48 protein-coding genes and 1 pseudogene (1 of these 49 cut by a window edge) are annotated in these 57,671 nt (G+C 63.1%); 42 read left to right on the top strand and 7 right to left on the bottom strand.

The features are described 5' to 3' along the window. Positions 1 to 368: 368 nt before the first annotated feature. The 7 genes from mnmC to J3489_RS17060 all read left to right on the top strand — a co-directional run bounded on the left by mnmC (position 369) and on the right by J3489_RS17060 (position 9,394). Positions 369 to 2,336, top strand: coding sequence for a bifunctional tRNA (5-methylaminomethyl-2-thiouridine)(34)-methyltransferase MnmC2/FAD-dependent 5-carboxymethylaminomethyl-2-thiouridine(34) oxidoreductase MnmC1 (gene mnmC / locus J3489_RS17030; RefSeq protein WP_206999906.1), 1,968 nt, complete (start codon positions 369 to 371; stop codon positions 2,334 to 2,336). Positions 2,337 to 3,097: 761 nt separating this feature from the next. After that, entirely contained in the window at positions 3,098 to 4,303 is a 1,206-nt protein-coding gene (locus tag J3489_RS17035) for a cation:proton antiporter (RefSeq protein WP_206999908.1), read from the top strand. A 20-nt stretch (positions 4,304 to 4,323) separates the two neighbouring features. Then, the gene (locus J3489_RS17040) at positions 4,324 to 5,439 is read left to right on the top strand and encodes a YbdK family carboxylate-amine ligase (RefSeq protein WP_206999910.1); all 1,116 of its coding nucleotides are present in this window, start codon (positions 4,324 to 4,326) and stop codon (positions 5,437 to 5,439) included. 573 nt (positions 5,440 to 6,012) lie between these two features. Further along, positions 6,013 to 6,657 (top strand): MarR family winged helix-turn-helix transcriptional regulator, encoded by a 645-nt coding sequence (locus J3489_RS17045; RefSeq protein ID WP_206999912.1) that lies wholly within the window; start codon positions 6,013 to 6,015, stop codon positions 6,655 to 6,657. A gap of 101 nt (positions 6,658 to 6,758) precedes the next feature. Next, a complete protein-coding gene (locus J3489_RS17050) occupies positions 6,759 to 7,481 on the top strand; it encodes a glutamine amidotransferase (protein WP_206999914.1) in 723 nt (240 codons plus the stop codon). A 90-nt stretch (positions 7,482 to 7,571) separates the two neighbouring features. Then, on the top strand, positions 7,572 to 8,684 hold the full coding sequence (locus J3489_RS17055; protein ID WP_206999915.1) for an NADH:flavin oxidoreductase/NADH oxidase: 1,113 nt from the start codon (positions 7,572 to 7,574) through the stop codon (positions 8,682 to 8,684). 224 nt (positions 8,685 to 8,908) lie between these two features. Further along, positions 8,909 to 9,394 carry an SET domain-containing protein gene (locus tag J3489_RS17060; protein WP_206999916.1) on the top strand — a complete coding sequence of 162 codons (486 nt, stop codon included), beginning with the start codon at positions 8,909 to 8,911 and terminating at the stop codon, positions 9,392 to 9,394. A gap of 125 nt (positions 9,395 to 9,519) precedes the next feature. Here J3489_RS17060 and J3489_RS17065 read toward each other — a convergent pair whose 3' ends face one another. Together J3489_RS17065 and J3489_RS17070 are read right to left on the bottom strand one after the other, a co-directional pair. Then, entirely contained in the window at positions 9,520 to 11,016 is a 1,497-nt protein-coding gene (locus J3489_RS17065) for a sensor histidine kinase (RefSeq protein WP_206999917.1), read from the bottom strand. A 205-nt stretch (positions 11,017 to 11,221) separates the two neighbouring features. Continuing rightward, on the bottom strand, positions 11,222 to 11,908 hold the full coding sequence (locus J3489_RS17070; protein ID WP_206999918.1) for a response regulator transcription factor: 687 nt from the start codon (positions 11,906 to 11,908) through the stop codon (positions 11,222 to 11,224). 126 nt (positions 11,909 to 12,034) lie between these two features. Between J3489_RS17070 and J3489_RS17075 the strand changes: the two genes are divergently transcribed. Then, entirely contained in the window at positions 12,035 to 12,259 is a 225-nt protein-coding gene (locus tag J3489_RS17075; protein WP_206999919.1) for a DUF3717 domain-containing protein, read from the top strand. Positions 12,260 to 12,315: 56 nt separating this feature from the next. Here the strand turns inward: J3489_RS17075 and J3489_RS17080 are convergent, their stop codons facing one another. After that, the gene (locus tag J3489_RS17080) at positions 12,316 to 12,621 is read right to left on the bottom strand and encodes a 4a-hydroxytetrahydrobiopterin dehydratase (RefSeq protein ID WP_207000182.1); all 306 of its coding nucleotides are present in this window, start codon (positions 12,619 to 12,621) and stop codon (positions 12,316 to 12,318) included. A gap of 470 nt (positions 12,622 to 13,091) precedes the next feature. Here J3489_RS17080 and J3489_RS17085 point away from each other — a divergent pair, with 470 nt between their 5' ends. After that, complete coding sequence (locus tag J3489_RS17085; protein WP_206999920.1) at positions 13,092 to 13,583, top strand: Lrp/AsnC family transcriptional regulator; 492 nt, start codon at positions 13,092 to 13,094, stop codon at positions 13,581 to 13,583. An 84-nt stretch (positions 13,584 to 13,667) separates the two neighbouring features. On the opposite strand, the gene J3489_RS17090 is transcribed toward J3489_RS17085, so the two are convergent. Both J3489_RS17090 and J3489_RS17095 read right to left on the bottom strand, forming a co-directional pair. Next, complete coding sequence (locus tag J3489_RS17090) at positions 13,668 to 14,201, bottom strand: class IV adenylate cyclase (RefSeq protein ID WP_206999921.1); 534 nt, start codon at positions 14,199 to 14,201, stop codon at positions 13,668 to 13,670. Positions 14,202 to 14,405: 204 nt separating this feature from the next. Then, positions 14,406 to 15,305, bottom strand: a complete 900-nt coding sequence (locus J3489_RS17095) for a LysR family transcriptional regulator (RefSeq protein ID WP_206999923.1) — start codon at positions 15,303 to 15,305, stop codon at positions 14,406 to 14,408. Between the two features lie 132 nt (positions 15,306 to 15,437). Here J3489_RS17095 and J3489_RS17100 point away from each other — a divergent pair, with 132 nt between their 5' ends. From J3489_RS17100 to J3489_RS17235, 28 genes and pseudogenes are all read left to right on the top strand, one after another. Further along, entirely contained in the window at positions 15,438 to 16,958 is a 1,521-nt protein-coding gene (locus tag J3489_RS17100; protein ID WP_206999925.1) for a CoA-acylating methylmalonate-semialdehyde dehydrogenase, read from the top strand. 50 nt (positions 16,959 to 17,008) lie between these two features. Next, the gene (locus J3489_RS17105) at positions 17,009 to 18,715 is read left to right on the top strand and encodes a GMC family oxidoreductase (protein WP_206999928.1); all 1,707 of its coding nucleotides are present in this window, start codon (positions 17,009 to 17,011) and stop codon (positions 18,713 to 18,715) included. A gap of 243 nt (positions 18,716 to 18,958) precedes the next feature. After that, on the top strand, positions 18,959 to 19,738 hold the full coding sequence (locus tag J3489_RS17110) for an ABC transporter ATP-binding protein (RefSeq protein ID WP_206999930.1): 780 nt from the start codon (positions 18,959 to 18,961) through the stop codon (positions 19,736 to 19,738). Then, complete coding sequence (locus J3489_RS17115) at positions 19,735 to 20,490, top strand: ABC transporter ATP-binding protein (protein WP_206999932.1); 756 nt, start codon at positions 19,735 to 19,737, stop codon at positions 20,488 to 20,490. The genes J3489_RS17110 and J3489_RS17115 overlap by 4 nt, the downstream gene beginning before the upstream one ends. Positions 20,491 to 20,631: 141 nt before the next feature. Continuing rightward, on the top strand, positions 20,632 to 21,777 hold the full coding sequence (locus J3489_RS17120) for an ABC transporter substrate-binding protein (RefSeq protein ID WP_445267840.1): 1,146 nt from the start codon (positions 20,632 to 20,634) through the stop codon (positions 21,775 to 21,777). 131 nt (positions 21,778 to 21,908) lie between these two features. Next, positions 21,909 to 22,793 carry a branched-chain amino acid ABC transporter permease gene (locus J3489_RS17125; protein WP_206999936.1) on the top strand — a complete coding sequence of 295 codons (885 nt, stop codon included), beginning with the start codon at positions 21,909 to 21,911 and terminating at the stop codon, positions 22,791 to 22,793. Next, a complete protein-coding gene (locus tag J3489_RS17130) occupies positions 22,793 to 23,764 on the top strand; it encodes a branched-chain amino acid ABC transporter permease (RefSeq protein WP_207000183.1) in 972 nt (323 codons plus the stop codon). The genes J3489_RS17125 and J3489_RS17130 overlap by 1 nt, the downstream gene beginning before the upstream one ends. Positions 23,765 to 24,275: 511 nt before the next feature. Continuing rightward, positions 24,276 to 24,506 (top strand): annotated as a pseudogene (locus J3489_RS17135) (hypothetical protein); the annotation flags it as partial. Positions 24,507 to 24,783: 277 nt separating this feature from the next. Beyond that, positions 24,784 to 25,944, top strand: coding sequence for an ABC transporter substrate-binding protein (locus J3489_RS17140; RefSeq protein ID WP_206999938.1), 1,161 nt, complete (start codon positions 24,784 to 24,786; stop codon positions 25,942 to 25,944). A gap of 168 nt (positions 25,945 to 26,112) precedes the next feature. Then, positions 26,113 to 27,168, top strand: a complete 1,056-nt coding sequence (locus J3489_RS17145; RefSeq protein WP_206999940.1) for a branched-chain amino acid ABC transporter permease — start codon at positions 26,113 to 26,115, stop codon at positions 27,166 to 27,168. 4 nt (positions 27,169 to 27,172) lie between these two features. Next, a complete protein-coding gene (locus tag J3489_RS17150) occupies positions 27,173 to 28,957 on the top strand; it encodes a branched-chain amino acid ABC transporter ATP-binding protein/permease (RefSeq protein WP_206999942.1) in 1,785 nt (594 codons plus the stop codon). Between the two features lies 1 nt (position 28,958). Further along, on the top strand, positions 28,959 to 29,717 hold the full coding sequence (locus J3489_RS17155; protein WP_206999943.1) for an ABC transporter ATP-binding protein: 759 nt from the start codon (positions 28,959 to 28,961) through the stop codon (positions 29,715 to 29,717). Between the two features lie 197 nt (positions 29,718 to 29,914). Beyond that, positions 29,915 to 31,882, top strand: coding sequence for a tRNA uridine-5-carboxymethylaminomethyl(34) synthesis enzyme MnmG (gene mnmG, locus J3489_RS17160; protein ID WP_206999944.1), 1,968 nt, complete (start codon positions 29,915 to 29,917; stop codon positions 31,880 to 31,882). Next, positions 31,879 to 32,601, top strand: coding sequence for a 16S rRNA (guanine(527)-N(7))-methyltransferase RsmG (rsmG, locus tag J3489_RS17165; RefSeq protein WP_206999945.1), 723 nt, complete (start codon positions 31,879 to 31,881; stop codon positions 32,599 to 32,601). Before mnmG ends, rsmG begins: the two co-directional genes overlap by 4 nt. Positions 32,602 to 32,626: 25 nt before the next feature. After that, a complete protein-coding gene (locus J3489_RS17170) occupies positions 32,627 to 33,397 on the top strand; it encodes a ParA family protein (RefSeq protein ID WP_206999946.1) in 771 nt (256 codons plus the stop codon). Positions 33,398 to 33,419: 22 nt separating this feature from the next. Next, positions 33,420 to 34,307, top strand: coding sequence for a ParB/RepB/Spo0J family partition protein (locus J3489_RS17175; RefSeq protein WP_206999947.1), 888 nt, complete (start codon positions 33,420 to 33,422; stop codon positions 34,305 to 34,307). A 55-nt stretch (positions 34,308 to 34,362) separates the two neighbouring features. Further along, complete coding sequence (locus J3489_RS17180; RefSeq protein ID WP_309491382.1) at positions 34,363 to 35,484, top strand: SLC13 family permease; 1,122 nt, start codon at positions 34,363 to 34,365, stop codon at positions 35,482 to 35,484. A 282-nt stretch (positions 35,485 to 35,766) separates the two neighbouring features. Further along, positions 35,767 to 36,297, top strand: a complete 531-nt coding sequence (locus J3489_RS17185) for an ATP synthase subunit I (RefSeq protein WP_206999949.1) — start codon at positions 35,767 to 35,769, stop codon at positions 36,295 to 36,297. A gap of 123 nt (positions 36,298 to 36,420) precedes the next feature. Further along, positions 36,421 to 37,272, top strand: coding sequence for a F0F1 ATP synthase subunit A (atpB, locus tag J3489_RS17190; protein WP_206999951.1), 852 nt, complete (start codon positions 36,421 to 36,423; stop codon positions 37,270 to 37,272). Between the two features lie 76 nt (positions 37,273 to 37,348). Next, positions 37,349 to 37,618, top strand: coding sequence for a F0F1 ATP synthase subunit C (atpE, locus tag J3489_RS17195; protein WP_007180033.1), 270 nt, complete (start codon positions 37,349 to 37,351; stop codon positions 37,616 to 37,618). 135 nt (positions 37,619 to 37,753) lie between these two features. Beyond that, positions 37,754 to 38,224: a F0F1 ATP synthase subunit B gene (locus tag J3489_RS17200; protein WP_206999953.1), complete on the top strand. Its 471-nt coding sequence runs from the start codon at positions 37,754 to 37,756 to the stop codon at positions 38,222 to 38,224. 2 nt (positions 38,225 to 38,226) lie between these two features. Continuing rightward, positions 38,227 to 38,766, top strand: a complete 540-nt coding sequence (locus J3489_RS17205; protein WP_206999954.1) for a F0F1 ATP synthase subunit delta — start codon at positions 38,227 to 38,229, stop codon at positions 38,764 to 38,766. A 49-nt stretch (positions 38,767 to 38,815) separates the two neighbouring features. Then, positions 38,816 to 40,357, top strand: coding sequence for a F0F1 ATP synthase subunit alpha (gene atpA, locus J3489_RS17210; protein ID WP_206999955.1), 1,542 nt, complete (start codon positions 38,816 to 38,818; stop codon positions 40,355 to 40,357). Positions 40,358 to 40,453: 96 nt separating this feature from the next. Next, entirely contained in the window at positions 40,454 to 41,332 is an 879-nt protein-coding gene (atpG, locus tag J3489_RS17215; protein WP_206999956.1) for a F0F1 ATP synthase subunit gamma, read from the top strand. A gap of 85 nt (positions 41,333 to 41,417) precedes the next feature. Next, positions 41,418 to 42,812: a F0F1 ATP synthase subunit beta gene (atpD, locus tag J3489_RS17220; protein WP_206999957.1), complete on the top strand. Its 1,395-nt coding sequence runs from the start codon at positions 41,418 to 41,420 to the stop codon at positions 42,810 to 42,812. 154 nt (positions 42,813 to 42,966) lie between these two features. Beyond that, positions 42,967 to 43,392, top strand: coding sequence for a F0F1 ATP synthase subunit epsilon (locus J3489_RS17225; protein ID WP_206999958.1), 426 nt, complete (start codon positions 42,967 to 42,969; stop codon positions 43,390 to 43,392). A 285-nt stretch (positions 43,393 to 43,677) separates the two neighbouring features. Further along, positions 43,678 to 45,408: an AMP-binding protein gene (locus J3489_RS17230; RefSeq protein WP_206999959.1), complete on the top strand. Its 1,731-nt coding sequence runs from the start codon at positions 43,678 to 43,680 to the stop codon at positions 45,406 to 45,408. A 557-nt stretch (positions 45,409 to 45,965) separates the two neighbouring features. After that, positions 45,966 to 46,544 (top strand): CoA-binding protein, encoded by a 579-nt coding sequence (locus tag J3489_RS17235; protein ID WP_242540080.1) that lies wholly within the window; start codon positions 45,966 to 45,968, stop codon positions 46,542 to 46,544. Between the two features lie 47 nt (positions 46,545 to 46,591). Here J3489_RS17235 and J3489_RS17240 read toward each other — a convergent pair whose 3' ends face one another. Then, complete coding sequence (locus J3489_RS17240) at positions 46,592 to 47,383, bottom strand: transporter substrate-binding domain-containing protein (RefSeq protein WP_206999961.1); 792 nt, start codon at positions 47,381 to 47,383, stop codon at positions 46,592 to 46,594. A gap of 176 nt (positions 47,384 to 47,559) precedes the next feature. Here J3489_RS17240 and J3489_RS17245 point away from each other — a divergent pair, with 176 nt between their 5' ends. The 3 genes from J3489_RS17245 (at position 47,560) to J3489_RS17255 (ending at position 52,052) form a co-directional block, all read left to right on the top strand. After that, positions 47,560 to 48,012 carry an Hsp20/alpha crystallin family protein gene (locus J3489_RS17245; RefSeq protein ID WP_206999962.1) on the top strand — a complete coding sequence of 151 codons (453 nt, stop codon included), beginning with the start codon at positions 47,560 to 47,562 and terminating at the stop codon, positions 48,010 to 48,012. Positions 48,013 to 48,250: 238 nt separating this feature from the next. Beyond that, positions 48,251 to 49,339 carry a uroporphyrinogen decarboxylase gene (gene hemE, locus J3489_RS17250; RefSeq protein WP_206999964.1) on the top strand — a complete coding sequence of 363 codons (1,089 nt, stop codon included), beginning with the start codon at positions 48,251 to 48,253 and terminating at the stop codon, positions 49,337 to 49,339. A gap of 451 nt (positions 49,340 to 49,790) precedes the next feature. Next, positions 49,791 to 52,052, top strand: a complete 2,262-nt coding sequence (locus J3489_RS17255) for a primosomal protein N' (protein ID WP_206999966.1) — start codon at positions 49,791 to 49,793, stop codon at positions 52,050 to 52,052. A 389-nt stretch (positions 52,053 to 52,441) separates the two neighbouring features. Here the strand turns inward: J3489_RS17255 and J3489_RS17260 are convergent, their stop codons facing one another. Further along, complete coding sequence (locus J3489_RS17260) at positions 52,442 to 52,627, bottom strand: hypothetical protein (RefSeq protein WP_206999968.1); 186 nt, start codon at positions 52,625 to 52,627, stop codon at positions 52,442 to 52,444. A 288-nt stretch (positions 52,628 to 52,915) separates the two neighbouring features. Here J3489_RS17260 and putA point away from each other — a divergent pair, with 288 nt between their 5' ends. Continuing rightward, positions 52,916 to 56,869, top strand: a complete 3,954-nt coding sequence (putA, locus tag J3489_RS17265) for a trifunctional transcriptional regulator/proline dehydrogenase/L-glutamate gamma-semialdehyde dehydrogenase (protein ID WP_206999970.1) — start codon at positions 52,916 to 52,918, stop codon at positions 56,867 to 56,869. An 86-nt stretch (positions 56,870 to 56,955) separates the two neighbouring features. Further along, a protein-coding gene (locus tag J3489_RS17270; protein ID WP_206999972.1) for a branched-chain amino acid ABC transporter substrate-binding protein crosses the window boundary here: on the top strand, positions 56,956 to 57,671 show its 5' portion. 433 nt of this gene lie beyond the right edge of the window; the window shows 716 of its 1,149 coding nt (coding positions 1-716); the start codon lies at positions 56,956 to 56,958; the stop codon falls past the right edge of the window.

The following is a 57,671-nucleotide window of genomic DNA, read 5'->3' on the forward strand; positions in this document are numbered from 1 at the left end:
ATGACGGCCAAGCTTTCCGCTTTGCCCTGCGGCGCTTGCTATGATAGCGCAGCGCAAACCCAATAACGGCAAGGCTTTCAAAGAATTTAGCCTCTCAATGCCTTGTCGCTGCTGGGTTTCGCACGATTGAGTCCGCGCGAATCGAACATGCTAAGCGAGTTGACGGGTCGCCGCATAGGGGCGTTGGTTTTTGCCAACGCTCCGCAAACGCCCGCCAGACGGGGCTGTCCGCCATTTGCACCGGGCGCGTGACGCCGTCTTTCGACGACTTGGCCGGTCCTTCGCAAATGCAATTGCGCCGCAACGAGGCGGTATGTTTCGAGCGCCCGGCGTTTTCCTCAGACCCGCAGCCGTCTGCCCTCTTCCGCATGACCGACCCGCTCATCCCCGCCACGCTTGCGTTTCGCGACGACGGCACGCCGTTTTCCCCAGCCTACGACGACGTCTATCACAGCGCTGCCGGCGCATTCGCTCAAGCCCATCACGTGTTCATCGCGGGCAACGGTCTGCCGCAACGCTGGCGTGAGAAGCGCGTGTTCACGATCTTGGAGACGGGCTTTGGAATCGGCGGCAACTTTCTCGCGACGTGGGCGGCGTGGCGTGCCGACCCGGCGCGCTGCGAGCGGCTTCACTTCGTATCGATCGAAAAACATCCGTTTTCGCAGCAGGATTTAAGCGAAGTTCACAGCCGAATCGTTGCAGATGCAACCATAACGCCGCTTGCGCAGCAGCTTGGCGATGCGTGGCCGACGCTCGTGCCCGGCATCCACCGGATCGAATTCGAGGACGGACGCGTCACGCTGACGCTCGCCTTCGGCGACGCGCTCGACATCCTGCCGAAGCTGTGGCTGCGCGCCGACGCTTTCTATCTCGACGGGTTCTCGCCGGCCAAGAATCCGGATCTGTGGTCTCTGCCGGTCTTCAAGTCGCTTGCCCGTCTGGCCGCAGACGGCGCGACGTTCGCCACTTATACGAGCGCCGGTCACGTCAAGCGCTCGCTCGAACAAGCCGGTTTCAGCGCCGAGAAAGTGGAAGGCTTCGGCTGGAAACGGGCGATGCTTGTCGGCGAATTTGCGCCTCGCTGGCGCGTGCGCCGTCATGAGCCGCCGTTGCCGCTGCCCGTCGGCGAGCGGCACGCGATCGTGATCGGCGCGGGACTCGCCGGCTGCGCGCTGACCGAAAGGCTCACTGCGCGCGGCTGGCGCGTCAGTTTGATCGACCAGCACGCGGCCGCGGCGCGCGAAGCGTCGGGCAATCCGGCTGGCGTCTTCCATCCGCTGATTTCGCGCGACGACAGCGTCGCCTCGCGCATCACGCGTGCGGGTTTTCTCTATGCGCTAAGACGCTGGCGCGCGCTCGAACAAAGCGGCTATTCATTCCAGCGCAGCGCGCACGGCCTTTTGCATCTAGCTGTCGATGACGAAGAGACGCGCGCGATGGCCGACGCCATCGCATCGCTCGGCTACCCGCCGGACTTCGTGACGCCGGCCTCGCAAGCCGACGCTCAAGCACTCGCACATGTGGCGCTTCCACGCGGCGGCTGGCTCTATCCGCGCGGCGGTTCGCTCGATCCTGCTGCACTGTGCCGAGCGCAATGCGACGCCGCCGGCGACTTGCTCGCGCGGCACTTCGGCGTAGAGGCGCTGCGCGTTGAACGTTTCGACGATCAATGGCGCGTCATCGATGCTGCAGGCCAGCCGATTGCGTCCGCGCCGATCGTGGTCGTCGCGAACGCATGCGACGCGGCGCGCGCCGCGGACCTTCGCCACGCGCCGACGCGGATCGTGCGCGGGCAACTGACGCTGTTGCCTGCGCGCGTCGCGTCTGGCCTGCGCGTGCCGTTGATCGGCGAAGGCTATGCGGTGCCGCTCGCCGACGGCTTCACGCTGACCGGCGCAACGTACGAAGTCGACGATGCCGACCGCGCGATGCGCGTCTCCGGCCACGCTGAAAATCTCGAACGGCTCGCGCTGATGATGCCGGGCGTTGCAAACGAGCTCGCAACCTCTGACCCGGGCACGCTCGAAGGACGTGTCGCATTTCGCTGCGTCACGAGCGATCGCTTGCCGATGGCCGGCGCGCTGGCCGACGAAGCCGCCGCATCGCGCAATGCCGCAGCGCTGCGCGGTGCGTGGCCGCTCGACCTGCCGCGCGCCGCCGGTCTCTATGGCGCCTTCGCTTACGGCTCGCGCGGTCTCGTCTGGGCAACGCTCGCCGCGGAGCTGATCGCGTCGCAGATCGAAGGCGAGCCCTGGCCGATCGAACGGGATCTTGCCGAAAGCATCGACCCTGCGCGCTATCTGTTGCGCGCGCTGCGTCACGGCACGCTCGATTGAGCGGAGAAGTTATCCACCCGAGGCTGTGGACAACCTAGCGAAAGTCGCACGAAATTCGTGTGGACGCGATGTGCACGTATACGGGGTAAGTCGACGGCTCGGCGAAACGGACCAAAAGTTACTCAACAAAGTCCGTTGCCGGCGCACATGCTCCGCATCCGGTTATGCGTTCGGTAAACGTTTGTTTTGGATTGGGAAAGGGGAGTTATCCACAGAAATGCGGCGCCTTTGTTAACTGCTACTACGTATACATACGGTAAACCAGTAAACCAAGAAGCTTGGACCACCCCGGTTGCGTATCCCCCAAGACATAGAAACAAAGCAAAAATCCTTCTCGCCCCATTCGAGTCAGTCGATTCTTCCGTCTTGTCTGAAGTTATGCCTCGTTTTTACCGAAATAAAAGCGAGTTAGCGCAGATTCGTGCAGAATGAGCGTCGGCTGTGGCACAATCCGGCTTCTTCCCGTATCGGTGGCAGACAGCGCACCGATGCATCGACGGAACGGTGCGCCCGCTTCGGAATCTGATCCATCATCAAGACGACAGCCGTTCGACGCGTCTTGCCGAACGCAACACATTGCACGCTGGCCGCGTGCCGGGGTCCTTCAAACGCACCCGCGCGTGCCGGCGCATCCGTTTCAGCTTTCATTCGATCATCGACCACTCGCGTTGCGAGTCAGAACACAGCGGCCCCCCAAGGCTGGCTGGTCGTGACGTGGCCATGTGCCGCTTGCGCTTGTTTGCAAAGGAGAAGCCATAACGATGAAATCGGCGTTTTCATTCCTCCCCGGTTGGCCGCTTGCGCCGGATGCGATTTTTTGGGCGGGCCTCGCGATGATCGCCGCCGGTTTGCTGGGCGAACTCTGCTATCGAGCCTGGCATTTGCCGCGCATCTCGGGCTATGGAGTGATCGGACTCATCGCCGGCGCCGCAGGCCTGGGCGCGATCGATGCGAGCACCGGGGGCACATCGCGTCTGTTGCTCGACGTCGCGCTCGGGTTGCTGCTGTTCGAGCTCGGCGGTCGGCTCGACTTGCGGTGGATCCGGCGCAATCCGTGGCTCATCGCATCGAGCCTGGCAGAAGCGACGCTGACCTTCGTCCTCGTGTTCGCCGCACTCGTGTTCCTGCACGTGCCCGTGATCGTCGCGACCGTGCTCGCGTCGATCGCCATGGCGACGTCGCCCGCGATGGTGATCCAGTTGAAGACCGAGCTGCGCGCCGAAGGGCAGGTGACCCAGCGCCTGCTGACGCTGACTGCGCTCAACAGCATGTACGCCGTCGTCATCGAAAAGCTCGCGTCGGGCTGGGTTCACCAGGAGACGTACGGCAACGTCTTCGCCACGATCGTTCAGCCGCTCTATCTGCTCGCCGGCTCGCTGATTCTCGCGTTTGCGCTCGCGCGCGCCTGTACTTTCCTGTATCGGTACTTCAATTTGCAGGACGAGCATTCGTTCGTCGCGCTGTTCGGGCTCGTTTTGCTCGCGATCGCGATTGCGCATCTGTTCAGGCTCTCGACGATCCTGAGCCTCCTGGCCGCCGGCATCATCGTGAAGAATCTCGAAGCCAAGCCGCAGCTGTGGCCGCAGCATTTCGGCACGGCCGGGTGGCTGCTCACCGTGATCCTGTTCGTGCTGACGCTGACGTCTTTCGAATGGACGGACATCGTGCTCGGCGGCGTCGCGGCGCTGGGGCTGATCGTCGCGCGATTCGTCGCGAAGCTCATCGGCGTGCTCGCGTTCGCGAAGCCGAGCGGGCTCAACTGGAAGCAAGGTGTCGCGCTCGGTTTGTCGCTCTCGCCAATGTCGGCGCTTGCCTACTTGCTCGTCCAAGATACCTACGACCTGTACCCGAAGTTCGATCCGATGCTGAGCGCGGTCATCATGTGCTCGATCGTCGTTTTGCAGATCGTGGGCCCCTGGATCGTTTATCGCAGCCTGACGCTCGTCGGCGAACGCCGCGACGTTTGACTTGAATGACAGAGGACGCCATGTCGCTCGAAGCCTTCATCAACTCCAAGCCTTTCACGTTCGGCGTGGAGCTCGAGATCCAGGTCGTCAACACGCACGACTATGATCTGACCAAAGCCGCGTCCGATCTGATGCGGCTCGTCAAGGACGAAAAGATCCCGGGCAACATCACGCCCGAGATCACCGAAAGCATGATCGAGCTGTCGACGGGCATCTGCACGTCGCACGAACAGGTCGTGGCCGATCTGCGCAAGATCCGCGACACGCTCGTCGCGGCGGCGGATCACCTGAATGTCGGCCTGTGCGGCGGCGGCACGCACGCGTTCCAGCAATGGAGCGAGCGGCAGATTTTCGATACGCCGCGCTTTCAGTACATTTCCGAGCTTTACGGATATCTGGCAAAACAATTCACGGTGTTCGGCCAGCACGTGCACATCGGCTGCCCGGACCCGGACAGCGCGCTCTTCATGCTGCACTCGATGTCGCGCTTCATTCCGCATTTCATCGCGCTCTCGGCTTCATCGCCGTACGTCCAGGGCGTCGACACCGGCTTTCATTCGGCACGCCTGAATTCCGTGTTCGCGTTTCCGCTCTCGGGCCGCGCGCCGTTTGTGCTGACCTGGGACAGCTTCGAGGAATATTTCTCGAAGATGGTCAATACGGGCGTCGTCAACAGCATGAAGGATTTCTACTGGGACATCCGGCCGAAGCCGGGCTTCGGGACGATCGAAGTGCGCGTGATGGATACGCCGCTGTCTGTCGATCGCGCGGCGGCGATCGCTTGCTACATCCAGACGCTTGCGCGCCATCTGCTGCTCGACAAGCCGGTGACGCCGAAGGAGGACGACTACCTCGTCTATACGTTCAACCGGTTCGAGGCGTGCCGCTTCGGTCTGGCCGGCATCTGCATCAATCCGCAGACAGGCGAGCGGCGCTCGATTTCCGAGGACATCCTCGAAACGCTGGATGCGATCGCTCCGCATGCCGAAGTGCTCGGCTCGAAGGCGGCGCTGACCGAGGTCGCCGCGATCGCGCGCGGACAGGTCAACGACGCCACCTGGCTGCGCGGCGTATTCGGCAAGGAAAAGTCGCTGCACGAAGCGGTCCGGCAGCAGTGCTTGCAGTGGCGGGGGTGAAAGGGGGATATCGATAGCGCTCCTTTAGGTTTTCTTAAGGTTTACGTATACATACGTAGTAATAGTTAACAAAGGCCGTGCCCGCTTGTGGATAACCGAGGAATTCGGCGTAAACTCAACGGGCTGCGTAAGCGATAACCTTGTGGGCGAAGTGCATGATCGTGGCCTGGCGACGGGATAACTTTGATAACGTTTACGTCGCACTATGACGTTATCAAGAAATCACGCACAATCGGTCCCAGCACTTGTCCCAAGGTTATCCACAACATTCACTGAATAACTTAGCTGTACGATTCTCCGCTCTCGAATAGAATGACGGTTTTGTTGCGGCGTGAAGTCATGCGGGCGACTCGGCGATCGGGTATAACGCAAGGCGCATCGCCGCCGAGAACGGCGCGCGGCGATGGCTTCGACGAGCGGGATTGGAAGCTCAAGCAGCGCGAAATTTTTGAGATAGTAAAATCGGCCCGGACGCGAATATACTGCGGCGAGCCTCCCCACGGCAGGCCGTAGGCGCGAGGTGCCGCACGGCCGACTAAACAGCAGCATGCTGTCAATAGCGAACGAAAGACTATGAGCGAAGGTGTATACGGAGAGCAAGCAACCGGGCGCGTGACGCACAGCCTGTTACGGTTGAGCACGGCCATGCGCAGCCAGGCATGGGAGTGGGCGGAAGGCGCCGGCCTGACGCCGACCCAGGGCGAGATCCTCGTGTTGCTGATGCAACGCAAGGGGCCAATGCGCTTGGGCGAGATCGCGCGCGAAACGGCGCTGACTGCGGCGACGACGAGCGACGCCGTCAGCACGCTCGAAACCAAGGGCCTCGTCGAAAAGCGCCGTGCGCTCGACGACGGCCGCGCATTGGCGGTGCGGCTGACAGCTCGCGGCCGTACGGCGGCCAAGCGTGCGCTGCAGTGGCCGGACTTCCTGTCCGAGGCGATCGGCACGCTGCGCGACGAAGAACAGGCGGTGTTTTATCGCACGCTGCTGAAAATGATTCGCCAGCTGCAAGTGCAGGGCGACATTCCGCAGCACCGGATGTGCGTGACTTGCACCCACTTCGAGCCGAGCAAGAATCCGAAAAAGACGCCGCATCGCTGCAAGCTGCTCGAGTTGTCGTTTGCGGACACGGACTTGCGTCTCGATTGTTCGGTCCACGAAGAAGCCGATGTCGCCACGCAGAAGAAGACCTGGAAGATTTTCGCGCAGCAAGGCTGATGCCGCTTTCGCACAGGCAGGCCGGTCGCGCACCGGCTGCCTGGCTTTCGGCGTCGTCTCTCGAATTCTCGTTCGGTCTCGTCGCGGGGAGCTGAGCCCTGATGAATCGCGAAGTGTTGGCTATTCGCCATGTGTACTTCGAGGATTTAGGTAGTCTCGAACGCGTGCTGGGTGAGCGCGGCGTGGCGGTGCGCTATCTCGACGTCGGCTTGGCGCGTCTTACTGCGCCGGATCCGGTCGCGGCTTCGCTGACAGTGGTCCTCGGCGGGCCGATCGGCGCGTTTGACGACGCTGCCTACCCGACGCTCAAGCCGATTCTTTCCCTGCTTGAAAAACGCATCGCCGCCGGGTTGCCGACGCTCGGCATCTGCCTCGGTGCGCAACTGATCGCGCGCGTGCTCGGTGCACGCGTCTATCCGGCGGCAACCCAGGAAGTCGGCTGGGCCCCGCTCAGGCTGACCGCTGCCGGACAAGCCTCGCCGCTGCGCCATCTCGACGGCGCGCACACCTCGATGTTCCACTGGCACGGCGACACATTCGACCTTCCGGACGGCGCAACGCATCTCGCTTCGACGCCGGTTTGCGAGAACCAAGCGTTTTCGTGGGGCAGTCATGTGCTCGGATTTCAATGCCATCCGGAGATTCGTGCCGAGCGGTTCGAGCCTTGGCTTATCGGCAACGCCGGCGAAATCGCGGCGACGCCGGGCGTCGACGCTCTGCAGTTGCGTGCCGACACGGCCTGTCTCGGCCCTGCGCTCGAGGTGGCCGCGCGCAAGACTTTCGAGGAATGGCTCGACGCCGCAGGCGCCGCGAAGCGCAAATAAGCGCCGGCGCCGCCGCCAGCAAGCAAAAAACTCGCGTGCTATGCTCGGGCGCTTCTCTGTCGCATCGGGCGAATCCCGTCGGAGATTTTCATGGCCGAGTTGTTTTCACCGCTCACGCTGCGCAGCGTGACGCTTCCGAACCGCATCGTCGTCTCCCCGATGTGCCAGTATTCCGCCGAACGCGGCGAGGCGACCGGATGGCACATGATCCATCTCGGTCATCTCGCGCTGTCGGGCGCGGGCATGCTGTGCATCGAAGCGACGGCGGTCGTGCCCGACGGACGCATTACGCCAGGCTGTCTCGGCTTGTGGGACGACGTGACCGAACGGGCGCTCGTGCCGGTGCTCGCGGCGATTCGGAAGCATTCGAAGATTCACGTCGCGATGCAGCTCTCGCACGCCGGGCGCAAGGCGTCGAGTCACGTTCCGTGGGATGGCGGCCAGCTGATCCCGGTGGCCGAGGGCGGCTGGATGACGCACGCACCCTCGGCGATTCCGCACAAGCCCGACGAAGTGCCGCCGCTTGCACTCGATACAGCCGGATTGAATCGCATCCGCGAAGCGTTCGCCGCAACCGCCCGGCGCGCGGCGCGCCTCGGCATCGACGCGCTCGAAGTCCACGGCGCGCACGGCTATTTGCTGCACCAATTTCTATCGCCACTCGCGAACCAGCGCACCGACGAATACGGCGGCTCGCGCGAGAACCGCATGCGCTTTCCGCTCGAAATCTTCGAGATCGTGCGCGCGGCGTTTCCGGCCGATAAGCCGGTCGGCGTGCGCGTATCTGCGACCGATTGGGTCGACGGTGGCTGGAATCTCGACGATACGATCGCCTTCGCGCGCGAGTTGAAAAAGCGCGGCTGCGATTGGATCGATACGTCGTCGGGCGGGGTATCGCCGCTGCAGAAGATCCCGCTGAGTCCGGGCTACCAGGTGCCGTTCGCCGAAGCCGTCAAAAAGGAAACCGGCATCACGACGATCGCCGTCGGCCTCATTACCGATCCGGCTCACGCGAACGAGCTGATCGAAGCGGGCAAGGCCGATTGCGTCGCGATGGCGCGCGCGATGCTGTACGACCCGCGCTGGCCGTGGCATGCAGCTGCGCAGCTCGGCGCCGCGGTCGAGGCGCCGCCGCAATATTGGCGCTCGCAACCGCGCGATCAGAAGGCGTTGTTCGGCGATATTTCGTTCGGGCAACGATGACGTGAAATAGAGTTGGGCCGCGTGCGCACGAAGCGGCGCGCGAGGTTGAATTAGGCTGTCTCGACCGTGTACGATGCCGGTTGTGACGCGCTCGCGTCGCACGTTCACGCGGCGCCCGCTGGGCGCCGCGTTTTCTATCCAAGATTGAAAATGCCCCACGCGCGTTTGAGCGCGGCACATGCCGGCCAGCGGTGGCCGGTTGCAGTTTTAGAAAGGATTCGTCGATGAGTTCACGCAGGACGGTCGTGCGCCAATCGGGTGTGCACGGCAAGGGCGTGTTCGCCGTGGAGCCGATCAAGGCCGGCGAACGTTTGCTGGAATACAAGGGTGAACGGATCTCGTGGAAAGAGGCGCTGCGACGGCATCCGCATAACCCCGATGAGCCGAATCACACGTTTTACTTCGCGCTCGAAGACGGCCGCGTGATCGACGGCAAAGTGAACGGCAACAGCGCGCGCTGGATCAATCATTCGTGCGCGCCGAACTGCGAAGCGGAAGAGGTGGACGGACGCGTGTTCATCCACGCGTTGCGCGCCATCGACGCCGACGAAGAGTTGTTCTACGACTACGGCCTCGTGATCGATGCGCGTCAGACGAAAAAGCTCAAGCGCGAGTACGAGTGCCGCTGCGGCGCGCGCAAGTGCCGCGGCACGATGCTCGCTTCGACGAAAGACAAGGAAAAAGAGAAGAAGCGTAAGAAGAAAGACTAGCCGTAAGCCAAGGCTGCTCGCGACGCCGGGCAGCCTTTTCGCGCTTCTTTTTGCTTCTTTAGGCAGTATGACTTTCCGTGAGCCAGCCCGCTGCCTGACTCAGGCGACCGTGATGAGCGGCGACTTCACAGATCGATCGGCGCATGTTGCGCCGATTTTCTTTTGGCGAGCGCCGCATCGCCCGCCCGCGCGGCCGCGACTAGCGGCAGCCGCAGGATGAAGCGGGCGCCGCCTTCGGGCGCATCGGCATACTGCACGCTGCCGCCGTGCAAGACCATGATGTCGTGGACGATCGCGAGCCCGAGGCCCGCACCGCCATCGACGCCGGTCCCGACCACGTTTTGCCCATCTCCGCGGAAAAAGCGCTTGAAGAGATCGACTTGCTGATTGACGGGCACGCCCGAGCCGTTGTCCTCGACGATGATTTCGGCGTACGCCGCGGCATCGATTGTCGCCTGCGCGACGCTGACCGTGATCCTGCCGCCGTCCAGCCGCGCCGGCGGGACATACTTCAACGCGTTATCGAGCAGATTCGCGATCACCTCGCGCAGCAAGACGGGGTTGCCGCGCACGACGAGCGGACTGTCGTTCGCCGGATCGTCGAGGCGCTGGAAGCCGAGGTCGACGTGCGCGGCGAGCGCGCGAGGCACCCATTCCGCGCCGGTTTCGAACGCGAGCACGGCCAAGTCGACGTCGACGAAGCGCGCGGCCTGCGCACCCGGCTCCGCGCGAGCGAGCGAGAGCAGCTGATTCGACAGGCGCACCGCGCGATCGGCGGCGGCGCGCAGCTCGCAAACGGCGGCGATCGTCTGCGCGGGGTCGCGTGCATTGGCCGCCTGCTCGGCGTGCAGCTTCACGGCGGTGAGCGGCGTGCGCAGTTGATGCGCGGCGTCGGCGATGAATTTGCGCTGCCCGTCGAGCGCGGTTTTCAGGCGTTCGAGCAGCGCGTTCAGCGCGCTCGTCAGCGGCCGGATCTCGACCGGCACGTAAGTTTCGTCGACAGGTTCGAGCGACGTGTGCGTCTGCCGATTGAGCGAATCGGCGAGATCGGTCAGCGGATTGAGCTGCTGGTTGACCACGCGCCAGACGATGCCCCAGCCCGCGAGCAGCAACAGCAGCAGCGGCATCATGATCGCGACGAGAAACTCGGCGGCGATCCGGAAACGATGCCGCACCGGCTGCGCAACCTCGACGATCATCGGATTGCCGCCCGCCTGATTCACGCGAACCTGCGCGACGCGAACGCTCACGCCCTGATGCTGCGCCTCGAACGCGTACGCGTAGTGCATGCGCCGCACGTTCGAGCCGAACAGCGGCAGCTTCGGGTCGCCGGCGATCTCGTTCTCGCCGTCGCTGATCCGGTAGATAAGCTGCTCGGTCGGGTCGGAGAACATCGCTTGCGCGAGCGGCGGGACGGTGATCGACGCGTCGGGACCGGCGATTTGAATCTGCTTCGAGATCGCGGTGGCGAGGTCCGCGAGCGAGCGGTCGATGACGTGCTGCGTGTACTGCCACGCGAGCCAATACGCGATCAGGCCGCTCATCAGCGCGAGCAGCGACAGCGGGGCGGCTAGGCGCCGCAGCAGCGAGCGGCGCAGGCTATTCGCAGCGGCGTGGGGCATGTCAGTAAGCGCCGGGCCGCCCCAAGCTTACTGACACCCCCTTGGGGGGCAGCGAACCCAGTGAGCGCGGCGGCTGTTTCATCTCAGGACGTGCGATGGAGAAAACCCCGGAGGGCCCTGTGTTTCGCCGCCGCGCCGCGCGTAAACAACGCGGCGCAGGTGCGGACCAAGGCTCAACCCGGGGTTATTGCCGTTTGCCGCCGGCTCAGGAAGCCTGGCGGATTTCCTGCAGCAGATAGCCGAAGCCGCGCACCGTGACGATTTCGACGCGGCAGTTTTCGAGTTTCTTGCGCACGCGGTGCACGTAGACTTCAATCGCGGTGTCGCCGAGATCGCCGCCGAAGTGCGTCAGATGGTCCTGCAGTTGGGCCTTGCTCACGACGCGGCCGTGGCGCAGCAGCAGCATTTCGAGCACCGCGAATTCGCGCGGCGACAGTTCGAGCGGCTTGTCGTCGTTGAAGATGCGGCGATCGACGCCCGACAGGCGCACGCCGCCCAGCGACACTTCCGGACGCGGCATATCGCTGTGCGGGCCGCTGCGGCGCATCACCGCGCGGATGCGCGCTTCGAGTTCGGCCGGCTCGAACGGCTTGAGCATGTAGTCGTCGGCGCCCGAATTGAGGCCTTGGACGCGGTCGCTCAGTTCGTCGCGCGCGGTCAGCACGATCACGGGCGTATGGCGATTGCTCTGGCGGAAGCGCGACAGGAGCGTCATGCCGTCGATGCCGGGCAGACCGAGATCGAGAATCACGAGCTCGTGGCGGTTTTGCGTGAGGGCTTGTTCAGCAAAGATGCCGTCGTGGACCATGTCGACGGTGAAGCCGGCTTGTTCAAGACTGCTTTGAATACCGCGCGCGATGGGGCGGTCATCTTCGATCAGAAGGAGTCGCATGGGTTTCGCTCAAGTACAATGGGTTAGGCCTTTGAAGCACGCGGTTCGCCGGTGCGCCGTCTCTGCTGGGGAGCACGCCGCCGCGCGTCGGTTTCGAGCAGGCGGCCAAGGAACGATCACGAGAACATGTCCGATATTACGATCAACGAACTAGAAGCTGCGATCAATTTTTGGCGCGCCCGTTCGCCATCGAGCGGCGAAGAACTCAGCTTATGCAAAGAGGCAAGCGCGCTCTCCAAGCCGTATGCGCTGCTGATTGTACAGCGTCAGACCACTCTGTCGGAGGAAGGTTTGGAACCCATTGCGCGCGAGGCCTGGGAGTCTTACGTGCGCCTTAAGAACGGCCTGTAGAAAGCGGCGATACGACCCCGAATTACCTGCAATTCGCTTTCACGCTGCGGTGCATCTTATGCTCGCTGCGTCGATTTCGCGACTTCGTCGATAAAGCGCGCGAGCGCCACGTCCCGTTCGGTTAGACCGTTCGCCTCGTGCGTCGACAGCGTAATTTCCACCTTGTGATAGACGTTGAACCATTCCGGGTGGTGATTCATCTCCTGCGCCTTGATCGCCACGCGCGTCATGAAGCCGAACGCTTCGTTGAAATCCGCGAACTTGAATTCACGCTGAATCGCGTCGCGGCCCGGGACAGCCGCCCAGCCTGACAGTTGCGCGAGCTGAGTGGAACGTTCTTCGGAAGTCAGCTTGTGGATCATCATGTCACCTCTAAGGGCTTTGATTCTGCGCGGACGCTCTCAGACGTCCGCTCGGTGTGCCTCGGCTGCGGCCGCCGGCGCGTGATGCCGCCCGGCGGCGGTCGAGCGGCAACGGGCGCGGTGGCCGCAACCGTCCGAACATTTTTTCACAGAAGACAAGCGCCTGCAGGGGCGTGAAGCGTTCGCACCTCCTCAGATGTTGCTTTCGTCTTTCCAGCCTTCCCGCGTGCCGCGGGTGATCAATTCCACCGTTTACCAGTAAAGCCGCGCCAGCAGCGGAAGGGCGCCGGCTTCGAATTGTTTTTTGAGTTTGGCGGTGACGGCGGCGGGCATGGTCTTGCTGCATGGGTGAAATCGGGGTGCGTGCAAGTGTAGTGCGGGGTGTCCGCGGAATGGGTGTAATCGGAGCGTGCTATTGCGCCGATATGCAATAATCGCGCGTTATTTTCGAATTCATGCGGGAAATGCTCATGGTGGAACTCGATCACTTCGATTTGGCGCTGCTGGACGTGCTGCAGCGCTTCGGACGCGCAACCCATCAGCAGCTCGGCGAGCAGGTGCCGCTGTCGCCGTCGCAGATCGGGCGCCGGCTGCAGCGGCTCGAAGCGGCAGGGGTAATCGACGGCTATCGGGTCGTGCTGCAGCCCGAAAGGCTCGGGCTCGGCGTCACCGCGTTCACGAGCCTGAAGCTCAAGCATCACGGCGACTCGATCATCGAGCAGTTTCAGCAGCAGATCGACATGCTGCCTGAGGTGCTCGAATGCCATGCCGTGGTTGGCGATGCCGACTATCTGCTGCGCATCGTCGCGCCGGATTTGAACGCGCTGTCGTCGTTCGTGATGAAGAAGCTGATGCGGGTGCCGGGCGTCGACAGCGTGCGCTCGAACATCGTGCTCACCACGTTCAAGCGTAATGGGCCGTTGCCGCTCGGCCATCTGTCGCCTGGGGCCGGAGCGGCTTAGTTTGCTGCGGGGATTGCGTTCTACCAGAAGGGATGCGCTGACGGCGCGTCGCTGCGTGCGCCGTCAGCGCATTGATATGAACACTCAAGCGGCTTCGCCTGCCTTCGCCGGACTGAGCAAATCGACGTAAGCCACCGCGACGAGATCCGAAGCCGGCACGCCGAGCTTCGAAAACACCTCGTGCGCTTCGGCCTCACCGCTTTCCTCGTCGTCTTCGGGCGCGAGCACGACTTCGAGTTCGACGAAATCGCCCAGCCCATCGACGCGGTCCAGATGGATGCGGGTGCGCCCAGCCAGATAGACGTGGCGTTCTTTCGTGACGATTCCGCGTGTCGTGAGCGCGGTGGCGAGCAGCGCGTGCATCGCCTCGGGGTTGGTGACCGGGCTCCTTGTGTAGTACGACGCCTTCGGGCCGTCGCGATCGTCGCGCTGATAGAAGATCAGCTCGGCGGGCGTGCCGTCGTCGAATTGGCGCAGCTTGAGACGCCCGCGCGGCACGTCGTAGAAGAAGTCCTGCTGGCGGAAGATCAGGGGAGTCTCGGACGAAAGTTCGGCGGCGCGTTCGCGCAGTTGTTCGAACTGCTGGGCGCGGGCTTTGATTTCGATGTTGCGTGCCATCTGAGGCTCCTGTCGGGAAGAGGTGGGGGGGAGAGAACAACGTATGAGGGGACGCGCGAAGCGCGAACCACGAATCTAGCAAATATTGCCGATCCCTGTTGTGTCGGCTGCCTTGTTCACGATGCCGCCCGTCCCAAGGAAGGCATCCGCCCCCTTGGGGCGCAGCGAACGATAGTGCGCGCGGGGGGTGTTCATCAGCGCCGCTCATATCGCCCATTGCTGCTCGATCAGCTTGAATGCCGCGGCGATCGCCGGCTCGTCCTGGCGCTCGGCGAGCGTGACGAAGGTGAGCTGCGTCGGCACCGTGACCCCTTCGACGATCGTCAGCGCGTGCGCGTGCGCCTCCGCGATTGCGATCGAATCGCGCGCGAGCGTGAGCCCGACGCCGGACTTCACGAGATCGAGCATCGACGGTTCCTGGTCGACTTCCGCGACCTTCACCGGCGTCACGCCCGCCTCGGCAAAGCGCCGCGAAAGCAGCCGGTGATGTGCGGACGCGGGCGGCGTCCAGATCCACGGCAGCGCGGCGAGCGCGCGCCAGTCGCGGGCGCGGCTCACGCGGTCCTTCCAGCCGGCCGGCGCGAGCACGCGATATTGGAAACGGATGAGCGTGGCGGCGCGAAAGAGGTCGTGCTCGCGCGGGTCGTCTTCGGCGGGGTCGCCGATGTAGTAGCCGACGTCGAGCTCGCGCGAACGGATCTGGTCGAGCACCCAGCCCGACATGCCGTGCCTCAGCGCGGTTTCGATCTGCGGATAGGTTTCGACGAGTTGTCTGAGGAAACCGCCGAGCCGCAGAAATGCGGGGTCGAGGATCGTGCCGATGCGCAGACGCCCGCGCACTTCCTGGCGCAGCGTCGCCGCGGCCCGCTCGACGTCGCCGGCCGCGGCGAGTGCGCGCTCGGCGTGCGGCAGGAGCGCCTGGCCGTCGCGCGTGAGCGAGAGCCCGTGCGACGTGCGCGAAAACAGCGCCACGCCCAGCGCTTCCTGCAGATTCTTGATCTGCAGGCTGACGGCAGGCTGAGTCAGATGCAACTGCGCGGCGGCGCGCGTCAGGTTGCCGGTGCGCGCGACCGTCACGAAGGCGCGGAGCAGTATCAGGTCCATGCGCTGATATTAGCGCGCCTTATATCGCAGTTGAGCATTACTCATTGGATTTCGCGGCGCGATGCCGCGTACGCTTCGATCCAGACGCGTCCGGCCGGCGGCCTTTGATGACGCGGCCCAACGGGAGACATCATGAGCGAGGCAGATCAAAGCGCACGCGTGCGCGAATTGGCCCATTTCATCGGCGGCAGCGCGGTGGCCGGCAAGAGCGGCCGTTTCGGCGACGTGTTCAATCCCGCGCTCGGTTCCGTTGCCGCGCGCGTGCCGCTGGCGGGCGTCGACGAGGTGGATGCTGCGGTTGCCGCTGCGAAGGGGGCCTTTCCGAAATGGAGCGAGACCGCGCCGATCAAGCGTGCGCGGGTGATGTTCAAGTTCAAGCAGCTGCTCGACGAGCACCATGAGGAACTTGCTGAACGGGTCACGAAGGAACACGGCAAGGTGTTCTCCGACGCGATGGGCGAAGTGATGCGCGGCATCGAGATCGTCGAGTTCGCGTGTGGGATTCCGAATCTCCTGAAGACCGATTTCACCGATCAGATCGGCGGCGGCATCGATAACTGGAATCTGCGGCAGCCGCTCGGCGTCGTGGCCGGCATCACGCCGTTCAACTTCCCGATGATGGTGCCCTGCTGGATGTTTCCGATCGCGATCGCGTGCGGCAACACGTTTGTGTTGAAGCCGTCGGAGCGCGATCCGTCGGCATCGATTCGCTTGGCCGAGCTGCTGAAGGAAGCGGGCTTGCCCGACGGCGTGTTCAACGTCGTGCACGGCGACAAGGTGGCGGTCGATGCGCTGCTCCAGCATTCCGATGTCGAAGCGCTGTCGTTCGTCGGCTCGACGCCGATCGCGCAATACATCCACAACGAAGGCACGAAGCACGGCAAGCGGGTGCAGGCGCTCGGCGGCGCAAAGAACCACCTCGTCGTGATGCCCGATGCGGATCTCGACCAGGCCGTCGACGCGCTGATCGGCGCGGCCTACGGCTCGGCGGGCGAGCGGTGCATGGCGATTTCGGTGGCAGTGGCGGTCGGCCATATCGCCGACGACCTGATCGAGAAACTCACGCCGCGCGTGAAGGCGCTCAAGATCAAGAACGGCATGGAAGCCGATGCCGAAATGGGGCCGCTCGTGACAGGCGCGCATCGCGCGAAGGTGTCCGGCTATATCGACGCGGGCGTGGCGGCGGGCGCAAAGCTCGTGGTCGACGGCCGCGGCCACAAGGTGCCGGGTCACGAAGAAGGCTTCTTCCTCGGCGGCACGCTCTTCGACGACGTGAAGACCGACATGACGATCTACCGCGAGGAGATCTTCGGGCCCGTGCTGTGCGTCGTGCGCGTGCCGGATTTCGCATCGGCGGTCGAACTGATCAACGCGAACGAGTTCGCGAACGGCGTCTCGTGCTTCACGTCCGACGGCGGCATCGCACGCGCATTCTCGCGGCAGATCCAGATCGGCATGGTCGGCATCAACGTGCCGATTCCGGTGCCGATGGCATGGCATTCGTTCGGCGGCTGGAAGAAGTCGCTCTTCGGCGACCATCACGCGTACGGCGAAGAAGGCGTGCGGTTCTACACGCGCTACAAGAGCATCATGCAACGCTGGCCCGACAGCATCGCGAAGGGCGCGGAGTTCACGATGCCGGTGGCGAAATAAGGCGCTCAATTGAACTACCCCCACGCTCACTATCGTTCGCGAGAGGCATCATGAGCCAGGCGCCTACGCTCGAAGGCGAGTTCGACTACATCGTGGTCGGCGCGGGCACGGCAGGATGCGTGCTCGCGAATCGCCTCACCGAAGACCCGGATGTCAGCGTGCTGCTGCTCGAAGCGGGCGGCAAGGACGACTATCACTGGATTCATATTCCCGTCGGCTATTTGTATTGCATCGGGAATCCGCGCACGGACTGGCTCTACAAGACACAAGCGGAAGCGGGGCTGAACGGGCGCGCGCTGGCGTATCCGCGCGGCCGCGTGCTCGGCGGCTCGTCGTCGATCAACGGCATGATCTACATGCGCGGCCAGCGCGAGGACTACGACGAGTGGGCGCGCATCACAGGCGATTCGTCGTGGAGCTGGGACGCCGTGCTGCCGGTTTTCAAGCGCAGCGAGGACCATCACGGCGGGGCGAATCAGTGGCATGGCGCGGGCGGTCCGTGGCGCGTCGAGAAGCAGCGTCTGAGGTGGCAGATCCTCGAATCGTTTGCGGAGGCTGCGCAGCAAACGGGCATTCCCGTCACCGACGATTTCAATCGCGGCGACAACGCCGGCGTCGGCTACTTCGACGTCAATCAGAGACGCGGCATACGCTGGAACGCGTCGAAGGCGTTCCTGCGTCCGGCTCTGCAACGCGGCAATCTCACGATCATCACGGGCGCGACGACGCAGCGCCTGGTTTTCGAAGGCAAGCGCTGTGTCGGCGTCGAGTATCGCGGCGGCGTTGCAGGCGATATCGACTTCGTTGCAAAAGCGCGTTGTGAGGTGCTTTTGAGCGCGGGCGCGGTGAATTCGCCGCAGTTGCTCGAACTCTCCGGCGTCGGCAACGGTGAGCGTCTGCAGAAGCTCGGCGTCGGCGTCGTGCAGGATCTGCGCGGCGTCGGCGAAAACCTGCAGGATCACTTGCAGTTGCGCGCGGCGTTTCAAGTGAACGGCGTGCGCACGCTCAATACCATGGCCGCGCATTGGTGGGGCAAGCTGATGATCGGCGTGCAATACGCGCTAACGCAAAGCGGCCCGATGTCGATGTCGCCGTCGCAACTCGGCGCATTTGCGAAGTCCGATCCCGATGATCCGTCAATCACGCGCGCCGATATCGAGTACCACGTGCAGCCGCTTTCGCTCGATCGATTCGGCGAGCCGCTGCATCGCTTCAACGCGTTCACCGCGTCCGCTTGCAATTTGCGACCCACGTCGCGCGGCACGATACACATCGATTCGCCCGATCCGCGCAAGCCGCCTTTGATCGCGCCGAATTATCTGTCGACCGATCGCGATCGTCATGTCGCCGCCAATGCGTTGCGTCTTACGCGGCGCATCGTCGGCTCGCCTGCGCTGGCACGTTACGCGCCGAAAGAAATCCTGCCCGGATTGCAGTTTCAAACGGAAGAAGAACTCGTCAAGGCCGCGGGCGAGGTCGGCACGACGATCTTCCATCCGGTCGGCACATGTCGCATGGGCGCGGTCGACGATCCGGCGGCGGTGGTCGATTCGCGCTTGCGTGTCATCGGATTGGAAGGATTGCGCGTCGTCGATGCGTCGGTGATGCCGGTCATTACATCGGGCAATACGAATTCGCCGACGCTGATGATCGCCGAGCGAGCCAGCGCCATGATTCGCGAGGATCGCAATGCGCGCGTGTCAGGCACGCAAGTTCAGACGCCTTCGACGCGGGGCACGAGCGTGTCCGTCGCATGACAGCGACGGCGCGTTTGCCTCGTCGTTCATAGATAAACCGACCCTAGTGCAAATCCCAATGAATGCGCTGCATCATTGGCGAGACAATGGCGCGGTACCGCGGGGTGCGGTAGGGGCGACCGTCCGTATTGGTGCACCACGTCATAAAAAGCGGGGGCCCGACCGGCACCTGTCGTAACGCGGGTGCGGCGCGATCGGCGCGCAACCAAGCAGTGCATCGCCTGACTTCGCACGGAAGGGGACATGATTCTCGGCGACACGATTCTCGAAACGCGCGGGCTGACCAAAGAATTCAAAGGATTCACCGCTGTCAACGGCGTCAACCTGCGCGTGCGCCGCGGCTCGATTCATGCTTTGATCGGACCGAACGGCGCGGGCAAGACCACCTGTTTCAATCTGCTCACGAAGTTTTTGAAACCCACGGCGGGCCAGATTGTGTTCAACGGCGTGGATATCACGGGGGAGCGTCCGGCGCAGATCGCGCGGCGCGGCATCATCCGTTCGTTCCAGATTTCCGCAGTCTTTCCGCATATGACGGTATTGCAGAACGTGCGCGTCGCGTTGCAGCGCTCGCTCGGCACCGCCTTTCATTTCTGGAAGAGCGAGCGCTCGCTCCAGGAGCTCGATGAAGAAGCGCTCGATTTGCTCACGCAAGTCGGCCTGACCGACTTCGCCGATACGCTCACCGTCGAACTGTCATATGGCCGCAAGCGCGCGCTCGAGATCGCGACGACGCTCGCGATGGAGCCCGAGCTGATGCTGCTCGACGAGCCCACGCAAGGGATGGGCCACGAAGACGTCGACCGTGTGACGGCCCTCATCAAGAAGGTGTCGAGCGGCCGCACGATCCTGATGGTCGAGCACAACATGAACGTGATTGCGGGTATCTCCGACACGATCACCGTCCTGCAGCGCGGCGAGGTGCTCGCTGAAGGCACCTACGCCGAAGTATCGAAGAACGCGCTCGTGATGCAGGCCTACATGGGCAGCGTCGATGCCGCACTGACGGGAACGCACGCATGAGCCAGGCCGAGAGCGAACACATCGAAGTGATCGACGCGACGACTGGCACGCCCGCGCTGACCATCGCCGGCCTGCAGGCCTGGTACGGCGAATCGCACATCCTGCATGGCGTCGATTTGACGGTGAACCGCGGCGAAGTCGTCACGCTGCTAGGCCGCAACGGTGCGGGACGTACCACGACATTGCGCGCGATCATGGGGCTCACGGGACGGCGCACGGGCTCCATCAAGATCGGCGAGCGCGAAACCATCGATCTGCCGACGCACAAGATCGCCCACTGCGGGATCGGCTACTGCCCGGAAGAGCGGGGGATCTTTTCGAGCTTGTCGTGCGAGGAAAACCTGATCCTGCCGCCGATGGTCGGAGCGAGCAAGGACGCGATGTCGCTCGACGAAATCTACGAGATGTTCCCGAACCTGAAGGAACGCCGGATGAGCCAGGGCACGCGCCTGTCGGGCGGTGAGCAGCAGATGCTCGCGGTCGCGCGCATTCTGCGCACGGGCGCGAACCTGCTCTTTCTGGACGAAATCTCTGAAGGTCTTGCGCCTGTCATCGTGCAGGCGCTGGCACGCATGATCATGATGCTCAAGCAGCGCGGCTATACGGTCGTGATGGTCGAGCAGAATTTCCGTTTTGCCGCGCCGCTCGCGGACCGCTTCTACGTGATGGAGCACGGCCGCATCGTCGAGCATTTCGGTGCGAGCGAACTCGAATGCAAGATGCCCGTGCTGCACGATCTGCTCGGCGTCTGATTGCCCGCATCGCTTCTTAAGCATGACCTCTGGACCACAACGCGAAGAACGAAGGAGAAAAGAATGAGGAAGAACTTGCTCGCGCGCATTTCCGCGTGCTGTTTTGCGGCTGCCGCAGGCGTGGCATTGACGATCGCGCCGATGCAGCGCGCGGTTGCCGCCGACGATGCCGTGAAGATCGGCTTCATCACCGATTTGTCGGGGCTGTACGCGGACATCGACGGCCCGGGGGGGCTCGAAGCGATCAAGATGGCGATTGCCGATTTCGGCGGCAAGGTGAACGGCAAGCCGATCGAGCTCGTCTATGCAGACCATCAAAACAAGGCCGATATTGCCGCCTCGCGCGCGCGTGAATGGTTCGACCGCGACGGTGTCGACCTGCTGATCGGCGGCACGAACTCGGCGACAGGCCTGTCGATGAACCAGGTCGCGGCCGAGAAGCACAAGGTCTACATCAGCATCGGCGCCGGCACGGATGCGCTGACCAACGAGCAGTGCACGCCGTACACGATTCACTACGCCTATGACACGACGGCGCTGGCGAAGGGCACCGGTTCCGCGGTGGTGAAGCAAGGCGGCAAGACGTGGTACTTCCTGACGGCGGACTACGCGTTCGGCAAGTCGCTTGAAAAGGCCACGGCGGACGTCGTGAAGGCGGACGGCGGCCAGGTGCTCGGCGAAGTGCGGCATCCGCTGTCGGCATCGGATTTCTCGTCGTTCCTGCTGCAAGCGCAAGCGTCGAAGGCGCAAATCCTGGGCCTCGCGAACGCGGGCGGCGATACGATCAACTCGATCAAGGCTGCGAAGGAATTCGGCATCACGAAGACGATGAAGCTCGCGGCGCTCCTGATGTTCATCGACGATATCCACAGCGTCGGCCTCGAAACGGCGCAGGGCCTCGTACTGACGGACAGCTGGTACTGGAACAAGGACGACGCGGCGCGCAAGTGGTCGCAGCGCTACTTCGACAAGATGAAGAAGATGCCGTCGAGCCTGCAAGCCGGCGACTACTCGGCGACGATGACCTACTTGAAGGCCGTGCAGGCGGTCGGTTCGACCGATGCGGACAAGGTGATGGCGCAATTGAAGAAGACGAAGATCGACGACTTCTACGCGAAAGGCTATGTCCGTGCGGACGGCAGCATGATTCACGATATGTATCTGATGCAAGTGAAGACGCCCGCCGAATCGAAGATGCCGTGGGACTACTACAAGATCACGGCGACGATCCCGGGCGAGGAGGCTTTCACGACGAAGGCGGAATCGCGCTGCGCGCTGTGGAAGTAACGGAAGCACGAAGCGCACGGCAAGGCAGGTTCGGTTCATGAGATGCCGAAGGGAGGAGCTGGCGGAATCCGCATAGCCGTCGGTGGCGCCTCCCCCGTGCGCCCATCGTTTTCATCTTGACGGCAGGTTCAATGGATATCTTTGGCGTTTCGCTGCCGGCGATGCTGAGCCAACTGCTGCTCGGGCTCGTCAACGGCTCGTTTTACGCGATTCTGAGCTTAGGCCTCGCGGTCATCTTCGGCTTGCTCAATGTGATCAACTTCGCCCACGGCGCGCTGTTCATGCTGGGGGCGATGCTCGCGTGGATGGGGCTCGCGTATTTCAATCTGCCGTATTGGGCAATGCTCGTGCTCGCGCCGATCGTGGTCGGCATCTTCGGCATGGTCATCGAGCGCTCGATGCTGCGCTGGCTTTACAAGCTCGATCATGTCTACGGCTTGTTGCTGACGTTCGGGCTCACGCTCGTGATCGAAGGCGTGTTCCGCTCGATCTACGGCTCGTCCGGCCAGCCGTACGACGTGCCCGATGCGCTCGCCGGCGCGACCAATCTCGGCTTCATGTATCTGCCGAACTATCGCGCTTGGGTGGTCGTCGCGTCGCTCGTCGTCTGCTTCATCACGTGGTTCGTGATCGAGAAGACGCGGCTCGGCTCGTATTTGCGTGCGGGCACGGAGAACCCGAAGCTTGTCGAAGCGTTCGGCGTCAACGTGCCGCTGATGGTCACGCTCACCTACGGCTTCGGCGTCGCGCTCGCGGCGTTCGCGGGCGTGCTCGCGGCGCCCGTCATCCAGGTATCGCCGCTGATGGGGCAATCGATGATCATCACCGTGTTCGCGGTGGTCGTGATCGGCGGCATGGGCTCGATCATGGGCTCGATCGTGACGGGGCTCCTGCTTGGGGTCATCGAAGGGTTCACGCGCGTGTTCTATCCGGAGGCGTCGGCCACCGTCGTCTTCGTCATCATGGCGCTCGTGTTGCTGGTGCGTCCCGCGGGTCTCTTCGGCAAGGAAAGATGATGCAGAGAAAAGCGCTCTATGGCCTGTTGCTGATCGGCCTGATTGCCGCGCCTTGGCTCGGCGCGTACCCGGTGTTCGTGATGAAGGTGCTGTGCTTCGCGCTCTTCGCGGCGGCGTTCAACTTGCTGATCGGCTATACGGGGCTGCTGTCGTTCGGCCACGCAATGTTTCTGTCGACGGCGGGCTATGTCGCCGGCTACGCGATTCAATCGATGTCGCTTTCGCCGGAGCTGGGCGTGATCGCCGGCACGGCGGCGGCGACGCTGCTCGGCTTGATCGTCGGCTTGTTTGCGATTCGACGGCAAGGCATCTACTTCGCGATGGTGACGCTCGCGCTCGCGCAGATGGTCTACTTCGTCTATCTGCAGGCGCCGTTCACGCACGGCGAGGATGGCTTGCAAGGCGTGCCTCGCGGCAAGCTCTTCGGCTTCCTGGATTTGTCGTCGGATCTTGCGCTGTACTACGTCCTGCTGGTTTTGATGGTGCTGGCGTTCCTGCTGATCGTGCGCGTCGTGCATTCGCCGTTCGGGCAAGTGCTCACGGCGATCAAGGAGAACGAGCCGCGCGCCACTTCGCTCGGCTACGACACCGATCGCTTCAAGCTGCTCGCGTTCGTGCTGTCGGCGGGGATCGCGGGATTGGCCGGTGCGCTCAAAGTGCTCGTGCTCGGCTTCGAAACGCTCGGCGATGCGTACTGGACGATGTCGGGCCTCGTCATCCTGATGACGCTCGTGGGCGGCATGGGCACGCTGTTCGGCCCGCTGCTGGGAGCCGCGCTGATCGTATCGCTTGAAGACCGCATGGGCGATATCGGCACAGCGCTCGCGTCGTGGACCGGCGCCAACTGGTTCAACTCGCTTGGCGAATCGACGACGATCGTCGTGGGCCTGATCTTTATCGCCTGCGTGCTGGCGTTTCGGCGCGGCATCGTTGGCGAGATCGTCGCGCGCGTCCGGCTTTTGCGTGCGTGACGGCGCTCGCGGAGCCGAGTGCGGATATAGTTTGGAGTCCAATGCAAATCGCTGCGTCGAAAAACGCCTTAACGTGCGGTATTTCGCACCGTATAGCGCCCCAACGGAGTGCAATCTTGCACCACTAGGGTAAATGCTAGGTTGTCTCGCGGGGCAGGGTTGTTTAATCTCCTTCCTAGTTCTGATGCACCCGAATTTGCAGGTGGAGAACGAGGAGACAAGCGAGGCACTCAGTGCCCGGACGAAAGCGCTGTTGGATAGGATCCAACAGCGCTTTTACTTTATGGCTTCCGTTACTGCACTTTCGCTGTTTCTTGTTTTTTGCGTGCCGTTCGTCGCGCGCTTCTTTCCCAGCTTCCGTCTCACTTCACGTCCTTAAGAATCGTCTGATTCTTAGCGCGTTTCCTGGCTGCGCTTCGCTCGCGTCCCTTACACTCGCCGTCTTTCGATGTCGCGCCGCGCTATGCGGTCGCGTTTCAATCGTCAAATTCAAGCGAATAATCGATGTGGCGCCGGGCTGCTTTTGCAACACGCGATTCCTCTCGCACTGAAAGCGGGGCAGCCGGGCGCGAAGGCGATTCGCGACGCGTTGCGTGCCGCGCTCGAAAACGCCAAGGACATGCCCGCTTAACACGGCGTCTTCAACATGAGCGCGACGGATCACGCGGGGCTCGACCAGCGCGCCCGCGTGATGGTGCAGATCACTTACTCGGGTCGACGGCGTTGCATGGGACCAGAGTAAGCGCTAAAGCGCCAACTCTGATCGACAGCGGTGCATGGGACCAGAGTAAGCGCTAAAGCGCCAACTCTGATCGACAGCGGTGCATGGGATCAGAGTAAGCGCTAAAGCGCTAACTCTGATCGACACAAGAAGGCGCGTGCTGTCGGACGTGCCTTTTTTATTCGTGTTGCGCGGGAAAACCATGCTTGGCACGTCGTGGCGCGATAACTAGATTCGAGTGTTCGGCCTTGTTGCCGGCAACGAAAACACGCTTCTTGAATGCGTTTGGAGACGATCGATGAAAAGAACGAAACGGTGGATGCAAGCAGGCGTTGCGGCGGTATTGGTGTGCGGTGCGAGCGCAGCTTTCGCTCAAGTGAAGATCGGGGTCACGCTTTCGACGACGGGGCCGGCCGCATCGCTCGGCATCCCGGAGAAAAACACGATTGCGCTGCTGCCGAAGGAGATTGCCGGCAAGAGCGTGCAATACATCGTGCTCGACGACGGCTCGGACACGAGCCGCGCAGTGCAAAACACGCACAAGTTGATCGATGAGGATCATGTCGACGCGATCATCGGCTCGACGGTGACGCCGAATTCGCTGGCGATGATCGATCCGGTCTCGCAAGGCAAGACGCCGATGATCTCGCTCGCGGCTTCGGCCGAGATCGTCCAGCCGATGGATGCGAAGCGCGCGTGGGTCTTCAAAGTGCCGCAAAACGACAGCCTGATGGCTGAAGCGATTGCTGGCTACATGGAGAAGCACGGTGTGAAAACGGTCGGCTTCATCGGTTTCTCGGATGCCTACGGCGAAAGTTGGTACAACGTGTTCAGCAAGGCCGCCGACGCGCATCATCTGAAGATCGTGAGCAACGAGCGCTACAACCGCACCGACACCTCGGTGACCGGGCAGGTGCTGAAGACGATGAGCGCGAATCCGGACGCGGTGCTGATTGCCGGCTCCGGCACGCCGGCCGCACTGCCGGCGACGGCGCTCAACGACCGCGGCTACAAGGGCAAGGTCTATCAGACGCACGGCGTCGCGAATAACGACTTCCTGCGCGTGTGCGGCAAGGTCTGCGACGGCGAGCTGCTGCCCGCGGGCCCGATTCTCGTTACCGATCAATTGCCGGATTCGAATCCGGTCAAGCAATCGTCGCAGGCGTATAAGACGGCCTACGAGAAGGCGTACGGCGCAGGGTCTGTATCGACGTTCGGCGGTCACGCGTGGGACGCGGGGCAGATGCTGCAACGCGCGATTCCGGAAGCTTTGAAGAAGGGCGAGCCGGGCACGGTGGCTTTCCGCGAAGCGCTGCGTAGCGCGCTCGAAAACGTAAAGGATTTGCCGCTCTCGCACGGCGTGATGAACACGACGCCGGCCAACCATAACGGTCTCGACGAGCGCGCACGCGTGATGGTGCAGGTCGTCGACGGCAAATGGAAGCTTCAGAACGACTGAAGTGTTTCAACGGAAGCGGGGGGTGACGTTGCGGTCGTCGTGACCCGTGCCGCCAAACGGCAAAAATCAAACGCCCGTCGCGCCGCATTGCGGCCCGGCGGGCGTGTTTCGATATCGGCGTGCCGACGCTCTCCCGATTCCCCATTAGAAGCTTAAAAAAGAGGAAGTATGGATCTATCGATTGCGGCGATTCTCGCGCAAGACGGCATCACAACAGGCGCGATCTACGCATTGCTCGCGCTTGCCCTGGTGCTGGTGTTCTCCGTCACAAGGGTGATCTTCATCCCGCAAGGCGAGTTCGTTTCTTATGGCGCGCTGACGCTCGCCGCACTCCAGACACACAAATTTCCCGCGACCTCCTGGCTGCTGATCGCGATGGGTGTGGCGTGTTTCGTCGTCGAGACCGTGGGGCTGGCCCGGCATCCCGAACGGCGGCGCCACGCGGCGCGCACGCTCACGACGCTCGTCGGCAAATACCTGCTGTTTCCGATTGCGATCTATGCGGTGACGCGCGGCGTCTTCATGCAGCCGTTGCCGATGATCGCGCAGATCGCGCTCACGCTCTTGATCGTCGTGCCGATGGGGCCGTTCGTGTACCGCCTTGCATACGAGCCGATCGCCGAGGCGACGACGCTGTTGCTGCTGATCGTCGCGGTGGCCGTGCACTTTGCGATGGTGGGCTTGGGCCTCGTGATGTTCGGCGCGGAAGGCTCGCGCACCACGCCGTTCTCCGACGCCATGTTCAACGTCGGCAGCCTGTCGGTCTCTGGGCAGAGCCTGTGGGTGGTCGGTACGGCGGTCGTGCTGATCGTCGCACTCTATGTGTACTTCGATCGCACGATCTCCGGCAAGGCACTGCGCGCGACGTCGGTCAACCGGCTTGGCGCACGGCTCGTCGGCATCGGCACGACGCAGGCAGGACGGCTCGCGTTCACGCTTGCCGCAGGTCTCGGGGCGCTCTGCGGCATCCTCGTCGCACCGCTCACCACGATCTACTACGACTCGGGCTTCCTGATCGGCTTGAAGGGCTTCGTCGGCGCGATCATCGGCGGTTTGGTCAGCTATCCGCTGGCGGCGGCCGGCTCGGTGCTCGTCGGGTTGCTCGAATCGTATTCGTCTTTTTGGGCGAGCGCCTACAAGGAGGTGATCGTTTTCACGTTGATCATTCCCGTGCTGCTGTGGCGGAGCCTTGCGAGCCCGCACGCCGAAGAGGAACAGGAGTAAGCCGATGAAACGCGTGATTCGAAACAAGTTCTTCTGGCTCTTCCTCGTCGTGATGTTTGCGCTTCCGGTGTTGCCGCGGCCGGTTCATGTGCCCGAGTACTGGGTCACGCTGCTCAATTACATCGGACTCTATTCGATTGTGGCGATCGGGCTCGTGCTGCTGACGGGCGTCGGCGGCATGACGAGCTTTGGGCAGGCAGCGTTCGTTGGCGTCGGGGCGTATGCGACGGCCTATTTGACGACGCAATATGGCGTCTCGCCGTGGCTCGCGTTGATCGTGGGTGTCGTCGTGACGGCGCTGGTGGCGCTGATTCTCGGTGCGGTCACGATGCGGCTGTCCGGTCACTTCCTGCCGCTCGGCACGATTGCGTGGGGACTCTCGCTGTACTACTTGTTCGGCAATATGGAACTGCTCGGGAAGTACGACGGCATCAACGGCATTCCCGTGCTGAACGTGTTCGGCATTCCGTTGGAGTCGGGGCGCCACATCTATTACCTGATATGGATTGTCGTGCTCGGTTCGGTCGTCTCTGTTCAGAATCTGCTTAATAGCCGGCCTGGGCGCGCAATTCGCGCGCTGCGCGGCGCAGGCGTGATGGCCGAGGCAATGGGCGTGAATACGGCGTGGATGCGGGTCGTGATCTTCATCTATGCCGCTGTGCTCGCAGCGATTTCCGGCTTCCTCTACGCGCATTTGCAGCGCGCGGTGAACCCGACGCCGTTCGGCCTGAACCACGGCATCGAGTTCCTGTTCATGGCGGTGGTGGGCGGCGTGTCGCACGTGTGGGGAGCGTTGCTGGGCGCGGCAATCCTCACCATTCTGCAAGACTATCTGCAGACGCTGCTGCCGATGCTGCTCGGCCAAAACGGCAACTTCGAAGTCATCGTGTTCGGCGTGCTGATGGTGCTGCTGCTGCAATACGCGCGACAAGGTGTCTGGCCTTTCGTGGCGCGCCTGTTTCCGCGCGGCCCCAGTGCGCATGTGCCCGAGCATGCGGAGCCGTTGCCCCAGCGGGCGAAGCCTGCAGCCGGAGAGACGCTGTTGGTCGTGGACAACGCGCGCAAGCAATTCGGCGGCCTGGTTGCCGTCAACGATGTGAGCTTTGAAGTCAAAGCGGGGCAGATCGTCGGCCTGATCGGACCAAACGGCGCCGGGAAGTCGACGACCTTCAACCTCGTCACGGGCGTGCTGCAAGCGACGCGCGGCGCGATCAGCTTCCGCGGTGAGCGGATCGACGCGCTCAATTCACGTGAAATCGTCAAGCGCGGAATCGGACGCACGTTTCAGCACGTCAAGCTGCTGCCGGGCATGACGGTGCTGGAGAACGTCGCGTTGGGCGCGCACTTGCGAGGTTCGGCGGGTGTGTGGCGCAGCGTCGTCCGGTTGAACGCGGCCGAGGAAGCTCGTTTGATGGCGGAGGCGGCCAAGCAGATCCGCCGCGTCGGCCTCGAGTCGCATATGTACGAGGAGGCCGGGAGCCTGGCATTGGGCCAGCAGCGGATTCTGGAAATTGCGCGGGCACTTTGCTGCGATCCGACGCTGCTATTGCTGGACGAACCAGCGGCGGGCCTGCGCTATCAGGAGAAGCAGCAGCTCGTGGATTTGCTGCGCAAGCTGAAAGCCGAAGGGATGAGCGTGCTGCTGGTCGAGCACGACATGGATTTCGTGATGAACCTGACGGACCGGCTGGTGGTGATGGAGTTTGGGACGCGAATCGCGGAGGGCTTGCCGCAGGACGTGCAGAAAGACCCGGCAGTGCTGGAAGCGTATCTCGGCGGAGTGGAGTGACATGAATCAGACAAAAACCATGTCGATTCTGGAAGTGACGGGTCTGTCGGTGCGCTACGGCAAAGTCGAGGCGCTGCACGGTGCGGCGCTCAAAGTCGCGCCGGGCCAGATCGTCAGCGTCATCGGACCGAACGGGGCGGGTAAGTCGACCCTGCTGAATGCGGTGATGGGCGCGTTGCCCGTGACGGGACACGCGAAGGGTAGCGTCCGCTATCGGGGAGAGGAAGTTGGCGCGATCCCGGTCGAAAAGCGCGTGGCACGTGGCATGTGTCTGGTGCCGGAAAAGCGCGAGCTGTTTGCGACGATGAGCGTCGAAGACAACCTCGTGCTTGGCGCGTACCGACGCAAGCGCGCTGGAGAGCGTGAATTTTTAGACCAGTTGGAGCCTGTGTTCGATCTTTTTCCGCGCTTGAAGGAGCGCCGCAAGCAGGCGGCCGGGACATTGTCGGGCGGCGAGCGGCAGATGCTTGCGGTAGGTCGGGCGTTGATGGGCAAGCCCGAGCTGTTGATGCTCGATGAGCCCAGCCTGGGTCTGGCGCCGCTAATCGTAAAGGAAATATTTCACATCATCGCCAAGCTCAAAGGAACGGGCGTGGCGACATTGCTGATCGAGCAGAATGCCCGCGCCGCTTTGCAGATTTCGGACTACGGCTACGTTCTGGAAACCGGTGAGCTTGCCTTGGAAGGGCCGGCGGACGATCTCGCGCAGAACCCGCGGGTGATTGAAACGTATCTCGGGCTGGCGAAGAAGACTGCCTAGCGGTAGATGCGCCTTCAGGCTTGCAGGCTACAAGCGGTGTGTTTCACGTGAAACACACCGTTTTTTTGTGTGCTCCATGCAGAGCGGTCGATCAGGGTTAGCCATTCGGACGAAATTCGGGCCAAAAGCGAACCCGCTATAATTCGCGCATACATTTTTCTCGAAAGGCTCGTGCGCGTCCGCGCGCGAGGTCCGCAATGCTTTTTCCCACAGAATTTGACGTCATCGTTGTCGGCGGTGGTCATGCCGGCACGGAAGCCGCTCTGGCGTCCGCGCGCATGGGCGTGAAAACGCTGCTGCTCACGCACAACATCGAAACGCTCGGTCAGATGAGCTGCAATCCGTCTATCGGCGGCATCGGCAAAGGTCACCTGGTCAAGGAAGTCGACGCGCTCGGCGGTGCAATGGCCGCCGCTACCGATGAGGGCGGTATTCAGTTCCGGATCCTCAATTCGTCTAAGGGGCCGGCGGTTCGCGCGACGCGTGCCCAGGCGGATCGTGTCCTGTACAAGCAGGCGATTCGCCGGCGTCTTGAGAATCAGCCGCATCTTTGGCTGTTCCAGCAGGCCGTGGATGACCTGATGGTGGAGGGCGAGCGCGTCGTCGGTGCGGTGACACAAGTCGGGATTCGCTTTCGGGCGCGCGCGGTCGTGCTGACGGCCGGGACGTTCCTCGACGGGAAGATCCACGTCGGGCTGAACAATTACACAGGTGGCCGCGCAGGCGATCCGGCGGCGGTGTCGCTTTCCGCTCGCCTGAAAGAGTTGAAGCTGCCCCAGGGCCGGCTGAAGACCGGCACGCCTCCGCGCATCGACGGCCGCACGATCGATTTCTCCGTCCTCGAAGAGCAGCCGGGCGACCTCGATCCAGTGCCGGTGTTCTCGTTCCTCGGACGCGCCGAACAGCACCCGCGGCAAATGCCGTGCTGGGTGACGCATACGAACGAGCGGACGCATGACATCATCCGTGGCGGTCTTGATCGTTCGCCGATGTACACGGGCGTCATTGAAGGGGTGGGGCCGCGCTACTGCCCGTCGATCGAGGACAAGATCCATCGGTTTGCATCGAAGGAATCGCATCAGATCTTTCTCGAGCCGGAAGGGCTGACCACCAACGAGTTCTATCCGAACGGAATTTCGACCAGCCTGCCGTTCGACGTGCAACTCGAGCTGGTCCATTCGATGCGTGGCCTCGAAAACGCACACATCCTGCGTCCGGGCTACGCGATCGAGTACGACTATTTCGATCCGCGCGGCCTGAAGGCTTCGCTGGAAACGAAGGTGATCCACGGGCTTTTCTTTGCTGGTCAGATCAATGGGACGACTGGCTATGAGGAGGCGGCGGCGCAAGGGTTGCTCGCCGGGATTAACGCGGGCCTGCAAGTGCAAGGCAAGGAAGCGTGGTGTCCGCGCCGAGACCAGGCTTATCTGGGGGTGCTGGTCGACGATCTGGTCACCCGCGGTGTGTCGGAGCCGTATCGGATGTTCACGAGCCGCGCTGAATATCGCTTGAGCCTGCGCGAAGACAACGCCGACATGCGATTGACGGAAATCGGCCGGGAATTGGGCATCGTTGACGACGTCCGCTGGGACGCCTTCAGCCGGAAGCGCGACGCTGTTTCACGTGAAACAGAGCGGCTCCGTACTGCGTGGGTCAACCCGAAGACGCTTTCGTCGGAGGAAGCCATCGCGCTTCTCGGTAAGCCGATCGATCACGAATATAGTTTGGCTGATCTGCTGCGCCGTCCAGGTGTGAGCTACGACGGCGTTTGCGGCTTGCGCGAAGGTACCTCCGGCCCGACGGAGCCGCTTTCCTACGACCCCGTGCTGCTCGCGCAGATCAAGGAGCAGATCGAAATCGGCATCAAATATCAGGGCTACATCGAGCGCCAGGCTGACGAGATCGAGCGGAACGAGGCTCACGAAAACACGCGTTTGCCGGAGGCGCTGGATTACGCGGAAGTGCGCGGCTTGTCGTTTGAAGCTCGTCAAAAGCTCATGCAATTCCGTCCTGAGACAATCGGACAGGCTTCGCGGATTTCCGGCATCACGCCGGCGGCCATTTCGTTGCTGATGGTCCACCTCAAACGCGGACTGGGCCGTCGCGCAGCGACGAACGCAGCCGCTGACGAAACCGGGGCCGATAGCACCCCGACGGCTCAATGACGGCGCCGCATGTGAACGCCGGACAAGCGGGCGACCGTGAATCGCTGGCTACACTCTTGCGCTGCGGTGCGGACGAATTGGGCGTCGACTTGAGCGAAGCGCAGCAGGGCAAGCTGCTCGATTACGTCGCGTTGCTCGCAAAATGGAACGCGGTATACAACCTGACGGCGATTCGCGATCCGCGACAGATGCTGATTCAGCACATCCTCGACTCGCTTTCCATCGTTCCGCATCTCGCCGGGGAACGGGCGTCGTCGGCGCTCGATGTGGGCTCCGGCGGCGGCTTGCCGGGCATCGTCCTGGCGATCGTTCTCCCTGATTGGACGGTGACGCTGAACGACGTCGTCCACAAAAAGACGGCGTTTCAATCCCAGGTAAAGGCGGAATTGAAGCTCGGCAACCTGTCGGTTGTCACCGGGCGAGTCGAAACATTGCGTCCGGGTGCCGAAGTGCCGGGGAAATTCGATGTAATCGTGTCGCGCGCATTCGCAGAACTCGCCGATTTCGTTACACTGGCGCGTCATCTGGTTGCTGAGCGCGGTTCGATTTGGGCGATGAAGGGTGTGCGCCCGGACGGCGAAATCGAGCGCTTGCCGGCCGACTCGAAAGCGGTGCAGGTGATTCGGCTCTCGGTACCGTCGCTGGATGCGGAGCGTCATCTGGTCCAAGTTTCGGTCGACGGCGGCGCGAGTGCGCAGAGTTCGGAACATTCGGTTTGATGCGGTAAAAAAGGATCTACCAAAGATGGCAAAAATTTTCTGCGTTGCGAACCAGAAAGGCGGCGTCGGCAAAACGACGACAGCGGTCAATCTCGCCGAGAGTCTCGCATCGCAGGGGCAGCGCGTCCTCCTGATCGATCTGGACCCGCAAGGCAATGCCACGATGGGCAGCGGTGTCGATAAGGCAGCGTGCGAGAACACTGTTTATGAAGTGCTGGTCGATGGCGTTTCGGTCGCGGACGCGCGCATCAAGCCAGAGTCCGTGTCATACGACGTGGTGCCGGCGAATCGTGAGCTGGCAGGTGCGGAAGTGGAGCTGGTGAGCGTCCAGAATCGCGAGCGCCAATTAAAGGACGCGCTGACGCTTGTCGCGCAAGACTACGACTTCGTGCTAATCGACTGCCCGCCGGCACTCTCGCTGTTGACGCTGAACGGCTTGTGCGCTGCGCACGGCGTCGTGATTCCGATGCAATGCGAGTACTTCGCGCTTGAAGGCCTCTCCGACCTGGTCAACACGATCAAGCAGGTGCATGCCAACCTGAACCGGGATCTCAAGGTTATCGGCCTGTTGCGGGTCATGTTCGATCCGCGCATCACGCTCCAGCAGCAAGTGTCCGACCAACTGAAGGAGCACTTTGGCGACAAGGTCTTCGACGTCGTGATTCCGCGCAACGTGCGGCTCGCAGAGGCGCCGAGCTACGGCTTGCCGGGCGTCGTCTTTGACCGTGCTTCGCGCGGCGCGCAGGCATACGTCCAGTTCGGCGTGGAGATGATTGAACGCGTGCGCGCGTTGTAACGCACAGAATCGAGGAAGCACGATGAACGCAGTAGCCAAGAAGAAGGGATTGGGCCGCGGCCTGGAGGCGTTGCTCGGCGGCAGCCCTGAAATAGTCGCAGCGGCGCGCAGCGATGGCGTGCCGCACGTGTTGCCGCTCGCCAAGCTGCAGGCGGGTAAGTACCAGCCGCGCACGCGGATGGACGAGGGGGCGCTGCAGGAGCTGGCCGCAAGCATTCGTGCACAGGGTTTGATGCAACCGATTCTGGTGCGTCCGGTTTCCGCCGAGAAATACGAAATCATCGCTGGCGAACGGCGCTTCCGCGCCGCGTATCTGGCCGGGCTCGATGAAGTGCCGGTGCTGGTCAAGGACGTGCCGGACCAGGCCGCTGCCGCCATGGCGCTGATCGAAAACATCCAGCGCGAAGATCTGAATCCGCTCGAAGAGGCGCGTGGCATTCAGCGTCTGCTCGACGAATTCAATTTCACGCACGAACAGGCTGCGGAGTCTGTCGGCCGATCGCGCAGCGCCGTGTCGAACTTGCTGCGGCTTTTGAATCTCGCGACGCCGGTCCAGACGATGCTGCTGGCAGGCGACCTCGATATGGGTCACGCGCGCGCGCTGCTCGCAGTCGACGCCGCGACGCAAATCACGCTGGGCAACCAGGTGGTCAACAAGCGGATGTCCGTGCGCGAAACCGAGAAGCTCGTGACGGCGACGACGAAGGCAAGCCCTGCTGTTAAAGCGCGTGCGAACCACGACGGCGGGCGCGACACGCGCCGTCTCGAAGAAGAACTATCCGACCTGCTTGCGGCAAGCGTGAAGATCAAGATGGGCCGCCGCGGGCGAGGGCTGGTGCAGATCGATTTCGGCGATCTCGACGCGCTTGAGGGCATTCTCGCGCGTTTGCGCGGTGGCCCTGCGACCTGATTGACCGTTCGATCACGCTCGCTCGACCGTGCCTGTCGCCAACGAAGCTCGAAGCGTGCGCTTGAGTTGGCCGCGCAGGCTCCTCGCGCTCGTCGCGAAAGAGCCTGTACTGTCGCTGCTGCTGATCGCGCTCGCTTTTCTCCAAGCACTCCATCCGCGTCCCTGGACATCGCTCCCAGGGCTCGTCGACTGGCAGACGGTGCTGACCCTGGCAGGACTCCTGATTTTGACCAAGGCGCTCGAATTATCAGGAACCCTAACTTGGTTCGCGCATCGCGTCGTGCATCACGTTCACTCCGAGCGAGCGCTCGCGTATTGGCTCGTAACGTTGGCGGCCGCGCTCTCGACCGTCATGACCAACGATGTGGCGCTCTTCGTGGTCGTGCCGCTGGTGCTGTCGCTTCACGAACTGACGCCGTTGCCGTTAAAGCGCCTCGTCATCTTCGTCGCGCTGGCCGTCAACGCCGGGTCGGTCCTGACGCCGCTCGGAAATCCGCAGAACCTGTTTCTCTGGCAGATCAGCGGCGTTTCGTTCGGGGGCTTCGTGCGGGCGCTTGCACCGCTATGCGCTCTGCTGATGGCGATGCTGTACGCACTGACGACGGTCTCGTTCAAGGCTCGGCCGCTCGATCTTTCGCTAGATACCGCCGCGCATCCTGTCGATCGGGCGTTCGCCGGCGTTGCGTCCGTTCTGTTTGCTGCGTTCGTCCTGCTTGCGGATTCGCATCACGCCGGCATCGGACTCGTCGGCGTCGCATGCGGCTTTCTGATCTGGCGACGGGATGCCGTCCTGAAAATCGACTGGCTGCTGCTGCTGATTTTCGTTTTCATGTTCGTCGTTTTGCGCAGCGTTGCCGCACTGCCGTGGGTGCGCGAAACGATCGGGCACATCGGCATCGACACGCCGCTGCGCGCGTACGCAGCGGGGACGGTGCTGTCGCAAGGCATCAGCAACGTGCCGGCGGCAATCATGCTTGCCGAATTTACGAAGGACTGGCGCGCGCTCGCGTTTGGCGTCAGTGTCGGCGGTTTCGGAATCGCGATCGGCTCACTGGCGAATCTGATCGCCGTCAGACTCGCCAAGAGGCGCGGCATGTGGTCTCAGTTTCATTGCTTCTCGATTCCGTACTGGATCGTCGGCGGTATAGTCGGCGGGTGGCTCCTGTCTCATTTTTGACACGCTATAAACGAGATTTCGAGAGATCCGGTCACCCCGGCAAATCAACCCGATAAGCGTTCAACCCGCGCACTGCGCGGCCGCCTTACATTCGACGCGCCTGCCCCATAGACAGACTGTTTTCCGACCCCTTTCGGCGCCACCTTTCGCGGCGGGTCGTGACGCGCCTAAAGTCTTGAATCACCTGCAACTATCGCTTACAATCGCCCGGATTTATTAGCTAGGCAACCCCGTAAGCGTCATGAAAGACACGGGCCGAAATGGACTTTGCGGAACACTGCGATGGCGGGTCGAGCGCCGGATGACAGGCACGAAGAACACGCACAACGCGCAGCTTCCAAAGCGGCCGACGGTCAGCAGGAATGGGCTGACGATGCGTGGGATGCCGAGCAGCAAGATAAAAACATCGTTCCGCTCTCGCGGGCTGAAGCAGAGAAGCTGTTTGGTCCGAATGTGAGTCGTCCATCGCGCGTCACGCCTTTCAGGGTTGTGGTTGCGCAAATGGTTTTGTCCCTGGTTGCTACGCTGGTTTGGTGGCTGTTCTATACGCCGCCGGGCGCTGCTGCGCTGTCGGCGTTCCTGGGGGGAGCGATTTGCTGGGTGCCGAGCGCATTGTTCGCGGCACGTCTTAGAAAGCTGGGCGGCGGCGCAACCATCCTGAGCTGGATGATTGGCGAAGCGCTCAAGATGGGAGCGACAGTCGCGATGCTCGTGGCGGTCGCGTACTGGTATCACGACGTGCGCTGGTTGCCGCTGCTCGTGACTTATCTCATCGCGCTGAAGACGTACTGGATTGCGCTTGGCCTGCGCTGAGCTGGTTGAGTCCGATTAAGCGCACGATTATGAGATCGCTTGCGCTGACTCGTTCCCGCGACGCACTGTTGCGGCGGGCGCGAGCACGGGAAGATTTTCGACAATTTGGGTGGCAATAACGATATGGCAGCTAGCGAAGGAACGCGCGGTATGGATCCGTCCGAATACATCGCGCACCACTTGCAGAATTTCTCCACGTCGCACCAGACGTCGGTCGTCGACTTTCACGTGTGGAATCTCGACACGCTGTTCTGGTCAATCGTCTGCGGTCTCGTGACGATCCTCATCTTGCGTCTTGCAGCGCGCAAAGCGACACCCGGCGTACCTGGCCGCTTCCAGTGCGCAATCGAAATGCTCGTCGAGATGGTCGAGGACCAGTCGAAGGCGATCATCCACGGCAACCGTACCTTCATCGCACCGCTGGCGCTGTTTGTGTTCATCTGGGTCGTGCTGATGAACTCTCTCGACTTTCTCCCCGTCGACCTGCCGGGCCGCGTGATCGGCTGGCTGGGTCTGTCGGCGGTCATACCGCACCACCGCATCGTGCCGACGGCCGACCTGAACGGCACCTTCGGCATCGCGCTCGGCGTGTTCGTGCTGATGATCTACTACAACCTCAAGATCAAGGGTCCCAGCGGCTTCGCGCACGAACTGCTGTCGGCTCCGTTCGGCGCGCATCCGCTGCTGTGGATTCCGAACCTTGCATTGAACATCATCGAGTTCGTCGCCAAGACGGTTTCGCTCGCATTGCGGCTGTTCGGCAACATGTACGCGGGCGAACTGCTGTTCCTGCTGATCGCCCTGCTCGGCAGTATCTGGACTTTCGGCGCGGACACCTCGGTGCTCGGTTTCATCGGCCACGTGATCGCAGGCAGCGTCTGGGCAATCTTCCACATCCTGATTGTTCTTCTGCAAGCGTTCATTTTCATGATGCTGACGCTGGTGTACATCGGCCAGGCACATGACACGCACTAAGCGCGGTCCAGCAGTCATAGATTCGTTTTCGTTTCTTAAATCCCAGTTCTAAAAAGTCTTTTATAAAGGAGTGATCATGCAAGCTTTCATCGCCAACATCCAAGGTCTGACCGCCATCGGTATCGGCATCATCATCGGCCTGGGTGCAATCGGCGCCTGTATCGGTATCGGTCTGATGGGCGGCAAGTACATCGAAGCCTGCGCACGTCAGCCGGAACTGATGAACCCGCTGCAAACCAAGATGTTCCTCTTGGCTGGTCTGATCGACGCGGCGTTCCTGATCGGCGTTGGTGTGGCAATGCTGTTTGCGTTTGCGAACCCGCTCCTGTCGAAGCTGGCAGGCTGAGGTTCCTCGGAAGTTTGCGCCGTAACTCTTTTTAGACGGCGCGGGGCGGAACGGGTGCTGGGGCGCTGATCGAATGCATGTCGATGAGCGCCTTACCGTTTCACTTTCCGAAATAGCAACGTTTAAGGAAACACCGTGAATCTCAACGCAACCCTGTTTGCGCAAATGGTCGTGTTCCTGATCCTCGCGTGGTTCACGATGAAGTTCGTGTGGCCGCCGTTGGTCAACGCCCTCGATGAGCGTTCGAAGAAGATCGCCGAAGGCCTCGCCGCCGCCGAGAAGGGCAAATCGGAACTCGAAGCCGCGCATAAGCGTGTCGACCAGGAACTCGCTCAAGCACGCAACGACGGTCAGCAGCGCATCGCTGATGCCGAGAAGCGCGCACTCACCGTCGCCGACGAAATCAAGGCGAACGCTCAAGCCGAAGCCGCACGCATCATCGCGCAGGCGAAGGCCGACGCCGACCAGCAGATCGTCAAGGCACGCGATGCGCTGCGCGGCGAAGTCGCCACGCTGGCCGTGAAGGGCGCCGAGCAGATCCTGAAGCGCGAAGTCGATCAAAAGGCCCACGCCGAACTGCTGAATCAACTGAAAGCCGAGCTCTGATCATGGCCGAACTTGCAACCATTGCCCGTCCGTACGCAGAAGCGCTGTTTCGCGTAGCCGAAGGGGGTGACGCCGGCGCCTGGTCCACTCTCGTGCAGGAGCTGGCACAGGTTGCGCGTCTGCCCGAAGTGCTGTCGATCGCCGCGAGCCCGAAAGTGAGCCGCGCCCAGGTCAGCGATCTGCTGCTGGCCGCGGTCGAATCGCCGGTCAAGGACACCCCGCAGGCGAAGAATTTGGTGCAGATGCTGATCGACAATCATCGGCTTTCGCTGCTGCCCGAAATCGCCACGCAGTTCGAAGAACTGAAGAACGCTCGCGAGGGCGCGGCCGATGCGCTGATCGTCAGCGCATTCCCGCTCGAAGGCGAGCAGTTGAACGACCTCGTCGCAAGCCTCGAACGCAAGTTCAAGCGCAAGCTGAAACCGTCGGTTGAAGTCGACGCGTCGCTGATCGGCGGCGTGCGCGTGACGGTCGGCGACGAAGTGCTCGATACCTCGGTCCGCGCGCGGCTTGCCAGCATGCAGACGGCACTGACCGCCTGAAGCGCATACGCGGCTGGCACGCAACAGAATTGACTATCAGGAGCGAATAATGCAACTCAATCCCTCTGAGATCAGCGAGCTGATCAAGAGCCGGATCCAGGGCCTTGAAGCGAGCGCAGACGTTCGCAATCAAGGCACCGTGATCTCCGTGACCGACGGTATCGTGCGCATCCACGGCCTGTCGGAAGTGATGCAAGGCGAAATGCTCGAATTCCCGGGCAACACGTTCGGTCTCGCACTGAACCTCGAGCGCGACTCGGTCGGCGCCGTGATTCTGGGCGAATACGAGCACATCTCCGAAGGCGACATCGTCAAGACGACGGGCCGCATTCTCGAAGTGCCGGTGGGTCCGGAACTGGTCGGCCGCGTGGTCGACGCGCTCGGCAACCCGATCGACGGCAAGGGTCCGGTCAACGCAAAGCTGACCGACGCAATCGAAAAAATCGCCCCGGGCGTGATTTGGCGTAAGTCGGTGTCGCAGCCGGTGCAAACGGGTCTGAAGTCGATCGACTCGATGGTGCCGATCGGCCGCGGCCAGCGCGAGCTGATCATCGGCGACCGCCAGTGCGGCAAGACCGCAGTCGCTGTCGACACGATCATCAACCAGAAGGGCAAAGACCTCATCTGTATCTACGTCGCGATCGGCCAGAAGGCTTCGTCGATCATGAACGTGGTGCGCAAGCTCGAAGAAACGGGCGCGATGGCGTACACGATCGTCGTCGCTGCTTCGGCTTCCGAATCGGCTGCGATGCAATACCTCGCGCCGTACGCCGGCTGCACGATGGGCGAATACTTCCGCGACCGCGGGCAAGACGCGCTGATCATCTATGACGACTTGACCAAGCAAGCTTGGGCGTATCGTCAGATCTCGCTGCTGCTGCGCCGTCCGCCGGGCCGTGAAGCGTATCCGGGCGACGTGTTCTATCTGCACTCGCGTCTGCTGGAGCGTGCGGCTCGCGTCTCGGAAGAGTACGTCGAGAAGTTCACGAACGGCGAAGTGAAGGGCAAGAGCGGTTCGCTCACCGCACTGCCGGTCATCGAAACGCAAGCCGGCGACGTGACGGCGTTCGTTCCGACGAACGTGATCTCGATTACCGACGGCCAGATCTTCCTGGAAACCGACCTCTTCAACGCAGGCATCCGCCCGGCCATCAACGCCGGCGTGTCGGTGTCGCGTGTGGGCGGTGCGGCGCAGACGAAGGTCGTGAAGAAGCTCTCCGGCGGTATCCGTACCGACTTGGCGCAGTACCGTGAACTGGCAGCGTTCGCGCAGTTCGCATCGGACCTCGACGAAGCTACCCGCAGGCAGCTCGAGCGCGGCCGCCGCGTGACGGAACTGCTCAAGCAGCCGCAATACCAGCCGCTGCAAGTGTGGGAACTGGCTGTGTCGCTGTTCGCGGCCAACAACGGCTATCTCGACGACCTCGAAGTGAAGGACGTCCTGCCGTTCGAAAAGGGCCTGCGCGAATTCCTGAAGACGAGCCATGCCGACCTGGTCAAGCGCATCGAAGATACGAAGGACCTCTCGAAGGACGACGAGGGCGCGCTCCATGCCGCTCTGAAGGACTTCAAGAAGTCGGGCGCCTACTGATCCAGCGTGATCCGCTAGTCAAAAACGGATGTTGAAGCGGCGCGTACGGCGGATGTCGAGCCCGCGCCGCTTCGATCAAGGATCAAGGAGCAAGCAATGGCTGGAATGAAGGAAATTCGCGGCAAGATCAAGAGCGTCCAAAACACGCGCAAGATCACGAAAGCGATGGAGATGGTCGCCGCATCGAAGATGCGCCGCGCCCAGGAGCGCATGCGCTCTGCTCGTCCGTACGCCGAGAAAGTCCGCGATATCGCTGCGCACATGAGCCGCGCGAACCCCGAGTATCGCCACCCGTTCATGGTGGAGAACGAGGGCGCGAAGTCTGCGGGGCTCATCCTCGTCACGACCGACAAGGGCCTGTGCGGCGGCTTGAACACGAACGTGATGCGTGCGTCGCTCCAGAAGTTCAAGGAACTGGAAGGCAAAGGCCAGACGGTCGAAGCGACGGCAATCGGCAACAAGGGTTTCGGCTTCCTGAATCGCCTGCACGCGAAGGTCGTGTCGAACGTCGTGCAACTGGGCGATACGCCGCACCTCGAGAAGCTGATCGGCGCAGTGAAGGTTCAGCTCGACCTGTACTCGGAAGGCAAGATTTCGGCGGTGTACCTCGCGTACACGCGCTTCATCAACACGATGAAGCAGGAGCCGGTGATCGAGCAACTGCTGCCGCTGTCGGCCGAGCACTTCCAGCGGGAAGACAAGACGACGCCGAACTCGGCTTGGGACTACATCTACGAGCCGGATGCGCAGGCTGTCGTGGACGAGCTGCTGGTGCGTTACGTCGAAGCGCTCGTGTATCAGGCGGTGGCCGAGAACATGGCGTCGGAACAGTCGGCGCGGATGGTCGCGATGAAGGCCGCTTCGGATAACGCGAAGACGGTTATCAACGAGTTGCAGCTTTCGTACAACAAGAGCCGCCAGGCCGCGATTACGAAGGAACTGTCGGAAATCGTCGGCGGCGCCGCCGCGGTCTGATCGTCGCGATCGGCCGCAACGTAGCGAATAGCTCGGTAACTGCGCCCTTGCGCGAGTGAAGAATTGAGTATCTAAAGGAAAAGCGATGAGTACAACTGCTTTGGTAGAAGGCAAGATCGTACAGTGCATCGGCGCGGTGATCGACGTGGAATTCCCGCGCGCGAGCATGCCGAAGGTCTACGATGCCCTGATCCTCGAAGGCACGGAACTGACCCTCGAAGTTCAGCAGCAATTGGGCGACGGCGTCGTGCGCACGATTTGTTTGGGCGCGTCGGACGGCCTGCGCCGCGGCACCGTGGTGAAGAACACCGCGAAGCCGATCAGCGTGCCGGTCGGCAAGCCGACGCTCGGCCGCATCATGGACGTGCTCGGTCGTCCGATCGACGAGGCCGGTCCGATCACGAGCGAAACGACGCGCTCGATCCACCAGAAGGCTCCGGCGTTCGACGAGCTGTCGCCGTCGACCGAACTGCTCGAAACCGGCATCAAGGTGATCGACCTGATCTGCCCGTTCGCAAAGGGCGGCAAGGTGGGCCTGTTCGGCGGTGCTGGCGTGGGCAAGACCGTCAACATGATGGAGCTCATCAACAACATCGCTAAGGAACACGGCGGCTATTCCGTGTTTGCGGGCGTGGGCGAGCGGACCCGTGAAGGGAACGACTTCTACCACGAAATGAAGGACTCGAACGTTCTCGACAAAGTGGCGCTCGTGTACGGCCAGATGAACGAGCCGCCGGGCAACCGTCTGCGTGTGGCGCTGACCGGCCTGACGATGGCCGAGCACTTCCGTGACGAAGGCCTCGACGTGCTGTTTTTCGTCGACAACATCTACCGTTTCACGCTGGCCGGTACCGAAGTGTCGGCACTGCTCGGCCGGATGCCGTCGGCGGTGGGCTATCAGCCGACGCTGGCTGAAGAAATGGGCAAGCTGCAAGAGCGCATCACGTCGACCAAGACCGGGTCGATCACCTCGGTGCAGGCCGTGTACGTCCCTGCGGACGACTTGACCGATCCGTCGCCGGCTACGACCTTCGGCCACTTGGACGCAACCGTCGTACTCTCGCGTGACATCGCTTCGCTCGGTATCTACCCTGCGGTGGACCCGCTCGACTCGACGTCGCGCCAGATCGACCCGAACGTGATCGGCGAAGAGCACTACACGATCACGCGCCGCGTGCAGCAAACGCTGCAGCGCTACAAGGAACTGCGCGACATCATCGCGATTCTGGGCATGGACGAACTGTCGCCGGAAGACAAGCTGTCGGTGGCGCGCGCTCGCAAGATCCAGCGTTTCCTCTCGCAGCCGTTCCACGTCGCGGAAGTGTTCACGGGCTCGCCGGGCAAGTACGTGCCGCTGAAGGAAACGATCCGCGGCTTCAAGATGATCGTCGACGGCGAGTGTGACCACCTGCCGGAACAGGCGTTCTACATGGTCGGCACGATCGACGAAGCCTTCGAAAAGGCCAAGAAGATCCAGTAAAGGTCGGGTGTAACGCAGCGGGCGCTGGCCATCGGCGTGTCAATACGTGTGATGTATCGATACGCAGTGGCGACGCCCTCGTAATACGCTCAACCTGCCTTGCGTGGGACGAGAGTAAGCGCTAAAGCGCTAACACTCGTCGACAGGAGTCGATATGGCAACCATCAAAGTAGACGTCGTCAGCGCGGAAGAGCAGATCTTCTCGGGCCCGGCGAAATTCGTCGCGCTGCCGGGCGAGGCGGGCGAGCTCGGCATTCTGCCGGGCCACACGCCGCTCATCACTCGGATTCGTCCGGGTGCGGTGCGCATCGAGGCTGAGAACGGCGAAGAAGAGTTCGTGTTCGTCGCGGGCGGCATTCTCGAAGTGCAGCCCGGCGCGGTGACGGTGCTCGCCGACACGGCGATCCGCGGCGCGGACCTCGACGAGGCGAAGGCCGAGCAGGCTCGCAAACGCGCGGAAGAGGCGCTGCAAAACTCGGGTTCGAACCTCGAATACGCAACCGCGCAAGCGGAGCTCGCGTACGCGACGGCTCAACTCGCAGCGATCGAGCGTTTGCGCAAACTGCGCGGTCGTCGCTGACACGTTTTCTGTCGTAAGAAAAAAGCAGCCTTCGGGCTGCTTTTTTTTGTCGGCTGGAGTGAGTGCTTCAGCACTGACTCCGGCCCCATGCAGAGCACTAACTCGGGTCCCATGCAACGCTGTCTGCGCTTTTGCCGCGAATGCGCCGACTTGCGCAGAGGCAGAGGGCATCGACACGGGCGAGCGTATGCTGCGGGTAAGACTTGATGCCGCGCTGTCCTCCCCGGGTGGCAGAATGACGGCCAATAGCTATTCCAATAAAGCTTACCTCTGGCGGAGACAACCATGGCAACGCAGGCTCCAAGCGACGGCGCGCTGATCGCGCCGGTCGACGGTATTTCCTATGTGTGCGGTTCAACCGATATCCCGCTGTCGGAGGCGACGATCGGGCAGTTTCTGCGCGACACCGCGCAGCGCTTTCCAGATCGGCCGGCCGTTGTGTTTCGCGAGCAGGGCATTCGCTGGACTTGGCAGGAATTCGCCGACGAAATCGACGTCCTCGCGGCCGGCTTCGCGGCGCTTGGCATCGTCAAAGGGGATCGCGTTGGCATCTGGTCGCCGAATCGCGTCGAGTGGCTGCTGACGCAATTCGCGACGGCACGCATCGGCGCCGTGCTCGTCAACGTCAATCCCGCCTACCGGCTCGCCGAGCTCGAGTACGCGCTGAACAAGTCCGGCTGCAAGGCGATGGTTTGCGCGGAGCGCTTCAAGACGTCGATGTACGTCGAGATGCTTCAAGCGCTGGCACCGGAGCTCGCGCAGCAGTCGCCGGGCGGCCTGCATGCCGCGCGCCTGCCGGATCTGCGCGTCGTGATCCGGACTTGCGATACCGACACGGCCGGCATGCTGTGCTTCTCTGAACTGGTCGAAATGGGACGCGTTGCGCGCGAAACCACGCCGTTGGATGCACTCGACGCGACGTTATCGGCGGGTGACCCGATCAACATCCAGTTCACGAGCGGGACCACCGGCAACCCGAAGGGCGCGACACTCACGCATCGCAACGTCATCAACAACGCGCGCCATATCGCGATGGCGATGCGCTTGAGCGAAGCCGACTCGCTGTGCATTCCGGTGCCGCTGTATCACTGCTTCGGCATGGTGCTGGCGGTGCTCGCATGCGTGTCGGTCGGCGCGGCGATGGTGTTTCCCGGCGAAGCGTTCGATCCGGGCGCGACGCTCGCGGCGGTGTCGGAGGAGCGCTGCACCGCATTGCACGGCGTGCCGACGATGTTCATCACCGAGCTCGACCACCCGGCCTTCGAGACGTTCGATCTTACGTCGCTGCGCACCGGCATTATGGCCGGCGCCCCGTGCCCGATCGAAACGATGAAGCGCGTGATGTCGAGGATGCATCTGTCGGATATCACGATCGCCTACGGGATGACCGAGACGAGCCCGGTGTCGTTTCAAACCTCGACGGCCGACCCGGTCGAAAAACGCACGAGTACAGTCGGCCGCATTCAGCCGCATCTCGAGGCGAAGGTGGTCGATCCGTCCGGGCAAATCGTTCCGGTCGGCGAGACCGGCGAGCTGTGCGTGAAAGGCTATTCGGTGATGCTGGGCTATTGGGACGACGACGAGCGCACGCGCGAATCGATCGTCGACGGCTGGATGCGCACGGGCGATCTGGCGACGATCGACGCCGAAGGCTACTGCAACATTGTCGGCCGGCTAAAGGACATGCTGATTCGCGGTGGCGAAAATGTTTATCCACGCGAGATCGAGGAATTTCTATTTCGGCATCCGAAGATTCAGAGCGTCCAGGTGTTCGGCGTTCCCGATCCGAAACTCGGCGAGGAGATCTGCGCGTGGATCGTGCTGCGCCCTGGCGAATCGATGACCGTCGATGAAGTGACGGACTTCTGCCGCGGGCAGATCGCGCATTACAAGGTGCCGCGCTACATTCGTTTCGTCGACGACATGCCGATGACGGTAACAGGCAAAGTGCAAAAATTCGTCATGCGCGAACGAATGATCGACGAGTTGAAACTGTCGACTCCGCCGACCGCGTAAAGCACGCACGCGCCAAGCCCGGCAATTGCTCGACTTCGAAGGAAAGAGAGGGGTTGCCGTGCTGAATGTTCGCGGCACCGCATAAGGACCGAACACCTAAGTGTTCTGCGCAATTTGCAAAGGGAGAGGGCGAAAAAAAAGCGGGCCTAGAGCCCGCTAAAAACCACACGCTACGGGGTTAGCGCGAGGAGACCAATGTAGGAACCGACTGGATTGACGCATTGCGCCGATAACGGCTCCAGCAGGGATGCCCCGGGGAGGGATTCGGCGCGAGGCCGACCGGCTTGAGTGCATCGTATCCGCTCACACTTTGCACTGCCGCCACATCCGTGTTGAAACCGTTGAAGGGCATTGTGGGCGAATTGCTTTCAGGACGCGGTAACAAAGTGTTTCAGGTTGTAACGCCCGCCAGATAAGGCTTTCCGGGATATTTTGCCTTCTGCAAATGCTTAATAAGATATTCTTACCGATTTGAAAATGGGTCGCGACAGACCGGAGCGCATGAGCCGGTCATCATTTCAAGAAACGTCGCCGCGCGGCATGCGAGATCGCCGAACATGCAGCCGAATCCGCTCGATTGCAAGCCGATTGAGTTCGTGTCGCCGCGTGCTGAGACCCCCTATCTTTCCATCGACTTTTATACGATGAACGAGCGTGTAACTTTGCAGCCCATTCTGGAGCGCGATCGCGTGATCGCGGTGGTCGGTTTGTCGAATCGTCCGCATCGGCCGAGCTATTCGGTCGCCGCCTATATGCAGGCGCACGGATATCGGATCGTGCCGGTCAACCCCGCTTATGCAAACGATTCCGCCGGCGTGCTCGGGGAGCGTTGCTACGCGACGCTTGCCGATGCTGCACATGCGCTTGCCGACGAGGAAGTATCGATCGACATGGTCAACGTCTTCCGGCGCGCCGAGGCAGTGCTGCCAGTGGCCGCCGACGCGGTCGGGATCGGGGCGAAGTCGTTGTGGCTGCAATTGGGCGTCGTCAACGACGAGGCGGCGGCGCTCGCTGCGGCTGCGGGGCTCGATGTCGTGATGGATACGTGCGTGAAAGTCGAGCATGAACGTCTGTTCGGCGCGATGCATCGGGCACATGCGCCGGCCCCGCGCGTGCCGGGGCAGATGGTCGAATGAACCGATAGCCGCCACGAGAGGAATTGAATTGAGCGCCTCGCACCCCGTCACTTGAGCCACTTGTCCGAAATCGCCTGAAACTCGCCCGTTGCGCGCGAGAGGTGCAGCCACTGGTCGACGTACTGCTGAAACACGACATCGTCGCTCGGCACCATGTAGGCCTTTTCGCCGTATTGAAACGGCTTGTCCGGATGCACCGAGCAGAGTCCAGGGTTGATCTTTTGCTGGAGCAGCGTCTCCGATGCGTCGGTGACCATCACGTCGGCCTTGCCCGCGAGAATCTGCTTGAAGATCGTGACGTTATCCGGGTAGACGGTCAGCGCTGCGTGCGACAAATACTGCTTCGCGAAGCGCTCGTTGGTGCCGCCGGGATTGACGATCACGCGCGTCGACGGCTGGTCGATCTGTGCGGCCGTCCGATACTTCTCCACGTCGCCGCAACGCGCGATCGGCGTCTTGCCGTCGATCATGTAGGGCTGCGTGAAGAACGCCCGCTTCTGCCGTTCGAGCGACGTCGACACGCCCCCCACTGCGATATCGCACTTCGCGATGAAGTCGTTCATGAGGTTCGACCACGTCGTCTTCACGTATTCCGCTTTTACGCCGAGCGATTTCGCGAGCGACTCGGCCATGTCGATATCGATGCCTTCGAAGCTGCCGTCCGCGCGGTAGAACGAATACGGCTTGTAGTCGCCCGTTGTGCAGACGCGCAACGTGCCGCGGGCGGCGATGTGTTCCAGCCGGGACTGCGTCGACTGACTGGCGGCGCCGTTCGCCTGCGCAAACGCCGAGGCGGCGCAGGCAAAGCTCAACAGCAAGGCGAGTGCGGTTCTTTTCATCGGTCTTCTCGCGTGGGTTGGGTTTTGGGTTGGTCGATCATAGCGGAGCGTGCTGCCCCTTGAACATCGACGAGCACCCCCTATCTTTGTGTCATGGCGGAACGCTTTCCATTGAACGATGCGCGGCATGTCCGCGCGCCGCGTTTCCGCGTGTGTCCAATTCGAAGGAGCTCGAAATGTCGTCGCTGACCAGCCGTTCCATGTTTGAAGAACTATTCCGCGATTTTGCCCCCGGCTTCTATATCCGACCGGTGCACGGCCAGGTGCCGGGCGAAGCATCCCCCGGCATCGACGTGCGCACCGAAGTGCGCGAAGACGCGACCAGCTTCACGCTGCTCGCGGATCTGCCCGGCGTGAAGAAAGAAGACATCCAGGTGTCGATCGACGCGAACGTCGTGACGCTGTGTGCCGAGCTGAAGCGCGAACTTAACGTCGAAAACGGTGGCGGGGACGGTGCGAAGTTCCGTGTGCTGCGCAGCGAGCGGCAGTATGGTGCGATTTCGCGCAGCTACGCGCTGCCCAACGAGGTCGACGAGGCGAATGCCCGCGCCAAGTTCGAAAACGGCGTGCTGACGCTGACCCTGCCGAAGAAGGCCGCCGCCAAGGCACGCCAACTGACGGTCGAATAACGACCGGGCGTTGTCGAGGGCCTGTCGTTAGCGCGAATGGGTCGCAAAAAGCCGGTGTGGCGACGAGCCGCATCGGCTTCTTTATTCGTTTCCACAGTCCTGCAGCGCCGCGCCGGTGACGAAAGCCGCGAACAAAAGCGGCGCTGGCCCAGCCCGTTATTGCGCGTATCGCACACGAGCGCGCGAGCCTCCTCCGGTAGAATCGCTCTTTGCTCTACGCCTTTTCGTCGCCTCCACCGTGGCTCATACCCTTCTGAACGACACTTTCTTGCGCGCGCTTTTGCGCCAGCCGACCGACTACACGCCGATCTGGCTGATGCGTCAGGCGGGCCGCTATCTGCCGGAGTACAACGCCACGCGCAGCCGTGCCGGCAGCTTTCTCGGCCTGGCGAAGAACCCGGACTACGCGACCGAGGTCACGCTTCAACCGCTCGAGCGCTACCCGCTCGACGCCGCGATCCTCTTCTCCGACATCCTGACGATTCCCGACGCGATGGGCCTCGGTCTCGACTTCGCCGCTGGCGAAGGCCCGAAGTTCGCGCGCCCGGTCCGCACCGAGGCGGACATCGCGAAGCTGGCCGTGCCCGATATCGAGGCGACGCTGTCGTACGTGACCGATGCGGTGCGCGAAATCCGCCGCGCGCTGACCGACGCCGAAGGCCGCCAGCGCGTGCCGCTGATCGGCTTCTCGGGCAGCCCGTGGACGCTCGCGTGCTACATGGTCGAAGGCGGCGGCTCGGACGATTTCCGCACGGTCAAGTCGATGCTGTACGCGCGGCCGGAACTGATGCACCGCATTCTCGAGGTGAACGCCGGAGCGGTCGCCGCGTATCTGAACGCGCAGATCGAAGCGGGCGCGCAGGCCGTGATGATCTTCGACACCTGGGGCGGCGCGCTCGCTGACGGCGTCTACCAGCGTTTTTCTCTGCACTACATCGAGAAGGTGGTGGGTTGCTTGAAGCGCGAGCACGACGGCGCTCGCGTTCCGGTGATCACGTTCACGAAGGGCGGCGGCCTGTGGCTCGAGGAGATCGCGGCGACGGGCGTCGATGCCGTGGGCCTCGACTGGACGGTGAATCTCGGCCGCGCCCGTGAGCGCGTCGGCGCGCGTGTGGCGCTGCAAGGCAATATCGATCCGACCGTGCTGTTCGCGCCGCCGGCCACGATACGCGAGGAAGCGCGCAAAGTGCTCGACAGTTTCGGCGACCATCCTGGCCACGTCTTCAATCTCGGCCACGGCATCTCGCAGTTCACGCCGCCCGAGCATGTCGCCGAATTGGTCGACGAAGTACATCGCCATAGCCGCACGATTCGGGCTCGCGCGTAAATGTCGGCTTCATGACAATCCTTGCTGCAACGCATCAAAGTGGGCTCTCATCTTAAGGGGGAACCCGCGCGCAGCGCCGCGCCGTTTGGCTGTCTTGTGATTGTCAAGACTTGACTTATACACATTCCACACGTTGCGGCGCGGTAGAGCGATTTGTCGCTGGCATTGTGGCGAAAACTGTGCTTTAGGCAGTTCTCGGCCTTGACTGGCAAGGGTTTGACGGCATCCGGAATGAGTGTGCGATGGCCCACAGAATGGCGTCGCTGCGCCATTTCTGCGGTTTGCCGGGCGAGTTCTCAACAAAGTTATCCACAGGCTGGGCGGCAACCGGGCAATTCTTAATGAGAATCCAAAACTTAGCGGCGAATGTGATGTTTTACTTTAACTTCGCTTCGCGCGTCGCAGCCCAGCATTCGCGCCGACCGGCCCGCTCGTCGGGGCTCGCGCTAGCGTGAGCGGCGTGTTCGTCCGCGTCGCGCTCGATCATCCGCTGCCGACGCTGTTCGACTATCGCTGCGGGACTTCGGCGCAGCCCGCACCGGGCATGCTGGTGCAGGTGCCGTTTGGGAAGCGGCACGTGGTGGGGCTCGTCTGCGAAGTGACCGCTCACAGTGAGGTGCCTCCCGAGCGGCTGCGCGAAGTGGACGCGCTCTGCACCGCTTGTCCGCCGCTGTCCGCCGAGTGGCTCGCGCTCGCCACGTTCGCGGCGGAGTACTACCAGCGCGGTCTCGGCGAGGTGGCGCTGCCGGCGCTGCCGCAGGCGTTGCGCGATGCTTCGCGCTGGGCGCGGCTCTTCGCGCCGGAGGAGCGCTACCGGCTGACGCCCGCCGGCCGTGCCGCGTTGCCCGACGCGCTGCCCGCGCGTGCGAGCGCGCTGCGGCGGCTGGCCGAAGCGCTTGCGGCTGCGGAATCGATCGATGCCGCCGAGGCTCGCGCGATTCATCCGAAGGCAATCGCGACCCTCGCAGGATGGCAGGCCGACGGCTGGATCGACCATCAGGTAATCGACGCGGCCGTGGCGCGCGACATACCGCGCTCCGCAAACGGCCAATCGCCCGATGCACTTCCTGTCCGCCGCCCGACGCTCACCGACGAGCAAGGCCAGGCGGTCGAGGCAATCGGCGCGGCCGACGGCTTTGCGCCGTTCCTGCTGCACGGCGTGACGGGCAGTGGCAAGACCGAGGTCTATCTGCACGCGCTCGCCGCGCTGCTCGAGGCGCGCCCCGATGCGCAAGCGCTCGTGCTCGTCCCCGAAATCAATCTGACGCCCCAGTTCGAAGCCGCGTTTCGCGCGCGTTTCACGGCATTCCCCGACGATGCGATCGTGACGCTGCATAGCGGCCTCGCCGAGGGCGAGCGCGCGCGCAACTGGTTCGCGGCGCACCTCGGGCACGCGCGCATCGTGCTCGGCACGCGGCTCGCGGTGCTGGCGTCGCTGCCGAAGCTCGCGTTGATCGTCGTCGACGAGGAGCACGATCCGGCCTACAAGCAGCAGGAAGGGTTGCGCTATTCGGCGCGCGATCTCGCCGTCTGGCGGGCGAAGCAGCTTGCGCTACCGGTCGTGCTCGGGTCGGCCACGCCGTCGCTCGAAAGCTGGTGGCAGGCCGATCAGGGCCGCTACAAGCGGCTCACGCTCGCGCGCCGGGCGGTCGCCGATGCGGCGCTGCCGGCCGTCCGGCTGATCGATCTCGAAGAGGAGCGGCGGCGTGGACGGGCGTCGGTCGAAGGTTTGTCGGGGCCGCTGATCGCCGCGCTCAAGAGCCGGCTGGAGCGCGGCGAGCAGAGCCTCGTGTTCCTCAACCGTCGCGGCTACGCGCCGGTGCTGTCGTGCGACGCCTGCGGCTGGGTGGCCGGTTGCCCGCGCTGCAGCGCGTATGTCGTGCTGCACAAGCCCGAGCGCGCACTGCGCTGCCATCATTGCGGCTGGGAAGCGCGCATTCCGCGCTCGTGTCCGGATTGCGGCAACGTCGATATCGCGCCGCTCGGACGCGGCACGCAGCGCGTCGAGGAGACGCTCGCCGCTGCGGTGCCGGGCGCGCGCGTGCTGCGCATCGACGCGGACAGCACGCGCCGCAAGGGCAGCGCGCAGGCGCTGTTTTCGGACGTGCATGCGGGCGAGGTCGATGTCCTCGTCGGCACGCAGATGATCGCAAAAGGACACGATTTCCAGCGCGTGTCGCTCGTCGGGGTGCTGAACGCGGATACCGCGCTGTTCTCACACGATTTCCGCGCGAGCGAGCGGCTTTTCGCGCAGCTGATGCAGGTGAGCGGCCGGGCGGGGCGGGCCGGCCTGCCGGGTGAAGTGCTTGTGCAGACGCGCTATCCGCGTCACGCGCTCTATCACGCGCTCGGGCGCCACGATTACGTCGGCTTCGCCAATTCGACGCTTTCCGAGCGGCGCGACGCGCATTTGCCGCCGTTCGTCTATCAGGCGCTGTTGCGCGCCGAGGGGCGCACGCTCGACGCGGCGCTCGCGTTCCTGCAGCAAGCCGCCGCCGCGCTCGCCGAGATTCCTGCGGCGGAGCGCGTCACCGTCTACGACGCGGTGCCGATGACGATCGTCAAGGTCGCGAACGTCCATCGCGCGCAGCTTCTGCTCGAAAGCGCATCGCGCGCGGCACTGCAGGGCACGCTGCGCGCGTGGCAGCCGGCGTTGCGCTCGCTGAAGGGCGTGCTGCGCTGGAGCGTCGAAGTCGATCCGCTCGATATCTAGGGCGCCCGGTTTCCGCCAAATCCCTTCTTCTTGTTGTATTCAAGCCGTTTTCAGGGCTGCACGGCGGGCGTTGACGGTCAATATCGCAGTCGGCTACGCGCTGTCCGCGCACGTGTTCGCACCCTATTGGCATAGCCCGGGGCAGGTGGCATGAGCGGTCTTGCACGGGCCGGCGTCGGCCTGCGTCCCCGTTGTTGCGGCTGCCGGTACCGCGCGGACAATCGGCAATCTCTCGAGCAAAGCATTTCGGGCCTCGCTGTTTTTGGTTCGGGGTTGGGTGCGAGTGTCGCCGATAGTCGTCTGTGCCGTTTGCACGACCAGCGGGTCTCTCCCGACGATACGTGCGCTCAGTTCTCCCCGCTACTCGCGCACTTCACGCTTTCTTCCGGTCAGGTTCCCTTCGGTTCTGCGGACGATTGGGGCTGCTTCTCGAGCGCCGCCTTGCGGCGCCGTTCTGCGCGCGAGCGCGCCATGGCCAGGGCGCGGCTATGCGCCGGCGATGCGCCGCGCACGAAAAGTACGAGGCACGCGACGGACATCGCCCAGATGCTGCCGATCACAATCCACTTCTCCATTTGCTTCTCCTTTCGTGCTGCGCACAGTGCGCTAACCCCCGTTCCCGGGTTAACGGCACGGTTTTGCCCACGAAGAGGGCGATGATAACGATTTCCGCTCAGGGAAAATACCGAGCGCAACCCTAACAGCCCCAGCCCGGGCCATGTCCCGGGAAACCTTGTCGCCAAAGGCTCTGCGCTGGGTGCAACCGTGTCATATATTTGGTTGCACCTTTTTATTTGAAGGCGTACGATTCCGCCAACTTTTTGGTCATTCGCCGGCATCCCGGGCCGGCAAACGAAGGAAATATGGCTAGCACCACCTTAGGCGTCAAAGTCGACGATATCCTCCGCTCGCGGCTCAAAGATGCTGCGGCGCGTCTGGAACGCACCCCCCACTGGCTCATCAAGCAGGCGATCTTTGCCTACCTCGAGAAGATCGAGCATGGCCAGTTGCCCGCCGAGCTGTCCGGCCACACCGGCACGGCCGATTTCGCCGACGGCGCCTCGGGCGACGCCGACGAAGACGGCGCACCGCACCCGTTCCTCGATTTCGCGCAGAACGTGCAGCCGCAATCGGTGCTGCGCGCGGCGATCACGGCCGCGTACCGCCGGCCGGAGCCCGAGTGCGTGCCGTTCCTGCTCGGCCAGGCGCGCCTGCCCGCGAATCTTGCCGGCGACGTGGAGACCATGGCGACCAAACTCGTCGAAAACTTGCGCGCGAAGCGCACGGGCGGCGGCGTCGAAGGGCTGATCCACGAGTTCTCGCTGTCGAGCCAGGAAGGCGTCGCGCTGATGTGCCTCGCCGAAGCGCTCCTGCGCATTCCCGATCGCGCCACGCGTGACGCGCTGATTCGCGACAAGATCAGCAAGGGCGACTGGAAATCGCACGTCGGCCACGCGCCGTCGCTGTTCGTGAACGCGGCCACCTGGGGCCTCATGATCACCGGCAAGCTCGTGACGACCAACAGTGAAGCGGGCCTGTCGTCGGCGCTGACGCGCTTGATCGGCAGGGGCGGCGAGCCGTTGATCAGAAAGGGCGTCGATATGGCGATGCGCCTGATGGGCGAGCAGTTCGTCACCGGCGAAAACATTTCCGAAGCGCTCGCGAACAGCCGCAAGTACGAAGCGCGCGGTTTCCGCTATTCGTACGACATGCTCGGCGAAGCGGCGACGACCGAAGAGGACGCGCAGCGCTACTACGCGTCGTACGAGCAGGCGATCCACGCGATCGGCAAGGCGGCGGGCGGGCGCGGCATCTACGAAGGCCCGGGCATCTCGATCAAGCTGTCGGCGCTGCATGCGCGCTACTCGCGCTCGCAGCAGGAGCGCACGATGAGCGAGCTGCTGCCGCGCGTTCGCACGCTCGCGATCCTCGCGCGCCGCTATGACATCGGCCTCAACATCGACGCCGAAGAAGCCGACCGCCTCGAACTGTCGCTCGATCTGCTCGAAGCGCTGTGCTTCGATCCGGAGCTGGCGGGCTGGAACGGCATCGGCTTCGTCGTGCAGGCCTATCAGAAGCGCTGCCCGTTCGTGATCGACTATGTGATCGATCTTGCGCGCCGCAGCCGCCATCGCGTGATGGTGCGGCTCGTGAAGGGCGCGTACTGGGACAGCGAAATCAAGCGCGCGCAGTTGGACGGCCTCGAAGGCTATCCGGTCTACACGCGCAAGATCTACACCGACGTGTCGTACCTTGCGTGCGCGAAGAAGCTGCTCGGCGCGCCCGACGCCGTCTATCCGCAGTTCGCGACGCACAACGCGCACACGCTGTCGGCGATCTATCACCTCGCGGGGCAGAACTACTACCCCGGCCAATACGAATTCCAGTGCCTGCACGGCATGGGCGAGCCGCTCTACGAAGAAGTGACCGGCCGCGACAAGCTGAATCGTCCGTGCCGCGTCTACGCGCCGGTCGGCACGCACGAAACGCTGCTTGCCTACCTCGTGCGACGCCTGCTCGAGAACGGCGCGAACACGTCGTTCGTGAACCGCATCGCCGATGAGAGCGTGCCGGTCAAGGAGCTCGTCGCCGATCCGGTCGAGGAAGCGTCGAAGATCACGCCGCTCGGCGCGCCGCACGCGAAGATCCCGCTGCCGCGCAATCTGTATGGTGCCGAACGCCTCAATTCGATGGGGCTCGATTTGTCGAACGAGCATCGGCTCGCGTCGCTGTCGTCGGCGTTGCTTGCGAGCGCGCATCACTCGTGGCGCGCCGCGCCGATGCTCGAGCACGACGAGATCGTCGCCGGCACCGCTTCCGGCGCCGAGGGCGCGCGAAACGTGCGCAATCCGGCCGATCATCGCGACCTCGTCGGCACGGTCGTCGAAGCGACCTCCGAGCACGTGAGCGCCGCACTCGCGAACGCCGTGGCCGCCGCGCCGATCTGGCAGGCGACGCCGGTCGAAGCGCGCGCCGATTGCCTCGCGCGCGCGGCCGATCTGCTCGAAGCGCAGATGCATACGCTCATGGGCCTCGTGGTGCGCGAAGCGGGCAAGTCGCTGCCGAACTCGGTCGCCGAGATTCGCGAGGCGATCGACTTCCTGCGCTACTACTCGACGCAGATCCGCAACGAGTTTTCGAACGACACGCACCGGCCGCTGGGCCCGGTGGTCTGCATCAGCCCGTGGAACTTCCCGCTCGCGATCTTCATGGGCCAAGTCGCTGCGGCGCTCGCCGCCGGCAACACGGTGATCGCGAAGCCGGCCGAGCAGACGCCGCTGATCGCCGCGCAAGCCGTACGCATCCTGCGCGAAGCCGGCGTGCCGGCAGGCGCGGTGCAACTGCTGCCGGGCAACGGCGAAACGGTGGGCGCGGCGCTCGTCGCCGACCATCGCACGCGCGCCGTGATGTTCACGGGCTCGACCGAAGTCGCGCGCCTCATCAACAAGACCTTGGCCGAACGCCTCGACGCCGACGGCAAGCCGATTCCGCTGATCGCCGAGACGGGCGGGCAGAACGCGATGATCGTCGATTCGTCGGCGCTCGCGGAGCAGGTGGTCGCGGACGTGCTGCAGTCGTCGTTCGACTCGGCCGGCCAGCGCTGCTCCGCGCTGCGCGTGCTGTGCCTGCAGGACGACGTCGCCGACCGCACCCTGACGATGTTGAAGGGCGCGATGCGCGAGCTGGCGATGGGCAACCCGGATCGTCTTTCGATCGACGTCGGCCCGGTGATCGACGCCGAAGCGAAGCGCACGATCGATACGCACGTCGCCGCGTTGCGCGAGAAGGGCCGCACGGTCACGCAGCTGCCGGTGCCCGAGACCTGCGCGCAAGGCACGTTCGTGCCGCCGACGCTCGTCGAGCTCGACAGCATCGACGAGCTCAAGCGCGAAGTGTTCGGCCCGGTGCTGCACGTGATCCGCTATCGCAGGAGCGGTCTCGACAAGCTGCTCGAGCAGATCAAGGCGACCGGCTACGGGCTCACGCTCGGCATCCACACGCGCATCGACGAGACGATCGCGCACGTGATCGGCCGCGCGCACGTCGGCAACATCTATGTGAACCGCAACGTGATCGGCGCGGTGGTCGGCGTGCAGCCGTTCGGCGGCGAAGGCTTGTCGGGCACGGGGCCGAAGGCGGGCGGCGCGCTCTATCTGCAGCGTCTGCTCGCGAAGCGTCCGGCGGGGCTGCCGAAGTCGCTGGCGGCGTCGCTCGTGGTCGATTCGGCCGCAGCCGACGGCAACGGCAACGGCTCGTCGCCCAGCGCCGCGCTCACCGCGCTGCGCGACTGGCTGATCGCCGAGCGCGAGCCGGCGCTGGCTGCGCGCTGCGACGGCTACCTGTCGCACGTGCTGGCTGGCGCGACCGCGGTGCTGCCCGGACCGACCGGCGAGCGCAACACGTATACGCTCGGCGCGCGCGGTACGGTATCCTGCGTGCCCACGACGGCAAGCGGCGCTCGCGCGCAGTTCGCGGCGGTGCTGGCGACGGGCAACCGCGCGCTGTTCTCGGGCCCGGCGGGCGAGGAGCTGGTCGCGGCGCTTCCCGCGTCGCTCAAGGCGTACGCGAGCGTCAAGAAGACCGGTGAGGGCGACTTCGACGCCGTGCTCTTCGAAGGCGACAGCGACGAGCTGCTCGCCGTCGTGAAGGAAGTCGCGAAGCGCCCCGGGCCGATCGTCTCGGTGCAGGGCGTGGCGGCGGGTTCGCTCGAAAACGGCGACGAAGACTACGCGCTCGAGCGCTTGCTGACCGAGCGTTCGGTCAGCGTGAACACGGCCGCGGCTGGCGGCAATGCGAATTTGATGACGATCGGCTGAGCGACCCTCGCGGATCGATTCAAAAAACGAAGCGGCAAGGCGACCCCGAAGCCGCACCAACACTACCTTGGTATCTAGGAGAAGCTATGCAACACACGATGAAACAGCTGGCAGGCGCGACGCTGGTTGCCGCACTGTCGCTGGCGGGGACGGCGCAAGCGCAACAAGCCGACGAAGTGAAGATCGGCTTTGCTGGTCCGATGACCGGCGCGCAAGCGCACTACGGGGCAGATTTCAAGAACGGCATCACGCTCGCGATCGAAGACATCAACGCGACGAAGCCGGTGATCGCCGGCAAGCCGGTCAAGTTCGTGCTCGATGCAGCCGACGACCAGGCCGACCCGCGCACGGGCACGACCGTCGCTCAGAAGCTGGTCGACGACGGCATCAAGGGCATGCTCGGCCACTTCAACTCGGGCACGACGATTCCGGCATCGCGCATCTACGCGAACGCGGGCATCCCCGAAATCGCCATGGCGACGGCGCCTGATTACACGCAGCAAGGCTTCAAGACCACGTTCCGCATGATGACCTCCGACACGCAGCAAGGCTCGGTGGCCGGTGCGTTCGCGGTCAAGGACCTTGGCATGAAGAAGATCGCGATCGTCGACGACCGCACGGCCTACGGCCAGGGTCTCGCCGACCAGTTCGAGAAGGCCGCGAAGGCCTCGGGCGCGACGATCGTCGACCGCGAGTTCACGAACGACAAGGCGGTCGACTTCAAGGCGATTCTGACGAAGCTGAAGGCCTCGAACCCGGATCTGATCTACTACGGCGGCGCGGATTCGCAAGCGGGCCCGAT

This window comes from Trinickia mobilis, from assembly GCF_017315705.1.
In the GTDB taxonomy this organism is placed as follows: domain Bacteria; phylum Pseudomonadota; class Gammaproteobacteria; order Burkholderiales; family Burkholderiaceae; genus Trinickia_A; species Trinickia_A mobilis.

Bases quoted from the DNA above. Each gene is read 5' to 3' on its own strand.
- putA (WP_206999970.1), top strand. From the start codon at position 52,916: ATGGCTAGCACCACCTTAGGCGTCAAAGTCGACGATATCCTCCGCTCG.
- J3489_RS17120 (WP_445267840.1), top strand. From the start codon at position 20,632: ATGCAGCGCGCGGTTGCCGCCGACGATGCCGTGAAGATCGGCTTCATC.
- atpG (WP_206999956.1), top strand. From the start codon at position 40,454: ATGGCTGGAATGAAGGAAATTCGCGGCAAGATCAAGAGCGTCCAAAAC.
- atpE (WP_007180033.1), top strand. From the start codon at position 37,349: ATGCAAGCTTTCATCGCCAACATCCAAGGTCTGACCGCCATCGGTATC.
- J3489_RS17085 (WP_206999920.1), top strand. From the start codon at position 13,092: ATGGTGGAACTCGATCACTTCGATTTGGCGCTGCTGGACGTGCTGCAG.
- J3489_RS17175 (WP_206999947.1), top strand. From the start codon at position 33,420: ATGAACGCAGTAGCCAAGAAGAAGGGATTGGGCCGCGGCCTGGAGGCG.
- J3489_RS17060 (WP_206999916.1), top strand. From the start codon at position 8,909: ATGAGTTCACGCAGGACGGTCGTGCGCCAATCGGGTGTGCACGGCAAG.
- atpD (WP_206999957.1), top strand. From the start codon at position 41,418: ATGAGTACAACTGCTTTGGTAGAAGGCAAGATCGTACAGTGCATCGGC.
- J3489_RS17205 (WP_206999954.1), top strand. From the start codon at position 38,227: ATGGCCGAACTTGCAACCATTGCCCGTCCGTACGCAGAAGCGCTGTTT.
- J3489_RS17080 (WP_207000182.1), bottom strand. From the start codon at position 12,621: ATGATCCACAAGCTGACTTCCGAAGAACGTTCCACTCAGCTCGCGCAA.
- mnmC (WP_206999906.1), top strand. From the start codon at position 369: ATGACCGACCCGCTCATCCCCGCCACGCTTGCGTTTCGCGACGACGGC.
- atpA (WP_206999955.1), top strand. From the start codon at position 38,816: ATGCAACTCAATCCCTCTGAGATCAGCGAGCTGATCAAGAGCCGGATC.
- J3489_RS17225 (WP_206999958.1), top strand. From the start codon at position 42,967: ATGGCAACCATCAAAGTAGACGTCGTCAGCGCGGAAGAGCAGATCTTC.
- J3489_RS17130 (WP_207000183.1), top strand. From the start codon at position 22,793: ATGCAGAGAAAAGCGCTCTATGGCCTGTTGCTGATCGGCCTGATTGCC.
- J3489_RS17090 (WP_206999921.1), bottom strand. From the start codon at position 14,201: ATGGCACGCAACATCGAAATCAAAGCCCGCGCCCAGCAGTTCGAACAA.
- J3489_RS17170 (WP_206999946.1), top strand. From the start codon at position 32,627: ATGGCAAAAATTTTCTGCGTTGCGAACCAGAAAGGCGGCGTCGGCAAA.
- J3489_RS17145 (WP_206999940.1), top strand. From the start codon at position 26,113: ATGGATCTATCGATTGCGGCGATTCTCGCGCAAGACGGCATCACAACA.
- J3489_RS17150 (WP_206999942.1), top strand. From the start codon at position 27,173: ATGAAACGCGTGATTCGAAACAAGTTCTTCTGGCTCTTCCTCGTCGTG.
- J3489_RS17185 (WP_206999949.1), top strand. From the start codon at position 35,767: ATGGCGGGTCGAGCGCCGGATGACAGGCACGAAGAACACGCACAACGC.
- J3489_RS17260 (WP_206999968.1), bottom strand. From the start codon at position 52,627: ATGGAGAAGTGGATTGTGATCGGCAGCATCTGGGCGATGTCCGTCGCG.
- J3489_RS17100 (WP_206999925.1), top strand. From the start codon at position 15,438: ATGAGCGAGGCAGATCAAAGCGCACGCGTGCGCGAATTGGCCCATTTC.
- J3489_RS17045 (WP_206999912.1), top strand. From the start codon at position 6,013: ATGAGCGAAGGTGTATACGGAGAGCAAGCAACCGGGCGCGTGACGCAC.
- J3489_RS17070 (WP_206999918.1), bottom strand. From the start codon at position 11,908: ATGCGACTCCTTCTGATCGAAGATGACCGCCCCATCGCGCGCGGTATT.
- J3489_RS17235 (WP_242540080.1), top strand. From the start codon at position 45,966: ATGCAGCCGAATCCGCTCGATTGCAAGCCGATTGAGTTCGTGTCGCCG.
- J3489_RS17245 (WP_206999962.1), top strand. From the start codon at position 47,560: ATGTCGTCGCTGACCAGCCGTTCCATGTTTGAAGAACTATTCCGCGAT.
- atpB (WP_206999951.1), top strand. From the start codon at position 36,421: ATGGCAGCTAGCGAAGGAACGCGCGGTATGGATCCGTCCGAATACATC.
- J3489_RS17125 (WP_206999936.1), top strand. From the start codon at position 21,909: ATGGATATCTTTGGCGTTTCGCTGCCGGCGATGCTGAGCCAACTGCTG.
- J3489_RS17240 (WP_206999961.1), bottom strand. From the start codon at position 47,383: ATGAAAAGAACCGCACTCGCCTTGCTGTTGAGCTTTGCCTGCGCCGCC.
- J3489_RS17050 (WP_206999914.1), top strand. From the start codon at position 6,759: ATGAATCGCGAAGTGTTGGCTATTCGCCATGTGTACTTCGAGGATTTA.
- J3489_RS17095 (WP_206999923.1), bottom strand. From the start codon at position 15,305: ATGGACCTGATACTGCTCCGCGCCTTCGTGACGGTCGCGCGCACCGGC.
- J3489_RS17065 (WP_206999917.1), bottom strand. From the start codon at position 11,016: ATGCCCCACGCCGCTGCGAATAGCCTGCGCCGCTCGCTGCTGCGGCGC.
- J3489_RS17140 (WP_206999938.1), top strand. From the start codon at position 24,784: ATGAAAAGAACGAAACGGTGGATGCAAGCAGGCGTTGCGGCGGTATTG.
- J3489_RS17040 (WP_206999910.1), top strand. From the start codon at position 4,324: ATGTCGCTCGAAGCCTTCATCAACTCCAAGCCTTTCACGTTCGGCGTG.
- J3489_RS17230 (WP_206999959.1), top strand. From the start codon at position 43,678: ATGGCAACGCAGGCTCCAAGCGACGGCGCGCTGATCGCGCCGGTCGAC.
- J3489_RS17105 (WP_206999928.1), top strand. From the start codon at position 17,009: ATGAGCCAGGCGCCTACGCTCGAAGGCGAGTTCGACTACATCGTGGTC.
- mnmG (WP_206999944.1), top strand. From the start codon at position 29,915: ATGCTTTTTCCCACAGAATTTGACGTCATCGTTGTCGGCGGTGGTCAT.
- J3489_RS17035 (WP_206999908.1), top strand. From the start codon at position 3,098: ATGAAATCGGCGTTTTCATTCCTCCCCGGTTGGCCGCTTGCGCCGGAT.
- J3489_RS17155 (WP_206999943.1), top strand. From the start codon at position 28,959: ATGAATCAGACAAAAACCATGTCGATTCTGGAAGTGACGGGTCTGTCG.
- J3489_RS17055 (WP_206999915.1), top strand. From the start codon at position 7,572: ATGGCCGAGTTGTTTTCACCGCTCACGCTGCGCAGCGTGACGCTTCCG.
- rsmG (WP_206999945.1), top strand. From the start codon at position 31,879: ATGACGGCGCCGCATGTGAACGCCGGACAAGCGGGCGACCGTGAATCG.
- J3489_RS17115 (WP_206999932.1), top strand. From the start codon at position 19,735: ATGAGCCAGGCCGAGAGCGAACACATCGAAGTGATCGACGCGACGACT.
- J3489_RS17110 (WP_206999930.1), top strand. From the start codon at position 18,959: ATGATTCTCGGCGACACGATTCTCGAAACGCGCGGGCTGACCAAAGAA.
- J3489_RS17075 (WP_206999919.1), top strand. From the start codon at position 12,035: ATGTCCGATATTACGATCAACGAACTAGAAGCTGCGATCAATTTTTGG.